The organism is Bacteroidota bacterium (genome assembly GCA_025059945.1).
Taxonomy (GTDB): domain Bacteria; phylum Bacteroidota; class Rhodothermia; order JANXDC01; family JANXDC01; genus JANXDC01.
This window is the reverse complement of the sequence record JANXDC010000015.1, coordinates 1-57,671: the sequence shown is the minus strand read 5'-3', so window position 1 is coordinate 57,671 and position 57,671 is coordinate 1. Positions and strand designations below refer to the sequence as shown.

Annotated in this window: 46 protein-coding genes and 4 tRNA genes (1 of these 50 running past the window's edge); 28 read left to right on the top strand and 22 right to left on the bottom strand. The window is 64.6% G+C overall.

Going from position 1 to position 57,671, the window contains the following annotated elements; all coding sequences use genetic code 11:
• The 6 genes from ribE to NZ993_08185 all read left to right on the top strand — a co-directional run.
• Positions 1-204, top strand: partial view of a 6,7-dimethyl-8-ribityllumazine synthase gene (ribE, locus tag NZ993_08210; GenBank protein ID MCS7155771.1) — the 3' portion only. Its footprint begins 261 nt before the window's first position; the window shows 204 of its 465 coding nt (coding positions 262-465); the start codon falls outside the window, past its left edge; the stop codon is at positions 202-204.
• A 2-nt stretch (positions 205-206) separates the two neighbouring features.
• A complete protein-coding gene (locus tag NZ993_08205; GenBank protein MCS7155770.1) occupies positions 207-2,492 on the top strand; it encodes a hypothetical protein in 2,286 nt (761 codons plus the stop codon).
• A 107-nt stretch (positions 2,493-2,599) separates the two neighbouring features.
• Positions 2,600-5,347: a TonB-dependent receptor gene (locus tag NZ993_08200; GenBank protein ID MCS7155769.1), complete on the top strand. Its 2,748-nt coding sequence runs from the start codon at positions 2,600-2,602 to the stop codon at positions 5,345-5,347.
• Between the two features lie 80 nt (positions 5,348-5,427).
• Positions 5,428-7,068, top strand: coding sequence for a T9SS type A sorting domain-containing protein (locus tag NZ993_08195; protein MCS7155768.1), 1,641 nt, complete (start codon positions 5,428-5,430; stop codon positions 7,066-7,068).
• A 146-nt stretch (positions 7,069-7,214) separates the two neighbouring features.
• Entirely contained in the window at positions 7,215-8,306 is a 1,092-nt protein-coding gene (gene ychF / locus NZ993_08190) for a redox-regulated ATPase YchF (protein MCS7155767.1), read from the top strand.
• Positions 8,307-8,321: 15 nt separating this feature from the next.
• Positions 8,322-8,972, top strand: a complete 651-nt coding sequence (locus NZ993_08185) for a hypothetical protein (protein MCS7155766.1) — start codon at positions 8,322-8,324, stop codon at positions 8,970-8,972.
• Here the strand turns inward: NZ993_08185 and lipA are convergent.
• Positions 8,969-9,856 carry a lipoyl synthase gene (gene lipA, locus NZ993_08180; protein MCS7155765.1) on the bottom strand — a complete coding sequence of 296 codons (888 nt, stop codon included), beginning with the start codon at positions 9,854-9,856 and terminating at the stop codon, positions 8,969-8,971. The genes NZ993_08185 and lipA overlap by 4 nt on opposite strands.
• A 51-nt stretch (positions 9,857-9,907) precedes the next feature.
• On the bottom strand, positions 9,908-10,405 hold the full coding sequence (locus NZ993_08175; protein ID MCS7155764.1) for a GAF domain-containing protein: 498 nt from the start codon (positions 10,403-10,405) through the stop codon (positions 9,908-9,910).
• A 67-nt stretch (positions 10,406-10,472) separates the two neighbouring features.
• Between NZ993_08175 and mutS the strand changes: the two genes are divergently transcribed.
• Positions 10,473-13,160: a DNA mismatch repair protein MutS gene (gene mutS / locus NZ993_08170; protein ID MCS7155763.1), complete on the top strand. Its 2,688-nt coding sequence runs from the start codon at positions 10,473-10,475 to the stop codon at positions 13,158-13,160.
• Positions 13,161-13,182: 22 nt separating this feature from the next.
• Here the strand turns inward: mutS and NZ993_08165 are convergent.
• Positions 13,183-13,257, bottom strand: a tRNA-Pro gene (locus NZ993_08165).
• A gap of 56 nt (positions 13,258-13,313) precedes the next feature.
• Here NZ993_08165 and NZ993_08160 point away from each other — a divergent pair.
• The gene (locus tag NZ993_08160; GenBank protein MCS7155762.1) at positions 13,314-14,336 is read left to right on the top strand and encodes a medium chain dehydrogenase/reductase family protein; all 1,023 of its coding nucleotides are present in this window, start codon (positions 13,314-13,316) and stop codon (positions 14,334-14,336) included.
• Complete coding sequence (locus NZ993_08155; protein MCS7155761.1) at positions 14,333-15,334, top strand: RsmB/NOP family class I SAM-dependent RNA methyltransferase; 1,002 nt, start codon at positions 14,333-14,335, stop codon at positions 15,332-15,334. The genes NZ993_08160 and NZ993_08155 overlap by 4 nt, the downstream gene beginning before the upstream one ends.
• On the opposite strand, the gene NZ993_08150 is transcribed toward NZ993_08155, so the two are convergent.
• From NZ993_08150 to NZ993_08135, 4 genes are read right to left on the bottom strand one after another with little or no spacing between them, the layout of a single operon-like run.
• Complete coding sequence (locus tag NZ993_08150; protein ID MCS7155760.1) at positions 15,331-16,746, bottom strand: polysaccharide biosynthesis C-terminal domain-containing protein; 1,416 nt, start codon at positions 16,744-16,746, stop codon at positions 15,331-15,333. The genes NZ993_08155 and NZ993_08150 overlap by 4 nt on opposite strands.
• Positions 16,727-17,785 carry a glycosyltransferase family 4 protein gene (locus tag NZ993_08145; GenBank protein MCS7155759.1) on the bottom strand — a complete coding sequence of 353 codons (1,059 nt, stop codon included), beginning with the start codon at positions 17,783-17,785 and terminating at the stop codon, positions 16,727-16,729. The genes NZ993_08150 and NZ993_08145 overlap by 20 nt, the downstream gene beginning before the upstream one ends.
• A gap of 31 nt (positions 17,786-17,816) precedes the next feature.
• Positions 17,817-18,797 carry a threonine/serine dehydratase gene (locus tag NZ993_08140; protein ID MCS7155758.1) on the bottom strand — a complete coding sequence of 327 codons (981 nt, stop codon included), beginning with the start codon at positions 18,795-18,797 and terminating at the stop codon, positions 17,817-17,819.
• Between the two features lie 6 nt (positions 18,798-18,803).
• A complete protein-coding gene (locus tag NZ993_08135) occupies positions 18,804-20,159 on the bottom strand; it encodes a dipeptidase (protein MCS7155757.1) in 1,356 nt (451 codons plus the stop codon).
• Positions 20,160-20,360: 201 nt separating this feature from the next.
• Between NZ993_08135 and NZ993_08130 the strand changes: the two genes are divergently transcribed.
• The 3 genes from NZ993_08130 to hslU are packed head-to-tail and all read left to right on the top strand — an operon-like array spanning position 20,361 to position 25,495.
• A complete protein-coding gene (locus tag NZ993_08130) occupies positions 20,361-23,486 on the top strand; it encodes a PAS domain S-box protein (protein MCS7155756.1) in 3,126 nt (1,041 codons plus the stop codon).
• Positions 23,487-23,503: 17 nt separating this feature from the next.
• Positions 23,504-24,058 (top strand): ATP-dependent protease subunit HslV, encoded by a 555-nt coding sequence (gene hslV / locus NZ993_08125; GenBank protein ID MCS7155755.1) that lies wholly within the window; start codon positions 23,504-23,506, stop codon positions 24,056-24,058.
• A 57-nt stretch (positions 24,059-24,115) separates the two neighbouring features.
• On the top strand, positions 24,116-25,495 hold the full coding sequence (hslU, locus tag NZ993_08120) for an ATP-dependent protease ATPase subunit HslU (protein MCS7155754.1): 1,380 nt from the start codon (positions 24,116-24,118) through the stop codon (positions 25,493-25,495).
• Here hslU and NZ993_08115 read toward each other — a convergent pair.
• From NZ993_08115 to NZ993_08075, 9 genes are all read right to left on the bottom strand, one after another.
• Positions 25,492-25,806 (bottom strand): DUF3467 domain-containing protein, encoded by a 315-nt coding sequence (locus NZ993_08115; protein MCS7155753.1) that lies wholly within the window; start codon positions 25,804-25,806, stop codon positions 25,492-25,494. The genes hslU and NZ993_08115 overlap by 4 nt on opposite strands.
• Positions 25,807-25,817: 11 nt before the next feature.
• A complete protein-coding gene (locus NZ993_08110) occupies positions 25,818-27,218 on the bottom strand; it encodes a cystathionine beta-synthase (GenBank protein ID MCS7155752.1) in 1,401 nt (466 codons plus the stop codon).
• Between the two features lie 15 nt (positions 27,219-27,233).
• A complete protein-coding gene (locus NZ993_08105; protein MCS7155751.1) occupies positions 27,234-28,640 on the bottom strand; it encodes a phosphoglucomutase/phosphomannomutase family protein in 1,407 nt (468 codons plus the stop codon).
• Between the two features lie 13 nt (positions 28,641-28,653).
• A complete protein-coding gene (locus tag NZ993_08100) occupies positions 28,654-29,955 on the bottom strand; it encodes an RsmB/NOP family class I SAM-dependent RNA methyltransferase (GenBank protein MCS7155750.1) in 1,302 nt (433 codons plus the stop codon).
• A gap of 126 nt (positions 29,956-30,081) precedes the next feature.
• A tRNA-Met gene (locus tag NZ993_08095) sits at positions 30,082-30,155 on the bottom strand.
• 47 nt (positions 30,156-30,202) lie between these two features.
• Entirely contained in the window at positions 30,203-31,054 is an 852-nt protein-coding gene (htpX, locus tag NZ993_08090; GenBank protein ID MCS7155749.1) for a zinc metalloprotease HtpX, read from the bottom strand.
• Positions 31,055-31,115: 61 nt separating this feature from the next.
• Positions 31,116-32,300 (bottom strand): LysM peptidoglycan-binding domain-containing protein, encoded by a 1,185-nt coding sequence (locus tag NZ993_08085; protein ID MCS7155748.1) that lies wholly within the window; start codon positions 32,298-32,300, stop codon positions 31,116-31,118.
• Positions 32,297-32,626: a tetratricopeptide repeat protein gene (locus NZ993_08080; GenBank protein MCS7155747.1), complete on the bottom strand. Its 330-nt coding sequence runs from the start codon at positions 32,624-32,626 to the stop codon at positions 32,297-32,299. The genes NZ993_08085 and NZ993_08080 overlap by 4 nt, the downstream gene beginning before the upstream one ends.
• A complete protein-coding gene (locus tag NZ993_08075; GenBank protein ID MCS7155746.1) occupies positions 32,623-33,678 on the bottom strand; it encodes a hypothetical protein in 1,056 nt (351 codons plus the stop codon). Before NZ993_08075 ends, NZ993_08080 begins: the two co-directional genes overlap by 4 nt.
• 123 nt (positions 33,679-33,801) lie before the next feature.
• Here NZ993_08075 and NZ993_08070 point away from each other — a divergent pair, with 123 nt between their 5' ends.
• Positions 33,802-34,650 (top strand): hypothetical protein, encoded by an 849-nt coding sequence (locus NZ993_08070; GenBank protein MCS7155745.1) that lies wholly within the window; start codon positions 33,802-33,804, stop codon positions 34,648-34,650.
• Here NZ993_08070 and NZ993_08065 read toward each other — a convergent pair.
• Positions 34,637-35,329 (bottom strand): SOS response-associated peptidase, encoded by a 693-nt coding sequence (locus tag NZ993_08065; GenBank protein MCS7155744.1) that lies wholly within the window; start codon positions 35,327-35,329, stop codon positions 34,637-34,639. The two genes, NZ993_08070 and NZ993_08065, sit on opposite strands and share 14 nt — an antisense overlap.
• 129 nt (positions 35,330-35,458) lie before the next feature.
• On the opposite strand from NZ993_08065, the gene NZ993_08060 reads away from it, so the two are divergent.
• The 10 genes from NZ993_08060 to NZ993_08015 all read left to right on the top strand — a co-directional run bounded on the left by NZ993_08060 (position 35,459) and on the right by NZ993_08015 (position 44,162).
• Positions 35,459-36,088, top strand: a complete 630-nt coding sequence (locus NZ993_08060) for a DUF2461 domain-containing protein (GenBank protein MCS7155743.1) — start codon at positions 35,459-35,461, stop codon at positions 36,086-36,088.
• A 44-nt stretch (positions 36,089-36,132) separates the two neighbouring features.
• On the top strand, positions 36,133-36,420 hold the full coding sequence (locus NZ993_08055; GenBank protein MCS7155742.1) for a hypothetical protein: 288 nt from the start codon (positions 36,133-36,135) through the stop codon (positions 36,418-36,420).
• Positions 36,421-36,469: 49 nt separating this feature from the next.
• On the top strand, positions 36,470-37,714 hold the full coding sequence (locus tag NZ993_08050) for a cation:proton antiporter (protein ID MCS7155741.1): 1,245 nt from the start codon (positions 36,470-36,472) through the stop codon (positions 37,712-37,714).
• 419 nt (positions 37,715-38,133) lie between these two features.
• Positions 38,134-39,258 (top strand): 4-phosphoerythronate dehydrogenase, encoded by a 1,125-nt coding sequence (locus NZ993_08045; GenBank protein ID MCS7155740.1) that lies wholly within the window; start codon positions 38,134-38,136, stop codon positions 39,256-39,258.
• Between the two features lie 11 nt (positions 39,259-39,269).
• On the top strand, positions 39,270-40,028 hold the full coding sequence (locus NZ993_08040) for a hypothetical protein (protein ID MCS7155739.1): 759 nt from the start codon (positions 39,270-39,272) through the stop codon (positions 40,026-40,028).
• Positions 40,025-41,065, top strand: a complete 1,041-nt coding sequence (locus NZ993_08035; protein ID MCS7155738.1) for an extracellular solute-binding protein — start codon at positions 40,025-40,027, stop codon at positions 41,063-41,065. The genes NZ993_08040 and NZ993_08035 overlap by 4 nt, the downstream gene beginning before the upstream one ends.
• Before the next feature lie 69 nt (positions 41,066-41,134).
• A complete protein-coding gene (locus tag NZ993_08030; GenBank protein MCS7155737.1) occupies positions 41,135-42,064 on the top strand; it encodes a J domain-containing protein in 930 nt (309 codons plus the stop codon).
• 68 nt (positions 42,065-42,132) lie between these two features.
• A complete protein-coding gene (gene aspS / locus NZ993_08025) occupies positions 42,133-43,935 on the top strand; it encodes an aspartate--tRNA ligase (protein MCS7155736.1) in 1,803 nt (600 codons plus the stop codon).
• A gap of 63 nt (positions 43,936-43,998) precedes the next feature.
• A tRNA-Lys gene (locus NZ993_08020) sits at positions 43,999-44,071 on the top strand.
• Positions 44,072-44,078: 7 nt separating this feature from the next.
• Positions 44,079-44,162 (top strand) — tRNA-Leu (locus NZ993_08015).
• Positions 44,163-44,235: 73 nt separating this feature from the next.
• On the opposite strand, the gene NZ993_08010 is transcribed toward NZ993_08015, so the two are convergent.
• Entirely contained in the window at positions 44,236-44,640 is a 405-nt protein-coding gene (locus NZ993_08010) for a DoxX family protein (protein MCS7155735.1), read from the bottom strand.
• A gap of 117 nt (positions 44,641-44,757) precedes the next feature.
• Between NZ993_08010 and NZ993_08005 the strand changes: the two genes are divergently transcribed.
• The 3 genes from NZ993_08005 to NZ993_07995 all read left to right on the top strand — a co-directional run bounded on the left by NZ993_08005 (position 44,758) and on the right by NZ993_07995 (position 48,524).
• Complete coding sequence (locus tag NZ993_08005; protein ID MCS7155734.1) at positions 44,758-45,870, top strand: metallophosphoesterase; 1,113 nt, start codon at positions 44,758-44,760, stop codon at positions 45,868-45,870.
• Entirely contained in the window at positions 45,867-48,266 is a 2,400-nt protein-coding gene (locus NZ993_08000) for a hypothetical protein (protein ID MCS7155733.1), read from the top strand. Before NZ993_08005 ends, NZ993_08000 begins: the two co-directional genes overlap by 4 nt.
• A 63-nt stretch (positions 48,267-48,329) precedes the next feature.
• Positions 48,330-48,524, top strand: a complete 195-nt coding sequence (locus NZ993_07995; GenBank protein MCS7155732.1) for a DUF2892 domain-containing protein — start codon at positions 48,330-48,332, stop codon at positions 48,522-48,524.
• Here the strand turns inward: NZ993_07995 and NZ993_07990 are convergent.
• Both NZ993_07990 and NZ993_07985 read right to left on the bottom strand, forming a co-directional pair.
• The gene (locus tag NZ993_07990) at positions 48,521-50,203 is read right to left on the bottom strand and encodes a tetratricopeptide repeat-containing serine protease family protein (GenBank protein ID MCS7155731.1); all 1,683 of its coding nucleotides are present in this window, start codon (positions 50,201-50,203) and stop codon (positions 48,521-48,523) included. The two genes, NZ993_07995 and NZ993_07990, sit on opposite strands and share 4 nt — an antisense overlap.
• An 11-nt stretch (positions 50,204-50,214) precedes the next feature.
• The gene (locus NZ993_07985; protein ID MCS7155730.1) at positions 50,215-51,084 is read right to left on the bottom strand and encodes a purine-nucleoside phosphorylase; all 870 of its coding nucleotides are present in this window, start codon (positions 51,082-51,084) and stop codon (positions 50,215-50,217) included.
• 24 nt (positions 51,085-51,108) lie between these two features.
• Between NZ993_07985 and NZ993_07980 the strand changes: the two genes are divergently transcribed.
• Both NZ993_07980 and ptsP read left to right on the top strand, forming a co-directional pair.
• Complete coding sequence (locus NZ993_07980) at positions 51,109-51,375, top strand: HPr family phosphocarrier protein (GenBank protein ID MCS7155729.1); 267 nt, start codon at positions 51,109-51,111, stop codon at positions 51,373-51,375.
• A 4-nt stretch (positions 51,376-51,379) separates the two neighbouring features.
• Entirely contained in the window at positions 51,380-53,152 is a 1,773-nt protein-coding gene (gene ptsP / locus NZ993_07975; GenBank protein ID MCS7155728.1) for a phosphoenolpyruvate--protein phosphotransferase, read from the top strand.
• Here the strand turns inward: ptsP and purL are convergent.
• Both purL and NZ993_07965 read right to left on the bottom strand, forming a co-directional pair.
• Positions 53,146-55,380 (bottom strand): phosphoribosylformylglycinamidine synthase subunit PurL, encoded by a 2,235-nt coding sequence (gene purL / locus NZ993_07970; GenBank protein MCS7155727.1) that lies wholly within the window; start codon positions 55,378-55,380, stop codon positions 53,146-53,148. The genes ptsP and purL overlap by 7 nt on opposite strands.
• 59 nt (positions 55,381-55,439) lie before the next feature.
• Positions 55,440-57,560 carry a prolyl oligopeptidase family serine peptidase gene (locus NZ993_07965; protein ID MCS7155726.1) on the bottom strand — a complete coding sequence of 707 codons (2,121 nt, stop codon included), beginning with the start codon at positions 57,558-57,560 and terminating at the stop codon, positions 55,440-55,442.
• Between the last annotated feature and the right edge of the window lie 111 nt (positions 57,561-57,671).

Sequence of the window (57,671 nt, the reverse complement as noted above, 5' to 3'; positions counted from 1 at the left end):
CCGCATTTTGAGTACGTCGCCTCGGCTGCCGCCCAGGGGCTAAGCCGCGTCATGCTAGAGACGAACATTCCCGTGGCCTTTGGCGTGCTCACGACCGATACCCTGGAGCAAGCCCTCGAGCGCGCCGGGGGCAAGGCCGGCAACAAAGGCGCCGAAGCCGCCCTGGCCGCCGTGGAGATGGCGCACCTATTGCGTCGGCTCTAAGCATGCGCGCCCCTTGCCTGCTTGTTCTGCTTTGCTGCTCTCCTCTGTGGGCCCAAGTGGGCCGATGGCAGGCCTACACGGCCATGCGACAGGTGCGCGCCCTGGCCGGCTCGGATGAGGTCGTCTGGGCCGGCACCACGGGGGGGCTTTTCGCCTATGCGCCCGCAACCGGACAGCTACGCCGTTGGACGAGCGTCGAGGGCATGAGCGGGATAGACGTCTCGGCGGTCGCCTGGGACGGACGCCGCGGCGGGCTATGGGTGGGCTACGACAACGGGATAATCGACTTTTGGAGCGAGGCCCAAGGGCGCTGGCGGGCGGTTTTCGATATCGCACGCAGCGCGCAGTTTACGCAACGCGGGGTGCGCGCTTTCACCCTAGGGGGGGATACGGTGTACGTGGCCACGGATTTCGGGATCGTACTCCTGGATCCGATTCGGCGGCAGGTGCGGGACTCCTACACCCGCCTGGGCCCTCTGCCCGCGGCCACCCCGGTGCGATCCGTGGCCCTGGGGGCTGGCCGTCTGTGGGCCGCTACGGACTTCGGGGTCGTCTCCGCTCCGCTTTCCGCCCCCAACCTCAAGGTTCCCGAACTATGGGAGCTGCATGATGCGCGCTGCGGCCTGCCCGATGGGCGCACATGGGCCCTGATCGCCCACCGAGGTGCCGTGTACGCGGCCACCTCTGGGGGGCTAGCCCGATACGAGGGCCCCTCCTGCTGGCGCGCCCTTGAAGCGGTTCGTGAGCCCGTGCGCGCGCTCTCCGCTTGGGGGGAGTATCTTTTTGCGCTCACTCCCTCGGCCGTGGTGCGGCTTGACCCCGCGGGCGCGGTTGTGCGCTTTCCCGTGGAGGCCGGCGATCCGCGCGCGCTCTGGGCGCAGTCCGCCACGAGCTGGTGGGTGGGGGACTTCCGACGCGGTCTTTGCCGTTACGAAAACGGACGCCTTGGCCTGATCCTCGTGCCCGAGGGCCCGTATAGCAACCTGGTCAGCCAGCTCTCCATGGGCCCCCGCGGCCTTCTGTGGGCCGCCTCCAGCCAGCTGGACCGCCCGGGAAGCGGCTTCTATCGATTCGATGGGGTTCGATGGCGCAGTTTTCATCCCGACGTCCTGCCTGAGCTGGAGGGCGTCTTCGATGTGCCGGCCATTTTGGCCGACCCCGACGGCGGGGTCTGGGCGGGCACCTGGGGGCGCGGGGTGGTGCGCGTAGAATCTGATGGCGCAATACGCCGTTTCGACCGCCGATCCGGATTGCTCGGCATCCCCGGAGCGGAGGATTACGTCGTCGTCCCGGCCCTGACGCGCGACCCCAACGGACGGATCTGGGCGACGAGTTTCCTGGCCAGCACGCCGCTTTTTGTTTACGAAAACGGCTCCTGGACCGGCCTGCCTCCGCATCCGGCGATTCCGAGCAACGCCACGTACTTTCTCGTATACGCCGACTCCTCCGGGCTGCTTTGGATAGGCCTTCGCGCCTCCGATGACAAAAACGTTGGCATGGGCCTGCTGGTGTTAGATCCGCGGGGTAGTCCGCGTCTTCCGGGCGACGACCAGGCCGTTTACCTGCGGGCCGAGCGCGGCCTGGGCAACCTGCCCGATCGCAAGGTGAACGCGGTCGTGCAGGATCGTCGGGGCGTCGTCTGGGTGGGCACCCAGCGGGGGCTGGCCTATTGGCCCTTTCCGGGTTTGCTCATGCGGGGCGGAACGGCCGAGCGGGAGGCCCAGTGGCCCATATCCGCCGACACAACCGGCGGGCGCCGAAGTTACCTGCTGCGCGAGCTCACCGTAAACGCCCTGCTCGTAGACGGGGCCAACCGAAAGTGGATCGGTTCTCCAGATGGGCTTTGGGTGACGGATGAGTCCGTCTCCCGGGTGCTGGCGCATTACACCACGGAAAACAGCCCCCTGCTCTCGAACAACGTGCTCGGACTCGCCTATCGAGCCGATACTGGCGAGTTGTTTGTGGCTACTTCCGCTGGTCTAGTGAGCCTCATGACGGATGTCTTGGGCCCGGAGCCGGAGTTGCGGGAGCTGCGCATCTTTCCGAATCCCGTTCGCCTGGAGGCTCCCCGGCCTATCTACATCCGAGGGCTTGCGGAGGAAACCCTGCTGAAAATCCTCTCTGTAGACGGTGGCTTGGTGCGGGAGCTGCGCGCCCGCGGCGGGCAGGCGATCTGGGACGGCTGCGATGCCGAAGGCCGGCTTGTGCCCTCTGGCCTGTATGTGGTGACGGCCGTCGACCTGGCCACGCGCCGTTCCGCCGTGGGCAAGGTGGTCGTGATCCGATAACTTTATGTTAACCCTTCTCTTACGATTCCTTAACGCGCCCGTCATACTCCCCTAACATCGCCGAGCGAGCTTGTCGGCGCCTGAATAAAAGGGGGAGTTCGAGGATCATGAAGGGGACTCTGTGGCTTGCGGCCGTCTTGCTCGTGGCCACGGCTAGCGGCCTTCTGGCCCAGTCGCGAGGGCTCGTCACAGGACGCGTGGTGGACGCGCAAACCGGAGAAGCGCTTATCGGGGTCAACGTGGTGGTGGTGGGCACCACGCAGGGCACGACAACGGACGTAGAAGGGCGCTTTCACCTTTCTCTTCCTCCCGGGCGGCACACGCTCCTCTTCCGCTACATCGGCTACCGGCCCTTCCGGGCTGAAAACGCCGAGGTGCGCCCTGGCGGGGTACTGGAGCTCGCCGTGGCCCTGCAACCGGAGGCGTTTGAGGTTGGGGAGGTGGTTGTAGAGGCGCAGGCGCTGCGCAATACGGAGGCGGCCCTGCTGGCTTTGCAGCGTCGCGCGCCCATGGTCAGCGACGGGCTGGCCTCCGAGCAGATCCGTAGGGCGCCAGACCCCACCTCGGCCGACGCGCTCCGGCGTGTTACGGGCGTTTCCGTGCTCGGCGGCCGGTATCTGTATGTGCGCGGGATCCCGGAGCGCTACTCCGTGGCCCTGCTCAACGGCGCCCCGCTAGCCGGAACAGAACCGGATCGCCGCAGCTTCGCCTTCGATCTTGTGCCCGCGGAGCTATTGGATCACGCCCAAATTCTGAAATCCTTTACTCCGGATCAGCCGGGGGACTTCTCCGGTGGCGTGGTGCGGCTGCAGACGGTCGATTTCCCCGCTCAACTCATTGTGCGTCTGAGCGGATCCGGAGCCTGGAACGCGGCCGCAACCGGGCGGGCCTTCTGGACGTACCCCGGAAGCCGCTTCTGGGGCTTGGAAGATGGGCGCCGTCGCCTGCCCTCGGGCTTTCCGCAAGACATCTCGGCCTTGCCCGTGGCCGAGCGGCACCAGGCCGCCCGTCAGCTTTCGGCCGTCTGGGCTCCCAGCGTCAGCCGCAGTCCGGCCAACATGAGCTGGGGGCTCTCCATAGGCGATGGATCCCGCCTGCTCGGGCGCTCCTTTGGGTTTGTGGCTTCGGCCTCCTATCGAAACGGTTACGTGATCGAATCTTTGGTGCGCCGTGAATACGAGGCCTCCGGCGATGCGCGCTTCGCCTACACGGGCCAGCGGCATGCCTTTTCGGTGCTCTGGGGGGGACTGCTCAACTTGAACCTCCGTCTGGGAGGGGCGCACCGTCTAAGCTGGCGCAACCTCTACACGCGCGCGGCCGAAGACGAAGTGATCCGGCTTGAGGGGATTCAGTACACCGACGCCGGAGCCGAGCAGCGTCAGACAGCGCTCCGCTTCACCAGCCGCGGCCTCTATGCGGGCCAGCTCGAAGGGCTTCACGCGTTTTCCCTCCTGGGCAACGCGGAGCTCCGCTGGAGCCTCCGCTACAGCCAATCTAGGCGCGAGGAGCCGGACTATCGTCGGTACTTGTATGCGCGCCCGGCGGACTCTCAGGGCCCCTTTGCGGCCGTGCTGGGCTTTCAGGCCAACCTCAAAAACGGCGGGCGCTTCTACTCCGACATGTCCGAGCGCACCTATGGGCTGGAGTGGGATCTGCGCAAGCCCGTTGGGGAGGCCCGCATAAGCCTGGGCGGTGGCTGGGAGGATCGAAGCCGGCGCTTCTGGGCCCGCCTGATCGGCGTTGTAATCAACGCGCCCGGCAACGGATTTACGGACTTTCGGCTTCTCTATTTGCCGCCGGATTCCCTGTTTCGGCCCGAACACTTCCGGCGCAATGGGCTGGCTCTGGATGAGTACCGCAACGGCACCAATCGGTACCGGGCCGGACTGGAACTGGGGAACGGCTACCTGATGCTGGACTGGCCCCTCCGGATAGGACCCGGACAGACGCTGCGCCTGGTGGGCGGGGTGCGCGGCGAGCTGGCCCGGGTCTGGCTGCGCACGCGCGATTTCTCGGACCAGCGGGACCTGGTCGTCGAGCGACGCAAAATCGACCTCTTGCCGGGCCTTAATCTGACCTACAACCCTATAGAACGCATGAACCTGCGCCTGGCCTGGAGCCGAACGGTCAACCGACCGGAGCTTCGGGAGCTGGCCCCCTTTACGTACTTCGACTTTCAGACGCAGACCTCAATTCGGGGGGATACGAGCCTGCACCGGGCCTCGGTGCATAACTGGGATCTGCGATGGGAGCTCTATCCCGGCATCGGGGAGATCCTGGCCTTCGGCGTCTTCTACAAACGCTTCCGCCATCCCATAGAGCAGGTCATCGTCTCGGGCAGCGCTTTGGGCTCGGAACGCACCTTCGCCAACGCCGATCGAGCGGAAAACGGCGGTTTCGAGCTGGATTTGCGCTTGGCCTTAAGCCGCTTTCTGGGGGAATGGGCTCGCCCGTGGCGGGCGCAGTTTAACTACGCCTGGATCCGATCCCGCGTTTTCGTGCCGGGCACCGAGACCACCATCGCGCGCGAAGGCCGTCCTCTACAGGGGCAGTCGCCCTACGTACTGAACGCCGCCCTGTTTTACGAGACCGAACGGACCAGCCTGAGCCTGCTATACAACCGCATCGGAAGCCGTATTGTCGAGGTGGCCACGGCCTACGAGGAAGATATCGTGGAGGAGCCTCGAGACGTGCTCGATTTCGTCCTTTCGTATCGGCTGCATCGCGCTTGGACGCTGCGGCTTAGCGCGCGCGACCTGCTGGCCCCACCCCAGCGTTTCATGCAGGGCGGAAAGCTGGTCCGGGAAAACAGCCGCGCCCCCACCTGGTCCTTAGGGCTTAGCTGGAACCCGTAATGGAATGCGAACGCTTGCTTCACGCCGGCTTTATGTGGGGTGATGAACTTAGCTTGACAACCCAATAATGGAGGGCCGTTATGCGACGTCTTCTACTGCTGGGCTTCCTGATCGGCTTCTTTCTGTCGGAGGCCTGGGCACAGCTGGCGCCCGTAGATAGCGTCTTAGAGGGGCGTATTACGCGCAGCATCACGCTGCGAGCTTCGAAGCGGTATCTGTTGCGGGGCTTCGTTAACGTCGATCCCCCGGCTACGCTGCGCATTGAGCCCGGCACGATCATCTTCGGAGAAAAGGCCACTAAGGGGACGCTCATCATCAACCGAGGGGCCCGAATTATCGCCGAGGGCACGCCTACGCGCCCCATCGTGTTCACCAGCCAACAGCCTCGGGGCCAGCGCGCTCCAGGAGATTGGGGGGGGATCATCATCGCCGGCCGCGCTCCCATCAATGTGCCGGGCGGCACGGCCGAGATCGAGGGCGGCACGGGTACCGTTTACGGGGGAGGCGCCAATCCCGATCCCAACGATAACTCGGGCGTGCTCCGTTATGTGCGCATCGAATTTCCGGGGATCGCCTTTTTGCCCGACAACGAGATCAACGGCCTGACCCTGGGCGGCGTGGGCCGCGGTACGATCATCGAGTACGTCCAGGTAAGCTACTGCGGCGACGACGCCTTCGAGTGGTTCGGCGGCACGGTCAACGCGCGCTATCTGATCAGCTACGCTAACGTAGACGACGACTTTGATACGGATTTCGGCTATCAGGGCCGCGTGCAGTTTGCCTTGGCCGTTCGCGATCCCAACATCGCCGACATCGGCGGCTCCAACGGCTTTGAGTCCGATAACGACGGCACGGGGACCACGAACGCGCCGCGCACGTCCCCCGTATTCTCCAACGTCACCCTAATCGGACCGGCGGCCACGGCGCAGACAAGCATCAGCCCGAACTTCCGGCGTGGCATGCATATTCGGCGCTCCTCGCTGCTTTCAGCTTACAACTCGATCGTCATGGGCTGGCCCGAAGGGCTTCTGCTGGATGGCTCCGTCACCACCACGGCCGCTCGCGACGGGGAGCTGGAGATGCGCAACTTCATCGTGGCTGGCATTCGCACCTCGCCCCCGGTGCGGGTCTCCGGAGCTCCCTCTGGTTTCGATCAGATGGCATGGTTTCAAACGCCAGCCTGGAACAACCGCCTGCTGAGCACAACGGCCGACGTGGGGCTGGTCAATCCCTACCCGGCCCGTCCGGCCGACTTCGACCCCAGGCCCCGCTTTACGAGCCCCGCCGTAGCAGGCGCTAGCTTCGCCTGGTCCAGGCTGCAGGACCCTTTCTTCCAGCAGGTGGCCTACGTGGGGGCTTTCGATCCCAACACGCGCTGGGATCTGCCTTGGGCCAACTATGATCCGCAAAACACGGATTACAGCCGCGTGGGCACGTCCGTAGAGGCGACCGCCGAGGCGCCAAGCCTGGAGCTAGACGTCTACCCGAACCCGTTTGTCGAGGACGTGCGCATTCGGCTGCGCTTGCCCGAGGCGGCCTCGGTGCGCCTAGCCGTATACGATTTGCTGGGCCGCGAGATAGCGCGCTTTGCTGAAGGTCCGCATCCGGCTGGGTATCGGGAGTGGACTTGGCGTGCCGGCAAGATCCCGGCCGGCCTTTACTACGTGCAGCTTCGCGTAGGGGATCAAGTGCTACACAGGCCCGTAGTGCGCGGACGCTAGTTTCCCCACACTCCCCCCAGGCGCAGAGAGGGCCTGGCCACTCGGTCGGGCCCTTTCTTGCATTTATCGAGCACGCCGGTCCTGTTTTCTGCGCGCGGTGGAATCATGCGTATCTTTGCGGGATCTTTTTCGCAAGCAGAGCGTCCATGGGGTTACGTTGCGGCATCGTGGGGCTGCCCAACGTGGGCAAATCCACCCTTTTCAACGCGCTGACCGCAGCCGGGGCCGAGGTGGCCAACTACCCTTTTTGCACGATCGAGCCCAACGTAGGCGTCGTGCCCGTGCCGGATGAGCGCCTGATGCGCCTAGCCCAGTGGGTGGGACCCGGCAAGGTCACCCCAGCCACCGTGGAGATCGTCGACATCGCCGGGCTCGTTCGCGGCGCCTCCCGGGGGGAGGGCCTTGGCAATCAGTTTCTAGCCCACATTCGGGAGGTGGATGCCATTCTGCACGTCGTACGTTGTTTTCAGGATCCCAACGTCATCCACGTAGAGGGGGAGGTTGATCCCGAGCGGGATATCCAGGTCGTACAGATGGAGCTTGTGCTCAAAGATCTGGAAACCGTTCTGCGTCGGCTGGAGCGCGCAGGCAAAGCGGCCCGAATGGGCGACAAAAAAGCTCGCCTTGAGGCCGCGCTCCTGGAACGGCTGCGGGAACACCTCGACGCGGCCCGTCCGGCGCGCACGTTCGGCGCCACCGAAGAAGAGCAGGCCCTGCTGAGGCCGCTTTGCCTGCTTACGGCGAAGCCCGTGCTGTACGTGGCCAACGTGGCCGAAGCCGACCTGCCCGACGGGGGCCCTCTGGTGGAGCCCGTGCGCCGCATGGCGCGCGACGAAGGCGCCGAGGTCCTCGTGCTGTGCGCGGAACTGGAGGCGCAGATCGCCCGGCTGCCCGCCTCGGAGCGAGCCGCTTTTCTGCAGGCCATGGGGCTACCTCAGTCGGGCCTGGACCGATTGGTGTGCGCCGCTTACGCGCTTTTAGGATTGATCACGTTTTTCACCGTCGGTCCCAAAGAGGTCCGGGCCTGGACCATCCGAAAGGGCACCCGGGCCGCCCAGGCGGCGGGAAAGATTCATTCCGACATGGAGCAGGGCTTTATCCGGGCTGAAGTGACGCGCTTTGCGGACTGGGAGCGCCTGGGCTCCGAACAGGCCCTTCGCGAGGCCGGCTTGGTGCGCATCGAGGGACGGCATTACGAGGTGCAAGACGGGGACATCTTGCACATCCGCTTCAGCTAAGGGCTCTCTTAAAAAATGCCGCGCAAGATATTCAGCTCCGAGGAGGAACGTCGCATCCGGGAGCGCGTCGCGCAAATCGAACGCGAAACGGGCAGCGAAATCGTGCCCTACGTGGTGGGCATAAGCGATCCCTACCCAGAGGCCCCCTGGCGGGGCTTTGCTCTGTTTGCCGCGCTCGGGCTCTTCGTTGCCTCCCTGCTGAGCCTGGGCCAGTCCTGGGCCGTGGGGCCGACTGTCACCGAGGTGATCGCGGTCACGCTGCTGTCCGGTCTTCTGGGGGCGGCCATGGGGCGCTATGTGGCCCCGGTACGCCGGTGGCTTGTGGGGCGCGCGCTCCTGGACCGCCGCGTGCATCAGCGGGCCCTACAGGCCTTTTTGGAGGAGGAGGTCTTCGCCACCCCAAACCGCACTGGGGTGCTGATCTTTATCTCGCTCTTTGAGCGTCGGCTGGAGGTGCTGCCCGATAAAACCTTAGCGGAGCAGCTCCCGACAGAGGTCTGGAAGCCGGTTGTCTTGGACGTAGTAGAGGGGATCCGTCAGGGTCGGCCGGTTGACGGGCTTATGCGGGCTCTTGAGGAATGCCGCCGAATCGTGCTGGAGCACGCCTCGGGGCTTCCTCCGGCTCAGGATTCGCTCTCAGATGAACTGCGCCTGCGGCCCGACTAGCGGGGCGGCACGTGCCGTTCCGCGTGATAACTGGAGCGCACCAGGGGGCCGGACTCTACGTGGCGAAAGCCGCGCTTAAGCCCCTCCTCCCGGTAGCGCGCGAAAACCTCTGGATGGACGTACTCGACCACGGGCAGGTGCAGCTTCGTGGGTTGCAAGTATTGGCCGATCGTGAGCACGTCGCAGCCCACGGCCCGAAGATCGTCCATGAGCGCCAGCACCTCTTCGAAGCTCTCCCCTAGTCCCACCATGATGCCGCTTTTCGTCACCAGATCCGCCTCTTTTGCGCGACGCAACAGCTCAAGGCTACGCTCGTATCGGGCCTGAGGGCGCACCTGGGGATACAGGCGTCGGATGGTCTCCATGTTGTGGTTGAGCACGTCCGGCCGCTCATCGAGCACAAGCTGCAGCGCCTCCCAATTGCCTTTGAAGTCCGGGATGAGCACTTCGACGGTCGTATTCGGGTTCAGGCGGCGGATTTCGCGAATCGTCATGGCGAAGACGGCCGCGCCGCCGTCGCGCAGCTCGTCTCGGTTGACGCTCGTCACCACGGCATGACGAAGCCCCATGAGCCGCACGGCCTCGGCCACGCGGTAGGGCTCTTCCAGGTCCAGCTCCGTGGGCCGGCCCGTGATCACGGCACAAAAGCCGCAGGAGCGCGTGCAGATGTTGCCCAAGATCATGAACGTAGCCGTGCCGGCCCCCCAGCATTCCCCGATGTTCGGGCAGCGGGCCGATTCGCAGACCGTGTGCAACCGATGTTGATCGATGATCTCGCGCACGCGCGCGTATGCACCCCCGTAGGGCAGCTTTACGCGTAGCCAATCCGGCCTCCGCGTCCGGGGGGGCTCAGAGGGATTCAATACAGGAAGCGTCAGATCCATACCGCCCGTCCTCTCTAGAGCGTCTTAACGGCGCACCTCCGCGGTCGTTCCTCACCAGGAATCGGGCCAGTCCGTGGCGCGCACCAGCATCGAGACCACGCGCTCTAGTCCCTCCTCGTCCGTTTCGTCGAAGCGGGCCAACACGGGGGCGTCGACGTCCAGAACGCCCAGCAGCCGCGACCCCAGGCGCATGGGCACGACGATTTCGGAGCGCGAGGCGCTATCGCAGGCGATGTGGCCGGGGAAGGCGTCTACGTCGGGCACCCGGATCGTATGGCCTTTCGCAGCGGCTGTCCCGCAGACGCCGCGGCCGATCGGGATGCGCACGCAGGCCGGCTTGCCCTGAAACGGGCCCAGTACGAGCGCACCGCCCCGATACAGGTAAAAGCCCACCCAGTTGATCTGCGGTAGCGCCATCCACAGCAGGGCCGCCGTGTTGGCCAGGTTCGCCAGCCAATCCCGTTCCTCCTTTAGCAGGGCCTCTAGGGCCTCGTAAAGCTCCACATAGCGAGAGGCCTTGTCCGGGGCTGAGATCGAAAACGCGTACATGATTCGGGCTCCTGGCTAGCAAGCGCCCCCAAAGATAGGCTAACTTTACCCAAAACCGGTACGAGCCATGGAGCCGTCCCAGGTCGATACGCCCCTCATGCGCCAGTACTGGGGCATCAAGCAGCGCTATCCGGGGGCGATTCTGCTTTTCCGGATCGGGGATTTCTACGAAACCTTCGGGGAGGACGCCGAGATCACCTCCCGCGTGCTGGGGATCACCCTCACGAAGCGCTCCAACGGCGCGGCGGCTGATGTGCCCTTGGCGGGCTTTCCGTATCATGCTCTCGAGACCTATTTGCCGAAGCTTGTGCGGGCCGGCTACCGGGTGGCGATCTGCGAACAGCTCGAAGACCCCAAGTTGGCTAAAAAAGTCGTCAAACGCGACGTAGTGGAGGTCGTCACCCCGGGTGTCGTGTTTAGCGAGCGCATCCTGGATCATCGGCGTAGCCATTACCTTGTTGCCGTGCACTTCGGGGCCGACCGGATCGGGCTGGCCTTTTTGGATGTGAGCACAGGTGAGTTCGCACTCGCGGAATGCGCCTCGGACTGGGAGCTTATCGAGCAGCTGCAGACCCTGGCCCCGGCTGAACTGCTGGCGGATCGGCGGCACCGAGAGCGCGTGCAGGTTCTGGGCGTAGCCGCCCCCGTAACATGGCTCGACGACTGGGTCTGGGCCTTTGAGTACGCCTATGCAGTGCTCGTTCGCCACTTTCGCACCCACTCTCTTAAGGGCTTTGGGGTGGAGGCGTATCGGGCGGGTGTTATCGCCGCGGGTGCCGCGCTGCACTACGCCCAAGAAACCCAGCGGGGGCGTCTGGAGCATGTGCGCAAGCTCGCGCTTTATCAGAGCGACGAGCACATGGTGCTCGATCCGGCCACCCAGCGCAACCTCGAGCTTACGCGCCCCCTGCAAGAGGGCACTCAAGACGGCACGCTGATTGGCATCTTAGATCAAACCCAAACGGCTATGGGCGCACGCTTGCTAAGGCAATGGCTGCTGCGCCCCTTGAGGCGACCGGACCGAATCGAGCGCCGCCTGGAGGCCGTTGAAGAGCTCTTCGAGCAGCGCCGCCGGCGCGAGGCCATTCGGGCCGCCTTGCGTGAGGTGGCGGACATCGAGCGTCTGGTGGGGCGCATCTGCACGGGGCGCGCCGGGCCTCGGGACCTGGCGCAGATCCGGCTCTCTTTAAGGCAGCTGCCTCGGATACGAGAGTTGCTTGAGGGCTGCACAAGCAGCTTGCTCAGCACCGTGCGCGAGGAACTCGACCCGTGTTCGGAGCTCTTAGAGCGCCTTGAGCGCGCGCTTGCGCCCAGTCCGCCGGCCGCGCTCGCCGACGGCGGGGTGATCCGGGACGGCTACCATGCCGAGCTGGACGCGTTGCGCGCTCTTGTGCGCGACGTCACGGCCTGGATGGAGCGCTTTCGGGCCGAGGAGGCGGCCCGGACCGGGATTCCGTCGCTTAAGGTGGGCTACAATCGGGTCTTCGGCTACTACATCGAGATCACCCATACGCATCGAAACCGGGTGCCGTCGGATTACATCCGCAAGCAGACGCTGGCGAACGCGGAGCGCTACATCACGGCGGCCCTTAAGGAACAAGAGGAGCGCATTCTGTCGGCCCAAGAGCGGATCCTGACCCTGGAAGAGGAGCTCTTTCAGGAGCTCCGAGCCTCCGTGGTCGAACGCGCCGAGGCGTTGCAGCAAAACGCCCGGCTGCTGGCCTTGCTGGACGTTCTGGCCAACCTGGCGGAGGTGGCCGAGCGCTACGGCTATGTGCGGCCGGTGGTGGACGAATCGAGGGTGCTGGACATCCGTCAGGGCCGCCATCCCGTTTTGGAGCGCCTGCTTCCGCCGGGGGAAGCCTATGTGCCCAATGACGTGTACCTGTGCCCCGAGGAGCAGCAGATTCTGATCATCACCGGGCCGAACATGGCCGGCAAATCCGCCCTGCTTCGGCAGACCGGCCTGATCGTGCTCCTGGCTCAGATCGGCTCTTTTGTTCCGGCCGAGTCGGCTCGGATCGGGGTAGTGGACAAGATTTTTACCCGCGTGGGGGCCTCGGACAATTTGGCCGCAGGCGAAAGCACGTTTCTGGTCGAGATGCAGGAGGCCGCCCATATTTTGCATGCCGCCACCCAGCACTCCCTTGTGCTGCTAGATGAGATCGGCCGCGGCACAAGCACCTTCGATGGGCTATCGATCGCCTGGGCCATTGCCGAGTACCTGCACGAAAACCCCGAGGTGGCGGCCCGGACCCTGTTCGCCACGCATTATCATGAGCTAGCCGAGCTGGCCGCGTTCTACCCCCGGATCCGCAACTATCACCTGCTGGTGCGGGAACAGGACGGCCGAGTGGTGTTCCTGCGCCGACTCGTTCCGGGCAGCACGGACCACAGCTACGGGATCCACGTGGCGGAGATGGCCGGCGTGCCGGCCCCGGTCGTGGCGCGGGCTCGGGAGATCCTGCGCTATCTGGAAAGCAAAGAACTTGAGCTAGAGGGCCTGCTCAGGACCGAAAGCTCCCCGAATGCCGCACCCAGCCTGCCGCAGAGCCGAGCCCAGACGCGTCGGCGGCTGCGTGCCTTGGGGCCGCCCCCCGCGGCCGTGCAGCTTTCCTTGCTCGAGTTGGATCCGGTCTGGGATACCATACGCCAGGAGCTGGAGGCGCTCGATCCGGTGCGGCTTACGCCGATAGAGGCCCTTTTGCGCATAGCCGCCTGGAAGGAACGCCTGCTGGGAAAAGAAAGGCCCTGAGATGGCGTCAGGGCCTGATCCGTCGGGGCGAGAGGATTTGAACCTCCGACCTCTTGGTCCCGAACCAAGCGCTCTAACCGGGCTGAGCTACGCCCCGCTGCGGAGGGCAAAAATAGGAGCCTTTCGGCTCCGCTGTCAACCGAAGCGATCGCGATGCGCGCCGTCCTCATACGCCAAGGCCCCTTCGGAAGGCGGCGAATCGCCGTAGAGCCATGGCCTGAGCCCCGGCAGGTGAGCTCCGGGGAGGTGCGGATTCGGGTGCGGGCCGCTGGGCTCAACTTCGCCGACGCGCTCATGCGTAGGGGGCTATATCCCGGGGCTCCGAGGCCGCCTTTTGTGCCCGGCTTTGAGGTGGCAGGTGAGATCGAGACGGTTGGACCAGAGGCGCCCTTCGCGGTGGGCCAGCGAGTGCTGGCGCTCATGCCCTCTGGAGGACAGGCCGAACAGGTGGTGGTGCCCGCTGCGCAGGTGTTTCCCATCCCGGAGGCGATGCCGTTCGAAGAGGCCGCCGCTCTGCCCGTGGCTTATCTTACGGCCTACATGGCCCTGATCGAGATGGCCGCGCTCAAGCCCGGAGAGTGGGTGCTCGTGCACGCGGCCGCCGGGGGCGTGGGGCTGGCCGCTCTGCAGATAGCGCGCACCGTGCCGGATGTGCGGATCTTGGGGACGGCCTCTGCAGGCAAGCACGCGCTTTTGCGCGCGCAGGGCTGCGATCACCCCATCGACTACCGCAGGCGGGATTACGAGCCTGAGGTGCGGCGTCTGACCGGCGGAGCCGGCGTGCACGTGGTGCTCGACCCCTTGGGAGGGCGCGATACGCGGAAAAACTACCGACTTTTGCGGCCCACAGGCCGGCTTGTGCTGTATGGCCTTATGCGCCCCTTCGGGGGGCCCAGAAGGCGGCCCTTGCGGGCGCTTTGGGAGCATCTGCAAGCCCCCTGCTTTCATCCCCTTCGGCTTATGTGGGAGAATCGAGCCGTAATCGGGCTGCATCTGGGGCGCCTGTGGGCGGAGGCGGCCAGGCTGCGCAACGCGATGCAGACCCTGCTTACGTGGTACGCTCAGGGTCGTATTCGACCCGTAATCGATCGCATTTACCGGCTCGAGGAGGTCGCTTTGGCCCACAAGCGCCTGGAGGAGCGGCAAAACGCGGGCAAAATCGTGCTCGTGCCGTGAGCAAGGCGCAGTTTTGGACTCAGGCGCTAGCCCCGCTTCCCCGGGCCTTTGTGGAGCGGCTTCTTCGGATTGGGACCGAAGAGGAGGTCGCCTGCTGGGCGCGCACTTTTTGGGAGGAGCGCTGGGCCGCGTTTCGCGTAAACCCCCTTCGGGCTCCCTCAGAGGAAGCGGCCCTGGAGGCGCTTCAGAAGGCCCAGGTGCCGGCCCGACCTGTAGAATGGATGCCTGGAGCGTATGTGGTGGGCGCCTCCCACCGGGCCGCGCTGCTGGCTTCGGAGCCCTGCCGGCGGGCCTGGCTTTACGTGCAGAACCTCTCCAGCATGCTGCCCGTCTGGATTCTAGGTCCTGATCCCGAGGACAGGGTGCTGGACTTGTGCGCGGCGCCCGGGGGCAAAACCCTCCAGTTGGCCGCGGGCCTGCGGGATCCAGCGCAGATTGTAGCCGTGGAGAAAGCTCGGGGGCGCTACTACAAGCTTCGGGCCCTTCTGACCCATTACGGGGCCGGCCGGGTGCGCGCGGTCCTGGCCGATGGTCGCCTCGCGGGAAGCCGCTGGCCGGAGGCCTTCGATTGCGTGCTCCTGGATGCACCCTGTTCGGCTGAGGCCCGTTTTCGCATCGGACAGCCCGAGACGTATCGCTACTGGAGCCTCCGCAAGGTGCACGAGCTAGCTTATAGAAGCCAACAGCTGCTGGAGTCTGCTTTGCATGCCCTTCGAGCAGGAGGCCGGCTGCTCTTTGCCACTTGTACGTTCGCGCCCGAGGAAAACGAAGGCGTGCTTGCGGCCGTCCTGGAGCGTTGGGGTTCGGCGCTGGAGCTTGAGCCGATTGCGTGTCCCTTTGCAAACCATAGACCTGGGCTGCGCAGCTGGAACGGCCGCCGCTTTCCGGAGGCCGTAGGGCTGGCGGTGCGCGTGTTGCCCACAGCCGAGATGGAGGGGTTTTTTCTGGCCCTTTTGCGCAAGCGCGCCCCCCTGGGAAGGCAAAAGGGGCGCCGCTAAAGACCCCGAATTAGGGCGCGCGCGTCGCCTATGCGCACCCAGCCGAGCAGCCAGGCGCCCAAAAGCCAGACCCCCAGCAGTCCGAACCGAAGCGCGAGGTCCCCGATCCCCTCGGGCGCACGCATCGTTCCCAGCGCGGCCAGTAGACCAGTCCAAAGCCCCAGTCCCAGCAGGCGCATTCCGCTCAAGGGAAGTCCGATCGAGTTTCGCACCGCTCGGTGGGTCCAAAGGAGCAGGCCCGTGTAGGCCAGCAGGGTCGCTACGGCAGCTCCGAGGGCGCCCCATGTGGGTACTAGGAGCGCGTTGAGCGCCAAGTTGAGCGCGGCTGTTCCGGCCACGATGAGGGAGAAGGAGCCGGAACGCAGCGCCTCTAAAAGCAAGGCCGACCAGATGAGGCTAAGCCCGAAGGCGGCAAAGCCCAGGCTGATCCAGGGAACCAGCGGCAGGGCGGCGCGGTAGGCGGGATCTGCGTCCATCAGGACGAGCACCCAGGGCGCGAACAGGGATGTGCACAGGGCGAGCGCCCCCAGCCCCACCGCCGCCCCTCGATGCGCCAGGGCCACGACGGCGGGCCGCTCCTCCGGCCGAAGCCGCAACACAAAGGGCAGCCAGGCCAGCTGAATCGGCTGCGCGCCGAGCATGTTTACCACACCCCCGAATTTGGCCGCCAGCACGTACAGGCCCACTTCGAACTCGGTACGCCAGGCGGCTAGCACGTATCGATCGGCCGCGTTCAGGGCCAAGCTGCCCAGCGCGCCTCCGATGAGAGGCGCGCAGACCCGCACAAGAACGCCCGTCCAGCCCGGATCAGGCCGAGGCCATCCCCACGGCCAGCGCCCCCAGGTTGCGGCCAAAGCGGCAAGGCAAGCTCCCGCGCTTGAGGCCGCATAGGCCGCAAGCACCCCCATAAGCCCCATCCGCCAAAGGGCCAGGGCGACGTAGCTGAGCGCAATCAGCCCAAAGAGCTTAAAAAGCAGAATCCCCGCATACCATTTCGCCCTGCCCTCTGCGCGCAGCGCGGCCAGGGCCACCCCGAGCGGCAGCTCAAAGGCCACATACAGGCTCATGAGCCCCCAGATCGCCCCGCCGGGCGCGCGCAGCACCAGAAAGCCGATCGCCACAAGCGCCCCCGCGATTCCGATCGTAAGCCCCCAAACCGAGCGAGCCGCGGCCAGGCGGGTCTCCGGTTGGGCCCCGAATCGCACAAGGCCCATCGGGAGTTGCAGGCTGAGCACGATGATCCCGATTTGGACCGTCACCTCCAGCACGCCCCAGCGGCCGTAGTCGGACACGTCCAGGTAGCGCGTGTTCGTGTACAGGGGCAGAAGCAGCAGCCCCGCGGCCTTGGCCAACGAGTTGGCCCCGGCATACCAAAGGCTCTGTCCGGCCAGGTTACGCATCAGATCCCGCACGGAGGGCCTCCAGCGCCTCTAGAAGGGCTTTGCGGCGGTTTTCAAGTCCATATCGCTCCAGAATGCGCGCGCGCGCCTGCAGCCGGTTTTCGGGATCGGCGCGGAGGGCCTGGCTGAGCGCCTCGGCGATTTCCTGGGGATCGGGGCGCGATACGAGCCATCCCACCCCCTCCAGCAGCTCCGGAATCCCCCCCACGGGGCTGCCCACGGGGACGCATCCGGAGAGCATGGCCTCGCACAGCACGTTGGGTAGGCCCTCGGTGCGGGAAAGTTGCGCGTAGACGGCGCATTGTCGATATCGGAGGCCTAGCTCCGAACGGGGTCTGGGCGGCTCTAAGAGGACGTTCTCCGGGGGGCGCCAGCGGGACACGAACGCGTCCCGGTACCGGGGTTCTAGCCCTACAAGGTAAAACGGCACACGAGGCAGGCGGCGCGCGGCCTCCAGGAACAGGTCCACCCCCTTGACCAGCACGGAGCGTTCCCGGCCGATGTAGGCCACCGTGAGCAGCGAAGCGGCGCGCTCAAGGGGGCCGAGGGGCCACCGCACCGGATCGTAACCGGTCGGGATCACGCGAAACGGGGTGCGAAGACCGGGCACGTGCGCGCGCACCCCCGTGCGCAGCCTTTGGGGCCAGAGGGCAAAGGGGTTTTCGCCCTCTATCAGGGCCCCGCTTACGGGCAGAAGCAGGGACGCGTTCCGAAGCACGAAGCGCGCCATGGGGGCCCGCCACGGGCTCGCGTAGACGCCATAGCGCAACGTGGGCAGCGTATGCGCATCGAAGCCGCCCAACACGACCGCGGTGGGCACGCCAAACCGTCGGGCCAGGGCCACAGGAAGGACCAGATGATAATCCGCAAACCAGCCCAGTAGGAGTTCCGCTCGAGGGAGCTCCCGCAAAAGCCACGCAAGTTGCCGGGTCCAACTCCACAGAAGCCGATCCGGCCTTCGGGCCGTTCCGAACACGAAGGGCCGCACCGCATAAGCCGACCGCAGCAGGTCCTCATCGTCTTGCACGAAGGCCGTGCGCGCCAAAGACACGAACAACAACCGGGGCGTTCCAGACACGGCCTCAGGCTAGGGCGCGCGCAGAGGCGATCAGAAAGCGCTGCGCGTAGCGGCACAGGTCATCTAGGGCCACGTTGCCCCCGCAGAGCACGAGCACCACGTGCCGATCCGGCCCGAAGCGATCGGCTAGTCTTTCCAGCGCCGCCAGGGTGCAGGAGGCGGCCGGTTCGGTCAGCACTTTGGCGCGCTCCAGAAGCCAGCGCATCGCTTCGACGGCCTCGGCGTCGGATACGACTGTAACGGACTCCAGATACCGGCGCGCGGCCTTCAGGGTCCGTTCGCTCACCGAGGGGGCGCCTAGCGTTTTGGCGATGGACGTGATGGCCGGCAGCTCTACCACCCGCCCCGCGCGCAGGGCCTGGGCCATGCTGTCGGCCCCCTCGGTCTCCACGCCCCAGAGGCGCACATCGGGGCGCAGGGCCTTTAAGGCCGCGCCCACGCCGGCCATAAGCCCTCCGCCGCCTATGCTGAGCACGACGTCGGTGAGCTGGGGCAGATCCTCCCACAGCTCCAGCCCCAGCGTGCCTTGTCCGGCTATAACCCAAGGGTCGTCAAAGGGATGCACGTACGTCCATCCGGCCTCCTGATAGGCTTGGGCGCGCGCAAAGGCCTCCGCGATCGTGTTCGTCAGCTCTACTTCGGCGCCGTAAGCACGCGTGGCCTCGACGTAATTATGGGGGGTGTTTTCCGGCATCAAGATCCGAGCCCGGATGCCGAGCACGCGCGCCGCATAGGCCACGGCCTGCGCGTGGTTGCCCCCGCTTGTGGCCACCACGCCCCGGGCGCGTTCGGCCTCCGAAAGCAGCAGCATGCGGTTGAAAGCCCCGCGCACCTTAAAGGCGCCGGTTTTCTGAAACAACTCCAGCTTCAAGTATACGTTCGCGCCAAATCGATCCGAAAGGCTCTGGCTTCGTATGAGGGGCGTACGGTGCACAAAGGGGGCGATCCGCGCGCGCGCCGCCTGCACGTCCGCTAAGGTCGGCAGCTCCATTTACCGTCCCTCCGCCTGCAGCCGTCGGGCCACGGCTTCCGCCTGGCGCATGACCCGCAGCACGTTTGCTCCCCAGAACTTGTAAATCTCCTCCTCGCTCCAACCCCGCTTCAGCAGGCCATAGGTGATCCAAGGCAGTTTGGTCACGTCTTCAAGCCCCTTGGGCAGGCTGGGCACGCCGTCGAAGTCCGTGCCCCAGCCTACGTGGTCGACTCCGGCCACGCGGCGGACGTGTTCGATGTGGTCGAGCACATCCTCCAAGGTCGGTTCCCCTATGCCCTGCTCTTGTTTAACCTCCCGCAGCGCCACCCACATGCGGGTGCGGAAGTCCCCGCGATACCGGGTGCGGACCCGCTCTGCTACAGCCCGCCAGAAGGCCTCCGTGTAGGCGGGGTTGACGAAGTCGGAGCCGATGTTGATCATCACCACCCCCCCGTTGCGCGCGATGGCCCGAAGCTGATCGTCGGAGAGATTGCGCGGGATGTGCGTAAGCGCGCGACAGGAGGAGTGCGAAGCGATCACGGGCGCTTCCGTGACCTCGAGCACGTCTTCCAAGGCGGCATCCGAGATGTGGGAGATGTCGATGAGCATGCCAAGCCGGTTCATCTCGCGCACCATTTGCCGGCCCAGTTCGTTAAGCCCTCCCCAGCGGGCCGTGTCCTGGGAGGAATCGCACCAGCCGTTGGTGTTCGTGTGCGTGAGCGTGACGTAGCGTACCCCCCGGCGATAAAAAGAGCGCAGGGTATCCAGGCTGTTCTCCAGCGCATGCCCCCCCTCAAGCCCCATGAGGGCGGCGATTTTGCCGGAGCGCACAATCCGGATCACGTCCTCATAGGAGGTAGCCAGCTCGACCCGGTCCGGATGGCGCCGAATTTGGGCCAGAACGGTGTCGATGAGCCGATGCGCCCTTCGGGCCGAGGCGCCCGGGGTTCGGGCGTAATCCGCGGCGACCCAGATGGACAGAAACGGCGCATCCTGGCCGCCCTCGATCATGCGCGGCAGATCGGTATGCACCCGCGGCGGAGCGTAGCGATAGCCCCAGTCATAGCCGCGCCGCGTCGGGGGCAAGTCGGTGCGCCCTTGAAAGTACCCCCCGAAGGCCCCTACGAGATCCTGGCCGCCGTCGACCATGAGCGTGGGGCTGTCGTGATGCCCGTCGAAGACGATGGCCCGGTAGTGGATCTCAAGCGCCCGCCGCCACAACGGATCGGCCGCTATGAGGCTATCGGCTTTAGGGTGTCGGATCGGAGCCGGAATCGCCAGCACAATACCCGTGTCGGCCTTAACGGAAGAAGCCGGATGGGGATCGCCTCCGCAGGCCAGGCTTAGACCGGCAAGTCCTAACCAGCGCATCATGGGAAACCTCTTCCGCCTCGTGGGGTTGAACCGTTTTGAGTTGTCGCCGCACTGCAGCACATTTCAAAGGAACGGCTTTTGATAGTTTCGGCGCCACCGAAAGTTTACGCATCCTCTTTGCCTTGAGCAAGCTTCTGGGTGTTGGGACAAACACGGCCGGGGTGTTCCTCATCAATGGCTAGCTGTGCAGACTCTTCTCAGGTGCCATTTTCCTCGATAGCAGAACCCGCGCTGCTTTGTTCGCTTGAGGGCCGCATCCTCTGGGCAAACCGCTCTCTTTGTCAGGCCCTGGGATGTGCGCCGGAGGAATTGATCGGTCTTCCCATACAGGAGCTCGACCCGTTAGTTCGGCCGGAGGATTTGCGGCTGGCCTACCGGGCTTTAGCGCGCTTCCCCATCGAACGGCTTGCCCGTCAGCTGCAACGCCGAGATGGGTCCACATGGGCGGTTTGGATGTATCCCAGCCGGGTTCGCCTGGGCCGAAGGGCCGCGCTGCTACTACAGCTGCGCGAGCGCAAGGAAGATCAGGACTGGACAGGCCGCCTGCAGGAGCGCGTCCTGGAGTTTCTCTTCCGGCAAAGCATCGCAGGCCTGTACCTGATGCGCATGGATCCGGGCTGGGAGTTCATCTGGGACGGATCCGAAGAGCAGCTCGAACGCGCCCTGTATCGGCAGCGCGTTGTGCGCGTCAATCGCAATTTCGCTGAACAATACGGCACCACAGAAGAGGCCCTGATTGGTCGCACATCGGCGGATTTTTACGCCCATGATCCGGGTTTTATCCGGGACTATACGCGCCGAATGCTGGACGCGGGCTACCTGCGCGGCCTAAGCTACGAGCGCCGGCTTGACGGAAGACCGATCTGGATTGAGGGGGAGTACATTCCCCTATACGATGAAGGGGGCCGTTATCTGGGCCATCTGGGTATACAGCGGGATGTCACCGAGGAACGGCTGCGATCGGAACGCCTGGAGCGTCAGCGTCAGGCCCTGCTCGCGATGACCCGGCTTTCGGCTCAGGATTGGCCCGAGAGCCTGTATGCGCTTTTGGAGCGTACCGCGCAGGCCTTGACGGTAGACCGATGCGGGTTTTGGCTTTGGGATCCTCAGCAGGATGCCCTGCGTTGCATGGCCCTCTTCGATCAAGCCCAGGGCGGACGCGTAGCCTGTGAGCAGGTGCTTTCCGCTTCCGCCTATCCGGAGTACTTCTGGGCTTTGCAAACCGGTCTGGCCGTGGATGCGGCCGATGCATGGACCGACCCCCGCACGCGGGCTTTCCTGGAAGGCTACCTAAAGCCCCTCGGCATCCGGGCCATGCTGGATGCCCCGGTATGGCGGGAGGGCCGTCTCATGGGGGTCCTGTGCTCGGAGCTGCGCGCCGCCTCACCCCGCACGTGGCACGCCGATGAGGTTCGGTTCGCCGTCGCCTCGGCCGAACGCCTAGTGCGCCTGCTTGAGGAGCATGAGCGCCGAACCCTTGAAGGGCGGCTTACGCGGTTTGTGGAAAACGCCTCCGATCTCATCTATCAGGTCGATCTAGAGGGCCGCCTCTTGTACGCCAACGAGGCGGCGCTGCGGCTTTTCGGCTACACCCGCGAAGAGGCCATAGGCCGCCGAATCTTCGACTTCATCGAGCCCAGCCACTACTGGCGCGCCCGCGCCGAGGCGATTCGGCACGTCCGGGCCCGCACGCCCCACTGGTACAGCGAATATCCGGTGCGAGATCGCACGGGTCAGGTGCGATGGGTGGGCCAAAACGCTACGTTGCGTACCGAAGGCGGGCAGCTTGTGGGCTTCGACGTGATCAGCCGGGACATCACGGACCGCAAGCACATGGAGGCGGCCCTAGAAGCCAGCGAGCGGCGTTACAGGATGCTCTTTGAATCCGCCGGAGATGCCATCTTGATCTCCGATGCAGGAGGGCGTTACGTGGAGGTCAATCGCCAGGCCGAGTTGCTTACGGGCTACAGCCGCCAGGAACTGCTCGCGATGACCGTTGGGGATCTCGTTGTGGGGGATCGCGAGGCGTTGAACCGGGGTTATCGAGAGCACTTCTATCCGTTTTTGCGTCAGGTCCGCATCTTCCGGGGCGCCGATCGGCGAATGCGCCGCAAAGACGGAACGCTCTTCGACTACGAAGTCACGGCCGTCATGCTTGACGACGGGCGCGTTATGGCCCTCGTGCGCGATGTGACGGAGCGCAAGCGAGCCGAAGCGGCCCTGCGTGAGGCCAAGGAACGGGCGGAGATGGCCAACCGCATCAAGTCAAACTTTCTGGCCATGATCTCACATGAGCTCCGCACCCCGCTACATACGATCTTGGGCTATTTGGATCTGATCCGCGAGGAGCTGGCCTCCGAAGGCAAGCCGGAGGTGGAGGAGTTTTTCGCCGTCGTGCACCGAAGCGCCCAGCGCCTGGTGCATCTGGTCCATGAGCTGCTGGATATGGCCCGAATCGAGGCCGGCGATCTGGAGCTTGTCTGCGAAGTGCAACCCGCAGAACCCCTTGTGCAAGAGGCCTTTGCCACCTTGGCTTCCAGGGCGCGCGAAAAAGGACTCCTCTATGAACTGAGGCTGCACACCGAGCGCACGCTTGTGTATGTAGACGGCGGCCGCCTCATCCAAGTGTTGCTCAATCTGATAGAGAACGCGATCAAGTTTACCTCCTCGGGCTCTGTTCAGGTTTCCACCCGACGCGAAGGCGACAGGCTGGTGATCGCGGTTTCGGATACCGGGGTGGGCATAGAGCCGGAGCATCTGGAGCGTCTGTTTAGGCCCTTCGAGCAGGCTCACGAGGGTTTGAATCGGCCCTTTGAGGGAGCCGGGCTGGGATTGGCCATCAGCTATCGCCTGGTGCGCAGCATGGGCGGCGAGCTGCGCTGTCAAAGTCAGCCTGGCCGGGGCGCGACCTTTTCCGTGCACCTGCCCGTCGCCTCCGAACCCGTCCCCCCTGTTTTCTGGCAGCCCAAGGCGCGTCGGGCGCTGCTTATGGAATCCGATCCGGAGGGCCGGCGTTATCTAGAGGTGTTGCTTAGGCGGGCGGGCTTTTCCGTGCAGGTGTGCGATAAGCCGGCTGATCTTCTGGAGGCGCTTACGAGCGGGCAGTACGATGCCGTGTTCGTGGAGTTAACGCCCGAGGCGTTCGAGGTCGGGATCACCCTGGGAAAGCAGGTGCGTCAGCTAAGGTTTCGGGGGCGTATGCTGGCGCTAGCGGCTTACGCGGAGTCCGGACTGGAAGACCGCTTACGCGCGGCCGGCTTCGACGGGTTGTTGGTTAAGCCCTTTCAGCCCCGCCAGGTCCTGAGCTGGCTTGAAGAAGCTAGCTAGAGGGGGTTGGGGACCGCATGAGGCAAAGCAACATACTGCACGCCACCACCGTGCTGGCCGTACGGCATGGAGGCAGAGTGGCCATGGGGGGCGATGGGCAGGCCACCTTAGGACAGACCGTGCTCAAGCACACCGCGCAGAAGGTGCGGCCATTATACAGCGGCAAAATTTTGGCTGGCTTTGCCGGCTCAACGGCCGACGCGCTCACGCTTCTGGATCGGCTCGAGGACAAGCTCCAGATGTATGGAGGCAACCTGCCGCGGGCGGCCGTGGAATTGGCCCGAGATTGGCGTCTGGACCGGGCCCTGCGGCGTCTGGAGGCTATGTTGATCGTAGCCACCGCGGAGCAAATGTTGCTGCTTTCGGGTGCAGGGGACCTGGTTGAGCCCGACGATGGGATCCTGGCCATCGGCAGCGGAGCCGGCTATGCCTTGGCCGCCGCCCGGGCGTTAAAACAGGAGGCCTCGCATTTGCCGGCGCGCCTCATCGTGGAGCGCGCCTTGCACATCGCAGCGGACATCTGCATTTACACCAACCACGAGATACGCGTCTTGGAACTTGCCTCTTCGTAGGCCGTATCCGCAGAGGGTTTTTCCCCAACGAGCAAAGCATCAAAGCGTAAAAGACATATGGATCTACAGGCGCTCACGCCGAGCCAAATCGTAGCCGAGCTGGACAAATACATCGTGGGCCAGCAGGAAGCCAAGCGCGCCGTAGCCATAGCCCTGCGCAACCGGTGGCGCCGTTTGAACGCTCCCCCGGAGTTGCGGGAGGAGATCGTGCCCAACAACATCATCATGATCGGCCCGACGGGGGTGGGCAAGACCGAAATCGCGCGTCGGTTGGCCAAACTGGCCGGGGCTCCGTTTGTGAAGGTGGAGGCCACCAAGTTCACCGAGGTGGGCTATGTGGGTCGAGACGTCGAAAGCATGGTACGCGACCTGGTGGAGGTGGCCGTAAACATGGTCAAAGCCGAGCGTCAGCGCGAGGTTCAGGCGCAGGCCTTGGAGCTGGCCGACGAGCGGCTGCTGGATGTGCTCGTGCCCCGGCCGGGCACTGGGTTCGCCTTTTCCGGTCCGTCCCCCGAGGGCCTACCGGCCTCCGGCTGGGGGGAGCTGGAGGATCACGCCCGGGTCCGCTTTCGGGAGCGCCTTAAGGCCGGGGAGCTAGAGGATCGTCTGGTGGAGATCGAGGTCACAAGCGAACACGGCCCCGTCATGCAGATTTTCGGTCCCATGGGCCTTGAGGAGATGGGTCTTAACCTGCAGGAGATCTTGGGCAACCTGGGTAGGCGCCGCAAAAAGCGCCGGCTGCCCGTCTCCGAGGCCCGGCAGCTATTGGCCCAAGAGGAGGCGCAAAAGCTCATCGACATGGATGCCGTCATCCAGGAAGCCCTGGAGCGGGTTCAAAACGCGGGGATCATCTTCATCGACGAGATCGACAAGATCGCCTCTCCGGCCGGCGCACCCCGCGGGGCGGGCCCAGACGTGAGCCGGGAGGGCGTGCAGCGCGATCTGCTCCCGATCGTCGAGGGCTCGAACGTGATGACCAAATACGGCATGGTTAAGACGGATCACATCTTGTTTATCGCCTCGGGCGCCTTTCATGCGGTCAGGCCCAGCGACCTGATTCCGGAGCTTCAGGGGCGCTTCCCGATTCGGGTGGAGCTTAAGCCCCTCGGCGAGGAGGACTTCTACCAGATTCTCACCTTGCCCCAAAACGCGCTCACCAAGCAGTACGCGGCCCTGCTGGCGGCCGAGGGTGTGGAGCTCGAGTTCACCGATGAGGCTCTGCGGGAGATCGCCCGCATCGCCGCGTGCGTCAACGAGCAGGTCGAAAACATCGGCGCTCGGCGGCTGCACACGATCCTGACTACGGTCCTGGAGGAGGTGCTTTTTGACGTGCCGGACCGCATCCGAGATGCGCGCGTGCGCATCGACGTAGCGCATGTGCAGCGCACCGTGGGGCGCGTCTTGGAGAATCGGGATCTGAGCCGCTATATCCTCTAGGCCTCGGGCAGGGGGCCCCGTAGGACAGTCGGCCATTCCGGCCCAGCCCCCGGATCTCGGATCGGCCCGTATTGGCGCTCGTAAAGCTCGATGTTCTCCCGTAGCGCGGCCAGCAGCCGTTTGGCGTGATCCGGCGTTAGGATGATCCGCGCCTTAACGCGCCCCTGGGGCATGCCGGGCATGAGCCGGATGAAGTCCAGGATGAACTCCGAGGGTGAGTGCGCGATCATAGCCAAGTTCGCATAGGTGCCCTCGGCTACTTCGGGGCTGATCTCCAAGCTGAGCTCTTGTGGCGGCGGTGTCTCGGCCATGAGGGGGTCCTTTATGGGTCGGGTATGGCGAGCTCGCGATCATGCAGGCGCGTGATCGCTTCGAGCAGATCCGTCTTGGTCAGGATCGCGTATGCGCCCCCTTGCAGGGCGATAAGCACGGCGGCCGTCCCCTGGTTGAGGAGCGCGGCTAGCTCCGTTAAGGGCGCCTCGGGAGAGAGCACCGGAAAGGGCGGATCCATGTACTCTAGCACGGGCTGCGTTCGGGCCTCGGGGCGTTCCAAGAGCACATTCAGAAGCCCGATTTCCGTAACGCTGCCCAACGGCTCACCTGTCTCCTCCAGGACCGGAAGCTGGGAGATCCCGTGCGCGCTCATTTCCCGTACGGCCTCGGCCACCGTTTGGCCGGGCCGAACGAAACGGAGCTGTTGAGGAGGGCGTTCGCGCAAGAGGTCGGCCGCCGTAAGCCGCACGGCGGGCTCCAAAAACCCATGGCTGCGCATCCAGGCGTCGTTGTAGAGCTTGCTCAGATAACGGTTTCCGCCGTCGGGCAGCAGCACGACCAGAAGCGCCCGCTCATCCAGCTGACGGGCCACCCGGAGCGCGCCGGCCATGGCCGAACCGCTGGAACCCCCGACGAAGAGCCCCTCTTGCCGGGCTAGCCGGCGCGCCATAAGAAACGCCTCTCGGTCGTCGACCTGCACCACCTCGTCCACCAAAGAAAAGTCCATGTTGGCCGGCAGGATGTCCTCCCCGATCCCCTCCGTCAGATACGGCCGCACCTGGGAGGGATCTAGTTGACCGGTTCGGAAATAGTGGTAGTAAAGCGACCCTACGGGGTCGACGCCGATGATGCGGATCTTCGGGTTGCGTTCTTTTAAGAAGCGCGCCACGCCGCTGATGGTGCCCCCCGTGCCCATGCCGGCCACGAAGTGCGTAATGCGGCCCTCGGTCTGCTCCCAAATCTCCGGCCCCGTGGTCTCGTAGTGCGCTTGCGCGTTGGCCGGATTGTCGTATTGGTTCGGATAGTACGCGTTGGGGATCTCGCGGCTCAACCGAAGGGCCACAGAGTAGTAAGAGCGGGGGTCTTCGGGCGGCACGTTCGTGGGGCAGATGACCACCTCGGCCCCTAAGGCCCGCAGGGAGTCGATTTTCTCCTGGCTCTGTTTGTCTGTGATCGTGAACACGCATCGATATCCTTTGACGGCGGCCACCAAGGCCAGCCCCATGCCCGTGTTGCCCGAGGTGCCCTCGACGATCGTACCGCCAGGCCGAAGCAGACCCCGACGCTCCGCCTCCTCGATCATGCGCAGCGCGATACGGTCCTTAATGCTTCCCCCGGGGTTGAGGTACTCCACTTTGGCCAAGATCGTGGGCTTAAGCCCGGCCGTGATGCGGCGCAGTTCCACCATCGGGGTGCGGCCGATGGCCTCCAGAATGGAGCGGTACCACATCGGGTGTGCTCTCCTTTAGCAAGGTGCGCGCTCCAGCAGCTGCGCGCCGGCTTGCACAAGCTCCTGCGCTCGTTCGGGTGAGGAGGCCTCGCTATAGAAGCGCAGCACGGGCTCCGTCCCAGAGGGTCGAATGAGCAGCCAACCGCCGTCTTCTAATAGGTGTTTGTAGCCATCTAGGTCCTGAACCTCCCGCACCCGGACCCCCGCGATTGCGGGTAGGCCCTCGGTGCGGATGCGCTCCAGCAGGGCGCGTTTCTGGGCTTCCGTGGTGTGCACATCTAGGCGGCGGTTGTAAAGGGGGCCGAAATCGCGCTGCAGGGCCTCTACGAGGGCGCTCAGCCGCAGCCGAAGCTTGGCCAACATCTCCAGCACGATCAGTCCGATGAAAATGCCGTCCCGCTCCGGAATATGGCCCTTGATCGCCAGGCCTCCGGATTCTTCTCCGCCCACGAGCACGTCGCCCTCAAGAAAGTGGCGCACCACGTATTTGAAGCCGATCGGCGTGGTGTGCACCCGAAGGCCGTAGTGCGCGCCCATGCGCTCGAGCATGTGCGTGGTGGAGAAGGTCTTGACGATGTCGCCCCGCAGCCCCCGATGTTCGTATAGGTAGCGCACCAGCAGCGCCAAGATCTTGTGGGAATCCACCAGGTGCCCCCGTTCGTCCACAAGGGCTATCCGGTCGGCGTCTCCGTCGGTGGCCAGGCCCACGTCGTAGCCCTCCTCGCGCATCAGCTTGAGGAGCGGGCCCAGATGGGGTTCGATCGGCTCCGGGGCTTCGCGATCGAAGCCGGGGTTGTAGGCGGCCCGCAGCTCCTGGACCATGGGTCCCAGAAGAGCTCGCAGGGCGCCCTGGCCTGCGCCGTACATGGCGTCGTGCACCACGCGCAGACCGCTGCTCCGGATGGCCTCTAGGTCCACGCGCTCCCGCAGCAGTTCCAGAAAGCGCGCGCGCAGGGGTTCGACGCGGATGCGATCTTGGGGAGGGTTTTCGGGCCAATCCGGCGGCTCATCCGGAATGCACGCCTCTACGGCGGCCACGGTCTCCGGAAGAGCCGGCCCCCCAAAGGAGGCCTTAAGCTTGTAGCCGTTGTATTCAGGGGGGTTATGGCTGGCGGTGATCATAACGCCCAACCCGGCCTCGTAGTGGTGCGTGGCCCAGGAAAGAGCGGGGGTGGGCAGAAACCCATCGGATAGGATCACGGGGATGCCCCGGGTGGCCAGCACGGCGGCCACATGCTGGGCGAAGCGCTCGCTCAGAAACCGGGTGTCGTAGCCGATCACCACCCCCCGAGAGGCCAGGCCTTGCGACTCCAACCAGCGGGCCGTTCCCCAGGCGAGGCGACCCACGTTATCGAAGGTGAAATCGGCGGCGATCACGGCGCGCCAGCCGTCGGTGCCAAAGCGGATCGGAACGCTGCGCATCGTCTGCCCTCGTTTACGGTTCGTAGCGAAGCACGGCGCCAAAAAAACCGTCGGTGCCGTGACGGTGCGGGTAGAGGCGCAGAAACGCATCCTCCAACGGCACAAAGATACGCTGCCGCTCCAGAATCGGACCGACAGGTTCCAGGTGGAAATCCGGATGCTCTTCCAGAAAGGCCCCCACCACCTCCTCGTTCTCCTGAGGTAGCAGCGAGCAAGTAGCGTAGACCATGCGCCCTCCGGGTTTGAGCAGCGGAGCGTAGGCGTGCAGGATGGCTCGTTGCTGCTCGACTAGGGTCTCGACTTTTTCGGGCGTCACTTTCCAGGCCGTGTCCGGGTTGCGGCGCATCACGCCGGTTCCGGAGCAGGGGGCGTCGACCAGAACGACGTCGATCTTGCCGTACAGGCGCCGGACCACTTTGGCCCGGTTGTGGGGGATGCGTTGGGCGCGGATGTTGTGCGCTCCTGCGCGTCGGGCTCGGGGTCGGAGTTGTTCCAGTCGGATCGTGTAGATATCGAAAGCGTACAGCATGCCCTTGTTTTCCATCAGGCAGGCCAGATGCAGCGTTTTGCCGCCCCCTCCAGCGCAGCCATCTACGACCCGCATACCCGGACGGGCCTCCGTGAGGTAGGAGATAAGCTGGCTGCCTTCGTCCTGCACCTCATAGAGCCCCTCCCGGAAGGAGGCCGTCTGGAAGACGCTGATGCGCTTCTCGAAGATGAGCCCCACAGGGCTATACGGGGTTGGGCGCGTGGTCCAGCCCTCCTGCCGAATGCGCTCTTGCACCGCTTCGCGTGTGGCCTTGAGGGTGTTGACCCGTACGCATAGCGGAGCAGCCCGGTTTAGGCCTTGACATAAGGCCTCGGCCTCTTCAAGGCCGTAGCGGTCGATCCAGATCCGCAGCATCCAGTCGGGAAAGGAGTACCGAAGCCCCAAGGCTTGAGCCGGATCCGCAGGGGGTGCGACCTGTCGGGCCCAGGACAGGGCGGACTGGATGCGCTGGGCCTCATCAGGGGTCCAGGGCAACTCCAGGCGCTCCGCATCCTCGAAGGCGGCCAAATACAACAGCACCCACTCTCGGGGCTCGGGTTCCCGCCACCAGCGCGAGACCGCAAACTCCAGCCATCTGCGGTTGCGCAGCATGCCGTATACGGTCTCGGCGATGAACTTGCGGTCCCGTTTGCCGAACTCCGGATGGGCCTTAAAGAAGGCCTCCATCTCCCGGTCGGCCGGGTACTTAGAGTGCACGATCTGCTGGTATAGCTGCGCGGATGCGCTCACCCAGTAGGGTCGAATGAGGCGCTTCTGCTCCAGCATGGTCTGCCTTGAAGGGGGTCCGCAGTATGGCCCGTTGCCGATACGCCGGCTTGGCAAGACAGGTTCCGTCATGGGGGAGGCAAAAAAGACGCCCTTTTCGGGCTTTTCCCGAAAAGGGCGTTTGGGTAGCGGGGGAGGGAATCGAACCCTCGACCTTCGGGTTATGAATCCGACGCTCTGACCGACTGAGCTACCCCGCCAACCGAGGGCAAATATAGAAAACCGTCTAAGCCTGGGCAATCGGGCCCTAGCCTCTGCGAAGGGCCATCGCCTCCAGGCGGCGGATGCGCTCCTCCGTGGGGGGATGCGTGGAGAACAAGCTCAGGATGCCCCGGGCCATGCCGCCAAAGGGGCTCACCTGAAACAGGTGCGCCGTGGCGGGGCTGGCCTCCATGGGGATGGCCTGGGCGCCGGCTTCGAGTTTGCGCAGAGCGCTAGCCAACGCCAAGGGATCGCCGCAGATCTCGGCCCCGCCGGCGTCGGCCGCGAACTCCCGGGCGCGCGAGATGGCCATCTGGATCAGCATTGCAGCAAGGGGCGCCAAGATCAGCATGAGCAGGCCCGCCAGCGGGTTTGCGCCTTCCCGCTCCTCGCTGCGCCCCAGCGGCAGCCAGTAGGCCATTTGGGCTAGGTAGGTGATGGCGCCGGCGATCGTGGCCGCGATCGTGCCCGTTAAGATGTCGTAATGCCGGATGTGGGCCAGTTCGTGTGCGATCACTCCCTCCAGTTCGCGTCGGTTGAGCAGGCGCACGATCCCGTTGGTGACGGCCACGGCCGCATGTTTCGGATTGCGCCCCGTGGCAAAGGCATTGGGCTGCTCAGAGGGAATCACGTAGAGCTTCGGCATGGGCAGGCCGGCCCGGCGGGCCAGACGCTCGACCATGTCCCAGAGCTCCGGAGCGTCCTCGCGTCGAATGGGTTGGGCGCCGTACGTATACAGGATGATCTTATCGGAAAACCAGTAGCCGAAGAAGTTCAGCCCCAGGGCCATAAGAAAGGCAATCGTCATGCCCGTCTGCCCGCCCACGGCCTGGCCGACGAGCACAAACAACACGATTAGCAAGGCCATGAGGAAAGTGGTGCGCAACACGTTGCCCATAATCCGGTTATCCCCTCTCTCTGTTCTCGCAGTCACTAAACGCTCTGCACGCGTGCAGGTTTCAGCGTACAATCCGGATCTCCACCGCGGCCCGCTGGCCCTCGGCTAGCTGGATCTCCCGAGCAGCGGCGGGCGACAACACCAGAAGCACATCCGGCGGGGTGCCCTTAGGGGGACGGTCGTTGACTTTTACGAAAACGGAGCGCTGGTTCCAGCGGTTGGTCACCATGATTACGGTGCCGAAGGGCAGGCTCGGGTGCGCGCAGGTGAACTTGAGCGGATCATACAGCTCGCCGCTCGCCGTGGGCCCGCTTATCTCCACTCCATACACGGTGGCCGTTCCGCTTTGGTAGACGTGCCCCCAATCGGCGTTCGGGAGTGGGGTTGTGGGCTGCACGGCAAGCGTCTCAGCAGAAGCGCGCAGGGAGGGCGAAACAGGGCGCGTCTCGGTCATCTGGGTAGCCTCTGGGCGATACACGACCAGGATGTCTCCGGCTCGCAGCGAATCCGAGCGCAGCCCGTTGGCCTCGCGCAGAGCCTCCAGGCTCATCCCGAACCGTTGGGCGATTTCAGCGGCCTTGTCGCCGGGCTGGACGACGTAAGTTTGCCATGACCGGACAGGAGCTGAAGGCGCATCCAGGGAGGGGGGAATGCGCAGTCGCTGCCCGGGGTATACGGTGGGGCTCGCAAGGCTATTGGCCTCCTGGAGCCGCTGGGGTGCTAGCCCATAACGCCGGGCGATCTCGAAGAGCGTCTCGCCGCGTTGTACGACGTGAAAACGCCCCTCCGCTTCGGAGGCTATACCGGTCGACGCATGCTGCGCAAGCCGCACGCGCAGCCGCTGCCCGGCCCGTATGGAGTTGTCGCCTAACCCGTTCCAGCGGCGTAGCTCGGCTACGCTGACCCCGTAGCGCTGCGCGATGCGGTAAAGCGTCTCGCCTCGTTGCACCACGTGCACGACGAAATCCCGATCCTCAAGGGGCGTTTCCGTGACCCCGGCGGATATGGCCTCCGGGGCCCGCACGCGCAGCCGTTGTCCGACCCGGATCCGATTGGAAGGGAGGTTGTTCCAGCGCCGCAGATCCTGGACCGAAACCCCGTAGCGCTGCGAAATCCGATACAACGTCTCTCCGGGCTGCACAACGTGATAGGGGTCCTCCGTCCGGGCCTGAGCCCACAGGCGGACCGATCCCTCGGTTCCCGCCGCCAATATGGCCAGCGCTAGCAGTGCTTGAGCCACCTTCATGGGCTTTGTTCCTCCTGAAACCGTTCCCAGGCCTCCATGAGCTCCCGCAGGGCGTGTTCGGCCCCTTGGGCGCGGGCCGTCGTGATGCCCCGTTGATACGTTCTGGCCGCCTCTTCCGGAAGCCCCAGCTCCTGATACAAGCGGGCCAAATGGTAATAGGCCCCCACATAGTCGGGGTTGCGCGCCAGAAGCGCTTCAAAGGTCTTGCGAGCTTCGTCCCTACGGCCCGCCTTCCAGAGTTCTAGCGCTAGGGCGTAATGGGTGAAAGCGTCCTCAGGATCTTGCTCTAGGAAGGCCTTAAGCTGTGCGATGCGATCCGTGCTCATCGGTAGCGCTGGTAGACCTCCTCTATGTAGAAGGGACGACGCACAAGCTCGCGTCGGCCCGGATTGCTCAGCATAGCCTGGTTGTCGAAAAAATAGATGTAATGGCGTACGCGAAAGGAGTCTTCGCGCGCGTATGCGTGGCGCTCTTCCATCAAGGGCAGCTCCCCGACGGGCACAAGCTGAGGGCGTAGAATGCGGGACTGTTGGCGCTGCCGAATCAGGTTGCCGTGTCGATCGTAGACGGCCTGGATGCGTACTTCCACAGCCGCCTCCGCGGGCCGATAGACCTGCACAAAGCCCACACCTGTGCGGGAGGGACGACTATACTGTCGCTCCCAGAGCCGCAGGCCACGGTTGTCGTAAGCGGCCTCGAAGAAGGGCTCAGCTTCCCCTTCCAAGCGGATGCGCTCCAAATAGCCCCCCTTGGCCTCGTAAAGGCGCTCCCGCACGACGCGTCCGATGCCTTCCTCCACGGTCCAGGTGCGGACCCAACGGCCTAGGCTATCTAGCTCCACGGGAACGGGGCCGAGGGAGTCCGAGGGGCCGTCGCGCCGCTGCACAAGGTTGCCGAATCGATCGTAAGCAAAAGCGCTATAGCGCACCTGAGGAGGATCTTGCGGGCCCCGGCGCAAACTGGCCAACACGTCTTCGAAAAGCGCCGTAAGGGCGCTATCCGGAAGCCGCGCGCGCAGGCTATCGTGCACTTGCGGGGGCAGGGCTCGGTACCAGGTCTCGGATCGACGTCGGATGGGACGGCCCTCGGGGCCGTACTCGTATCGGTATCGCGTCCACTTTAGGTCGTACCCCGCCCCTAGGGGTTGTGCGTAGCCCAGGTCTACCTCCTCGATGGGATCACCTTGTTCGTTATTGCGCACAAGCTGCCGGCGCACAATTCGGTAGCGGCCTGGCTCAAGTTCAGCCCAGTAGATGCGCTCCACCAGGCGGTAGTCATCCGTGATCCATCGCTCCCGATACCGGAGCTCCGCTGAGCCGCATCCAAACCAGCTGAGCGCAGCACCTGCCCCTAGTAGGGCCCACCACGTTGATCGCATGGAGAACGCATGCCCGGTTGGGACGTATAAAATGCGACCGGCCCTCTCAAAAGGGCAAAAGAGGGTCTCCCGTTGCGCGGAGTCTGATGGGGGACCCGATAAGCGCCACAAGCAACCGGATCTATGCGGGCTTTTCCGGCACATGGTCGGTGGGGACTGGTTTTAGTGGCTCTCTTTTGGGCTCTAAACTGGGGCTTAGAGGGGCCGCGCACGCATTGGGGGTTCTTTCCGCTCTGGCTGGGCTTTGCCCTAACCCTTGACGCTTGGACGTATGCCCGTTCGGGGGATTCGCTGCTTAAGCGCAACCCGCGGCGTTACCTTGAGTTGTTCGTAGTCTCGGTTCCGCTCTGGTGGCTGTTTGAAGCCTTCAACCTCCACACGCGCAATTGGTCTTATGCGGGGCGCGAGTTGTTCAGCGATCTAGAATACGCCTTTTGGGCTAGCTTGAGTTTTTCCACCGTCCTGCCCGCCGTCTTCGGTGCTGCCGAATGGATGGCCACATGGTCCTGGATGCGGCGTTTTCGCTCCGGACCCCGGCTGCGGCCAAGCCGCGCGTTGCTTGCCGGCATGTTCGCCTGCGGCCTGCTGATGCTCCTCGCCATCGGGCTCTGGCCTCAGTATGCGTTTCCCTTCGTCTGGGGGGTTGTATATCTGCTGGTGGAACCCCTCAACGTGCTTACGGGTCGGCCCAGTCTCCTAGCCCACACGGCGCAGGGAGATTGGCGTCCGGTGGTCGCCCTCGGACTTGGGGCCCTGCTGTGTGGGCTATGCTGGGAGCTCTGGAATTACGGTTCCTACCCCAAATGGGTCTATGCAGTACCTTGGGTCGACAGGCCTAAGCTGTTTGAGATGCCCCTGCTGGGCTACCTGGGATATCCTCCGTTTGCCTGGGAGCTGTTCGCCGCATACTGTGCGATCGCAGGTCTCTGGAATCGCCAGCCCATGGCGTATATACGCCTTACGCGCGACTAAGGGCGGGCCAGATCAGCGCAGGTTCGTCTACGCGGGGGTCGTTTACGCGCCTGGAGACCGGATAGGCCTCCAGCGTATCGTCCGGATGCGGTCGCAGCCGATGCCAGAGTCGCTTAAGCTCCGCAGCGGGCGCGCGCAACCAGGCCTCATAGGCCTCTGGGGGTAGAATAAGAGGCATGCGCTCATGGATGGGCCGCAGAAGCGCGTTGGACTCTGTGGTCAGTACGACGGCCGCCCGCAGCCGCCCTCCCCGCGGATCTGGGACCTCCTCCCAGAGACCGGCCATGCCGAATACGTGATGGTCGCGGAAGCGAACGTAATACGGGGTTCGCCATCGGGGCTGCACACGGCGCCATTCATAAAAGCCGTCGGCCCACACGATACAGCGTCGCCATCGGAAAGCGCGCCGGAACATGGGTTTTTCTGGGACCGTTTCTGCGCGCGCATTGATGAGCCGGCCGCCCTCTTTGAGCTTGAACCCCCAGTGCAGAAGCGCAAGCTCCAGCCGGCCCTGAGGGGCAATGAGGGCCCAAACGAGCTGAGCAGGGGCGATATTGTAGCGGGGCCGAAAAGGCTCCGGGGGCTCCAGACCCCTTAGCAGGGAAACCGCCTCTAGGGGGTTGCGCGTCAAGCTAAAGCGGCCGCACATACGGCTTCGGTTTCGGTGTCCATGCCGCATAAAAGATAGCCAACAAAGGGGCCTACTAAAAGCATTGCGAACTGGGTGCAGCTCCCTATGCAGTTTAACCCGTTTCTCGATGCTCGTCCCTCTATCCCCGAGGACGATTTCAAGGGGTTCCCTGCGGGTTTGTTCGCTTTTTTGCGCGAGCTCAAAATCCATAACGATCGGGCTTGGTTTGCCGCCCACCGCGCCGATTACGAGCATTGCTACCGGGAGCCAGCCGTGCGCTTCTGTCAGCTGCTGGCCGCGCGGTTTGAGCAGGCGGGGCTTGCGCTTGTGGCCGATCCTAAGCGGTCTCCGTTTCGGATTTACCGGGATGTTCGATTTTCCGCCAACAAGGACCCCTACAAGACCCACCTGGGGCTGTACTTTCCGGTTCGCTGGGACGAGGAAATCGGGGTCTACTTGCACTTGGAGCCTGGAAATTGCTTCCTGGCCGGCGGAAGCTGGAACACGGACGCCTTCTATGTGCGCCGGTTGCGCCGTATCGTAGCGGAGCGCTACCGAGAGCTAGAAGGCATCGTACGGAGTCCGGAGTTTCGGGCCTGGTTTCAGATCCGGGGTGAGCGCATAAGTAGGCTCCCCACAGGATATCCGAGCGATCATCCCGCGCGGGAATGGTTGTTGCACAAGCAATTGTACGCCTGGACGGCGCTGGAGGAGTCTACCGCCACCCGACCGGAGGTAATGGACTGGACGTTGGCCCGTAGCCAGACGCTTTGGCCCTTACTGGAGCTCTTGGCCCCTCGTCCCTAGAGGGGTCGTTGCGTGAAGTCCGCGCTTTCCCGTAGCTTACGGCTGTGCCCGCTCGCTCGAGCATATCGCGTCCCTCACCTCCTCGGTACCGGCTGGATCTGCTGCCGGTGGTCAAGCCCTATCATTGGCGGGCCCGAAACCGGCTCGAAAAAGGCCAGCTCGTCTACTACGGTCCGGCACCCCAGTATTATGGCATTGGCGAAGTCATCAGTTTTCTGGGGCCGTACGTGGTGGTGGACTTTCGGGGCACTGGGCTCATGGGCGTGCACAAGGAGGCGTTTGAGCCCCAATACCTCATCCCGATCGCGCCCCACTTGCTTAAGCAACTGTAGCGCGTTGCCCTAGTCGGAGCGTGACATCGAGCGCCTGGACGCCGGCCTTATGCTGTTGCTTTTTCTTGTGCAGATCGGCGTGATCCTTTCGGTATCCCGGCTCCTCGGATGGGCCTTTCGGCGCCTGCACCAGCCCCAAGTCGTAGGGGAGATGCTGGCCGGGTTGCTCTTAGGGCCCTCCTTGCTGGGCAACCTGGCTCCGGGGTTTTGGGGGTGGCTCTTCCCGCCCTCCCATATGGGCCTTTTGCATGGGGCCAGCCAGCTGGGGCTTGTGTTGTTTATGTTCTTGATCGGGCTTGAGGTGGATCCTCGGCTGTTGCGGCAGACGCAGCGCGCAGCGGTCCGGGTGGCCCAGGCAGGCATCGTGGTTCCGTTCGCGCTGGGAGGGCTGCTGGGATGGGGGCTTCATGGGGTTTTCGCCCCCGAAGGCGTGCCGCGTTGGGTTTTCGCCCTCTTTATGGCCGTGGCCATGAGCATCACGGCTTTTCCTGTGCTGGCCCGCATCCTAAGTGAGCGCAACCTGCTGCACAGCCCCGTAGGAGTGATCAGCATAGTGGCGGCCGGCATCAAGGACGTAGTCGGCTGGCTCATGCTGGCGCTCATGTTGGCCTTGGTGCGTCCCGGGCAGTGGGGTCTGGCTGCGCTTGCTCTTTTGGGCGTACTCGCCTACGCGGTCGCGCTGCTCGGACCGGGCCGCAGGCTTCTGGAGCGTCTTATCTGCTGGTACCGCCTGCGGGGACAGGTGAGCCAGGACATATTGGCTGTGGTCTTAGGCTTGGTGTTGTTCTCAAGCATCCTCACAGAGGGCATCGGGGTGCATGCCCTTTTCGGGGCCTTCCTGCTGGGTCTGGCCATGCCGAAGGATCCGAGCTTTGTGCGGGAGATAGGCCAGCGGATAGAAGACTTAGTGACTGTACTTCTGCTGCCGCTGTTTTTTGCCTACACCGGCCTGCGGACCGACCTGTCCCTGCTGCTTGATGGATCCGTTTGGGTCTATGGGCTGCTCGTGTTTGCCGTGGCCATCGCGGGCAAGTTCGGGGCCTGCGCCGGGATCGCACGTTTAATGGGCCTAGACGGGCGCGCGGCCTGGGCTATAGGCGCGCTCATGAACACGCGCGGGCTTATGGAGCTCGTTATCCTCAACATCGGGCTCGATTTGGGGGTGATCTCGCGCGAGCTCTTCACCTTGATGGCGCTCATGGCCATCGCGACCACGCTCATGGCCACTCCGCTGTTGCAGTTGCTCTACCCCGCTCGGGCCCGCCACCTAGAACCGCAGCCGGAGATTCGGTGATCTCGACGGGCCGATCTCACATATGTAGGGCGTCTTTTCCATCCTCGATCGGAAGGTTCGCCTCCATAAGGCAACCCTTCGTGTTATGGCCACTAGAAGCAGCCGTTCTCACTCGTTTCTTGAAAAAACCGGCAAGCGAACGTTGTTTTGGGTGGTGCAGGCTGAGTTTTTCCCAATCGGTTGGCATGAGAAGGGCCCCGCACGCCTTTGTCTTTGCGCCCGTTGGGGCGGTCCCGAGCGGGGGCGTTCCATGGGGCCGAATCCAGATGCGCAGCAAGCCGGGGCCGTAGCGGGACGCTGCGGCGCCTGGATGCGCGCTCAAACGGGCCCCACAGGGGCTTAAAGCCGCGCGGGCAGGCCCCTGGGCACTTTGATGAAACGGTTTGTACGGAATCGCATGGTCTTGGTGCGCTTGATGGATGCGCATCGTAGCCGATGAAAACCTGCCAGGGGTGCTTGAGGCCTTCGCCCACTTGGGCCAGGTGTGCACCTATCCCGGACGCGCCATAGGGCCCGATGAGGTTCGAGAGGCGCAGGTGCTGCTCGTGCGCTCAATTACGCGCGTTGACCGACGGCTGCTACAGGGAAGCCGGGTGCGCTTTGTGGGCAGCGCCACCGTGGGCACCGATCACGTGGACCTGGCCTACCTGCGTCGGGCCGGAATCGCGTTTGCGCACGCTCCGGGCTCCAGCACCCAGGCTGTGGCCGAGTACGTGCTGGCGGCCGTGCTTAAGCTGGCTCGGCTTTCTGGGCAATGGCCACAAGGATGGACGGCGGCGGTCATAGGATGCGGTCGCATTGGGGAGCGCGTAGCGCGATGGTTTGAGCAGTTAGGCCTGTCTGTGCTGCGCTGCGACCCTCCGCGCAAGGAGGCCGGAGAGCAGGGTTTTGTGCCCCTGCGGGAGGCCCTGGGGGCGCAGCTGGTCACTTTCCACGTTCCCCTGTATCGGGCTCGGCGACACGCCACCTGGCATCTGCTCAACGAGCGCCGGCTCCGCTGGCTGCGGCCGGACGTTTGGCTGCTCAACACAAGCCGGGGCGCGGTCTTCGATGGGCGCGCGCTCTGCAGATGGTTGCGCGGCCATCCGGAGGCCCACGTGGTGCTGGACGTTTGGGAGGGGGAGCCGTGTGTGGATCCGGATCTGTTGCGCCGCGTGCGCCTGGGTACCCCTCACATAGCGGGCCATAGCTTGGAGGCGCGCCTGCGGGCCGTAGAGGCGTTGTATCGGGCCGCGTGCGCGCATTTCGGCTACGAGCCCACCTGGTCTCCCGAGGCCCATTTGCCGGAGGCCGGGCAGATCAGCCTGTCCTCTGGGCGGCCCCTGTGGGAGGCGCTAGCGGATCTGGTGCACGCCGTCTACGATCCCGGGCCGGACGATCAAGCCCTGCGGGCCGTGTTCGCCTTGCCCCCAGGGGAGCGATGCGCATACTTCGATCGGCTGCGCCGCACCTACAAGCCTCGGCGGGAGTTCTCCGCCTATCGGGTGCGCGCCCCGGAGGTCCTGACAAAACTGCTCAGCTTCCTGGGTTTTCGTCCGCCATAGGAGAGACCAGCATGATGGGGTTATGGATGGGGTGCCTTGTATGGGTCGGGGCCGATTCCCTTGACCCGCAGGCCCTGTTCCGGAGCGCTCGCTGGGACATCTGGCGAGGCCTGAGCGAACGCCGCCTGCCCTACGCCTATGTTGTGCAGACCCGCACCGAACAGCTAGACGCCCAAGGCCGCGTGATCGCCTGGGAGGAACGGCAGGTGCGGCGCTTCTATGTGCGCGGGCAGGCGCAACGCGAGGTGCTGGCCGAACGCCGTCAGGGCACCTTCGATTGGGGAATCCCCGCTAGATCCCGCCCCTCGGCTTCCGGTGAGCCCGGACAGGGCCCCCTCTCCCTGGGTTGGACGGACTCATCCGAAGGAGGGCTAATCCGACCCCGCGATGAGCCCGATTACGCGTTTCGTCTGATCGGCTCAGGAAGCGTCGGGGATGTGCCGGTACACGTGCTCGAGGCCTCGGTAAAACCTCATCGCGCCAGTCGGCATGAGCTCAAGCGGGCCCGTTTGTACTTGGAGCCGAACACGCGTCGGGTCGTGGCTGTGGAGCTGCAGCTAGAGCGGCGCTCTCTGCTGTTAGACCTGGACGTAGAGCTGCGCACGGAGCTCACCCGGCTTGGAGAAGAGGCCTGGGTGCCGGCTAAGATGGTCTCCGCCATCCGCTACAAACTTCCCCTGCGCGCTTGGCGCTTTGTGCGCGTCACAAGCTCGTATCGGGACTACACCCCGGTTCGGGCCGAGGACTTACCGGCGGAGGAACGACCGTGAGCCGATATAACTGGATGTTCGGGCTGCTGCTTTTAGTCGCCTGTCAGCGCGGCCCGGAGCGCGTCGTGCTGCTCATCTACTCCCCGCACGGCAAGGAGCAACTAGCCCACTACGAGGCGGCCTTTGAGCGCCTCTATCCGCAGGTCGACGTGCAGTGGCTGGACATGAGCTCGCAGGCGATCTACGACCGGATCGCCACCGAGCGCGCCAACCCCCAGGCCAGCCTATGGTGGGGAGGGCCCAGCTGGCTTTTTGAGCAGGCAGCCGAGGAGGGCCTGCTTGAGCCCTACCGGCCCACGTGGGCCGACATGCTGGATCCGGCGCACCGGGATACGCATTTCCGCTGGGTGGGCCTGTATTGGACTCCGGAGGTGATCGTCTACAACCACCGACGACTCTCCTCCGAGGAGGCCCCCCAGGACTGGGATGAGCTTCTGGAGCCGCGTTGGCGGGATCGCATTCTGCTGCGATATCCGCCGGTATCCGGTACGATGCAGGCCATATTCGGAGCGCTCATCTTGCGGCAGCCCACCGTAGAGGAGGGTTTCCGTTGGCTAGCCCGTTTAGATGAGCAGACGCGCACCTACGCGGCAGATCCCACGCAGCTGTACGTGCTTCTGGCCCGCGGGGAGGCCCCCATTACACTGTGGAACCTCACGGACGCCGTGTTGCAGGCCGAACGATACGGGTTCCCCTTTGCAGTAGTCGTGCCCAAAAGCGGTGCCCCTATGCTGCTAGATGGGATCGCTCTGGTGCGGGGCGGGCCCAACTTGTCGTGGGCCCGGCGCTTTTATGAATTCGTGACCTCCCGGGAGGCCCTCTTGGAGCAGAGTCGACTCTTTTACCGGCTTCCGACGCGGCGGGATATCGCTCCGGAGGAGCTGCCGCGATGGGTGCCCGCGGATCTGCGCCCGATGCCCGTAGATTGGAGCCGTCTTCGGCGCATGCGCCAGCGGTGGATGCAGTACTGGGATGAGCATATCCGGGGGCGGGGTGCGCAGTATCTGCACAACCTCATCCCCCCTCCTCCGCCGTAAACGGCACGGTATGTGCGCACATCCCTGGGGATTCGGGGCATCGAGCCTACACTGCAAAACTGACAGCGTATGCCGGCGAACGTACTAGAGGACTACTACGCGATCCTGGGTGTGCCGGAGACGGCCACCGAAGAGGACATCAAGCGCGCTTACCGGAAGCTGGCTTTGCGTTACCATCCGGATCGCAATCCAGGCAACAAGGAGGCCGAGGAGCGCTTCAAGAAGATCACCGAGGCCTACTCGGTCCTGTCTGATCCGGAAAAGCGTCGCGAATACGACGCCTTGCGCAAAAACCCCTTTGGTTTCGCCGCTGGGGCCTCCGGTGGGCCCCGGTGGTTTTACCAGGATCCGCAGGGCACCTTTCATTTCCGCTTTGAGGGCGGACCGCACATCTCCTTCGATGATCTACTGCGTGACCTGTTTGGGGCTGGCTTCGGCGGTTTTGAAGAGGTGTTGGGGGGAGCTGGGCGACGCCCGCGAGGCCGGGCGGCTCGGGATGTGCACGTGGAGGTCAGCATCCCGTTTCGCACCGCCTTAGAGGGCGGTCCAACTGTGGTGCGCCTGCCCTCTGGGGATTCCGTGCGCATCATGATCCCCAGGGGCGCTCGAGACGGCATGCGGGTCCGCTACCGGGGCCGCGGCCTTGTGGGCCCCGATGGGGTGCCCGGGGATCTGTACGTGACGTTTCGCATCGAACCGGAGGCGCGGTTCCGGCGCGAGGGGGATGACCTGTATACGGAGGTCCGCATCAACGCCGTGCAGGCCATGCTGGGAACGACGGTGACAGTCGAAGACCCCTATGGACGCGCGGTGCGCCTGAAGCTTGCCCCCGGTACGCAACCGGGAACCTTGTTGCGCGTGCGCGGCCACGGGGTCCAGACCGATCGGGCTCAAGGCGACCTGTACGTAACGGTTCGCGTGGAGGTGCCCCGTGCGCTCTCCGAGGCCCAACGCGAAGAGCTGCGCCGTTGGGCCCAAAGAGCCGGCCTGCCCTTGTAGCGGTGCTTTTTTCGGCCCGCCGGCTTGCCGTATATTCAGGCGCTTTCCCCAACACGCCCGCTATCGTGATGCGACACGGATACCGCACCCACACCTGTGGAGAGCTGCGCCCGGAGCATGTGGGGCAACACGTAGTGCTGCAGGGATGGGTCCAGACCCGCCGCGACCTGGGCGGGGTCATTTTCGTGGATTTGCGCGACCGCTATGGCATTACGCAGGTCGTCTTCTCCCCTCAGGACAGCCCCGAGGCGCATGCGCTGGCTGAACGGCTGCGCGTCGAATACGTGATTTCGGTGCGCGGCTTAGTGGCGGCCCGATCTCCGGATACGGTTAATCCCAAACTCCCCACCGGCCAGGTGGAGGTTCGGGTGCTGGATTTGGAGATCTTGAACCGGGCCGATACTCCGCCGTTTGAGATCGAAGACGAAACCAAAACTTCCGAAGAACTGCGCTTGCGCTATCGGTATTTGGACCTGCGTCGGCCGCGGATGCAGCGCATTCTGGGCGTGCGCCATGAGGCGGCCCAGATCGTGCGCGCCTACTTTAGCCGTCACGGGTTCTGGGAAATCGAAACCCCCATGCTCACGAAAAGCACCCCAGAGGGCGCGCGCGACTATTTGGTTCCCAGCCGGGTACATCCGGGCAAGTTCTACGCCCTTCCTCAGTCGCCCCAGCTCTACAAGCAGATCCTGATGCTCGCCGGTCTGGACCGGTATTTTCAAATCGTGCGCTGTTTCCGGGACGAGGATCTGCGGGCGGATCGGCAGCCGGAGTTTACGCAAATCGACGTGGAGATGGCCTTCGCCACGCGGGAGCTCGTCCTGGAGCTCATCGAAGGGCTGTTGGTTGAGGTCTGGGAGCGCATCCAGGGCCGCTCGATACTCCGTCCGTTTCCGCGTCTGAGCTACGAGGAGGCCATCCGGCGTTACGGCTCGGACAGGCCCGATCTGCGGCCCGGTATGCCGATCTGCGAGCTGTCCGATATCGCCGCCGAAACCCCATTTCGGGTGTTTCGTCAGGCGGTGGACGCTGGCGGCGCCGTAGTGGGCATATGCGCACCGGGACAGGCCGAGCTGGGGCGGGCGTACTTGGATCGGCTGACCGAATACGCGCGCAAGCAGCTCGGGGCCAGCGGGCTGCTCTACATCAAATACCAGTCCAGCGGTGAGCGGCTGTGCTCGGTCAAGTCCGAAGTGCTGCCCGAGGTCTTTGTGGAACGCCTCTCCGAGGCTCTCGGGTTGCGGCCAGGAGATCTGGGGTTGCTGTTGGCGGGCCCTAAACCGAGTGTCTACACCCAAATGGGCGCCTTGCGCCTGCATCTAGCCGAGGCGCGCAACCTGTATCCGCAGTCGGATCCGTACGCCTTCGTGTGGGTGCTGGACTTTCCTTTGGTGGAATGGGACGCCGAAGCGCGCCGATGGGTGGCCGTGCACCATCCCTTCACCGCCCCGCATCCAGAGGACGTCTCGCTCATGCAGACCGACCCGGCCCGCGTGCGCGCTCAGGCTTACGATATCGTGGTCAACGGCTATGAGCTGGGAGGGGGCTCGATTCGGATCCATGATCCGGAGCTGCAGCGTCGGATGTTTCGGCTCTTGGGCATCCCCGAAGCGGAGGCGGAGAGGAAGTTCGGCTTTCTGCTTCAGGCTTTTCGCTACGGCGCCCCGCCGCACGGGGGGATCGCGCTGGGTTTCGATCGGCTTGTGATGCTGCTTACAGGCGCCCAGAGCCTGCGCGAGGTGATCGCCTTCCCCAAAACCCAGCGGGCTCAGGAGCTCATGATCGGCTCGCCCGACGTCGTAGAGCCCCAGCAGCTAGAGGAGCTACACATCCGCGTTACCCTCCCCAGGGCCCAAACCGTGGGCTCTTAGTGCTTGTGCCCAAGCGGGCAAAGGCGTATATTTACGTTCCCGGCTTCAAGGGCCTTGATTTGAGAACCCGTAGCTCAGCTGGTAGAGCAACGGCCTTTTAAGCCGTGGGTCGCAGGTTCGAATCCTGCCGGGTTCACGAAAACGCCCAGGTGGTGGAATTGGTAGACACGCCATCTTGAGGGGGTGGTGGCCGCAAGGCCGTGCGAGTTCGAGTCTCGCCCTGGGCACAAGGAGGAGGGCGCTCACGCGAGCGCCCTCCTTTTTCTTTTTTCACCGCGTTGGGGCAACGCTGCGCGAAATTTAAAAGCGCAGAAAGTTTATGCTGAAGGCCCAATCGTTGTGCGTAATGAGCATGAGCGCCGCGCCCAATAGGGCCAGGTTTTTGTAGAAGTTGCTCTGTTCGACCAGCCGCAGGCCGGGGTCGTCGATGTGCCAAAAGGCGTGCATCTTCAGGGTAACCGGCACAAGGAAGATCATAATGAGAATCAGCCCAAACTGAGGCACGATGCCGAACATCACCGAAAAGCCACCGAGCAAAATCATTCCGCCTGTGGCGCTTACGGCGAACGTGGCCGCAGGCACCCCGCGCGAGGCCGCGTATTCAACGAGCGTAGCCTGACGCGTAAAATGATTGATTCCGTTGAGCACGAAAAACCCCCCGAACAGCACTCGCCCGAGCACGAACAAAAGCTCCATGAGGGTCATGACGGTAACCTCCTCTTGCTGTGAAGGGACCGAACGTCAGACGAAATAACACGCCGGGTGCAGAAAAGCAACCTGCGGTTGCCGACCCCCAAATAGGCCGGTTAACTTGTGCGCGTCATGCGGATCCTGCACTCGGCCGACTGGCATCTGCACCCCGAACGGCCCGAGCGCTTTCGGGTGCTCGAGGCCATAGAGGCGATTTTGGAGCGCGATCCAGCCGAGGTCGTGGTCCTGGCCGGAGATCTTTTTGACGACCCCCGGGCGGCCTATGAGCTGCGCCCGGAGCTTCGGCGCTGGTTTGAGGCCCTGGAGCGCCCCGTGCTCCTGATCCCCGGCAATCATGATGAGGAGGCCTTCTGCGAAGGAGCGGACTTTGGCCAAAACGTGCGCGTACTCGGGCCGGAGCCGGTTGAACAAAACGGAGTGCTCTTCGATGGGCTCTGGTTTCGCTCCGGCCGACGAGCCGTGCGGGAGTTGGATCGGCTGCAGGCGCGATGGGCCGGAGCGCAGACCGTGGTGCTTGTGGCGCATGTGAGTTTTTACCATCGCGCCCCGCAATGGCGCAACCGGGAGCTAGCGCAGCACGAAGGCCTTGATTGGGGGCGCGATTGCCCCTTGTTAGCCGAGGACGTCTTGGGGCGTCCCATCGCGTATCTGGCCCTGGGGCACTGGCATCAGCACCTGAGCGCTCAAGTGGGCACCACGACCGTGGCCTATCCCGGCACGCCCGTGCCGCTAAACGAGACCGAGCTCGGCCCTCGATACGTCGCGCTGGTGGAGCTGGGTCCGGGCTCTGCGCGGCTGTATGCGCGGGCGCTTGAAGGCGTGCCGGAGATCCGGTTCCTTCGGGAATACGTCTACGGCAACGATTCGGAGGCGCTCGAAAAGCTCGATCGGCTGCTGAGGCAAGGGGGAGAGCAGGTTCGGCTGCGGCTCCGCGTAGAGGGCTTCCTTTCCGGTTTGGAGCGCGATTTTCGCTCTCGGCTGCAGGAGCTCAGAAGCGCCCATCGGGGCCGCTGGGCCGAGATAACGATCGAATTCGCCCCCGTGCAGATTCCGGAGCCCCTAAAGCCCTTGCTTGAGTCGATCCTCGGTGCCGAACCGCCCGATCCGGATCCAGTGGTTCGCCTGGAAGAGGGGTTGGCCCGATGGGCGCGGGAGCTTTCCCGCGAAGCAGTGCGCCGTCGCGCCCTGGAGCTCGTCGTGGGGGCCTTGCTTGAGGGTTCATGATCCGGCTTTGCCGCATCTGGGTGGAGGCCTGTGGTCCGCTTCAGGGGCTCTCCTGGAGCCCCGGTCCCGTAGCCCTCATCTATGACCGCAACGAGGAGGGCAAAACCGCGCTCGTGGAGGCCATAACGTGGGCGCTTTTCCCTAGGCCGGAACAGGTTTTCGGAGCTGACGCGGGGCGTTTTGCCGACATACGGGCCGAGGCCGAGGTAGAGGTGCGCGGCAAGCGGTATCGGTTTCGAGCCGATCGCGGAGAGCACTTGCTGCGCCTTCTGGGCTGGACGCAGCCGCAGCTGGCCCGTCTGTTTGTGGTGCGCTCCGGGCAGCTGGAGCTGACCCGAGAGGACCGGGACCGCACCCCGCTTATGCGGGAGCTGTTGCGCCACGCTCTGGGTCCGATGGCGCGCATAGGCCAGCTGCGGGACCGCCTGATCAAACGCGCCGGCCTGACCCCGGGGCTTGAGTGGAGCGATCAGCGGGCGACCCCGTACCGAAGTCGGGTTCAGGAGCTAGAGGCCCGTCTGCGCACCTGGGAAGGTTTGATCGGAAAACTCGCCGAACTAGAGGCCGCTGAGCGCGCCGCGGAGCAGCTGCGCGATCGCCTACGGCAGCTCCGCCAAGAGCGCGAGGAGCTGCTGGGGCGTCTTCGGGAGCTGGAGGGGCTTCGTCGGCGCCGGATCGCGCAGCAGGCGTGGGCCCTGTACCGAAGCTATCGCCTGCTTTGTCAGGAGCTGGAGGCCTTCGCCCGGTATCGCTTTGAGGACTCCGCCCGCTGGGCGCAGCTAGAGGCGCAGGGGGAGACGTGGCGCAAGCTTGAGGAGCTGGCCGAAAGCTACCGGGATCAGCGCATCCGCATTTCCGCCCAGGAGCCTCTGTGGCGCGCCCGCGAGGCCGAGCTTGAGGCGCGCGCCCGCAGCATAGAGGAGCTGGAACGCGGTCGCCAGGAGAGCCTGATTCGCCTTCAGGCTGAGATCGGACCCTGGCAAAGGGCCTGGGAGGCCGCAAAACGGCGGCAAGCCCGCACCGCCTGGTTGGCTGCGGTGGCGGCAGCTGCGGCCCTGGCGGGCGTGCTGCTTCTGGTTTCGCCGCCGCTATCTGGGACGCCTTGGCCTGGCTTGCTGCTTTTGCTCTGCGGGTTGGGGGCGGGCCTTTACCGAGTGCGCCTTGAAGTGGAGCTGCGTAAGCTTGAGGCGCAACGCCGGCTTTACAGGGCCGAACTGGAACGCCTGTTCGCTTTCGAAAGCCCCCTTGAGGATCTGCCAAAGGCCCTGGAAGTTGTGCAGGCGCGGCTTCGCGAGGACCTCGCGGCCCGGCGGGCTGATCTGGAGGCCGAGCGCGCCCAGCTGCGCGCGGAGCGGGAGCAACAGCAGGCCGCGATGCGAGAGCTCGAACGCAGCCTGCGCACGTGGCTTTCCGACTGGGATCCGGCCACACAGGACCCCGTTGAGCGCGTCCGCGCCCTGCGACGGACCGTGGAGGCGGAGCTCGGGCGACTGCGAGAGCGAACGGGGGTTGCGGAGCGTCAGGCGCTGGAGGAGAAGCTGCGGGAGCGCCAATCCCTGGAAAGGCGCCTACAGCAGCTCGTGGGCAGCTGGCAGACCCTCACGCAGACGCCGATAGAGAAGGCCGAATCCTGGCTCGTAGAGCACCCAGAACCGCAACAGGCCGACGAGCTGCCTTCCGGCCCGGAACTGGAGGCGGCTCAGGCCCGCCTGCAGAGGGCTCTTCAAGAGGCCGAGGTGCGCCTGCAAGAGCTTGAGGCGGCGCTTCAGGAGGCCGAGCGTCGGCTGGAGCAGCTTAAATTGCCCTTCTACGAGAAAGGCCTGCGCAGCCCCGCCGAACTATACGTCCGCTGGCAAGAGGACCGAGAGGCGCTTTTGGAGCTAGTAGAGCTTCGGCTGGCCGCCACCTGGGCCGCTTGCGTGCTGGAGGGCCTAGAGCGCGATCAGCGGGGCCTGATCGATCAGCTTCTGCGCGCCGGTGGAGAGCATGCGGCCGTGCGGATCTTTTGTGCCCTCAACGAGCGATATGTGGACGTGCGCTACGAGCCGGACGCAGAGCGCTTCGTAGCCCTGCGCGCCGACGGACTGGCTGTGCCCGAAGCCCAGCTTTCCGACGGAGCCCGCAAGCAGCTGCTTTTCGCCCTGCGCGTGGCCTTTCTGCGGCAGCTGCTCAAACAAGAGCCCGCCTTTCTGATCCTAGATGACCCCTTTATCACCTACGACGACGAGGGCCGCAAGGAGCGCGCGGTGCGCTGGCTTGGTCGTATGGTTCAAGAGGGATGGCAGCTGCTGTATTTTACAACGGACCGCACCACGCGGGAGCTTTTCGCCTCTCATCTGGGGGTGGAGCCGCTGCGGATCGAACAGTTGCAGCGTTTTAGCTCCGTAGGCCCATGACCTGTGCGGCCCCCAGCTGGCATCTAATGAGGAGGTGGAACCATGGCAGGAGGAGCGCCATCTATGCGCTGCAATGTAGGCAAAGTGGACCGTATAATCCGTCTGGTTTTGGGTCTAGCGCTGGTGAGCTTGGTCTTCGTGGGGCCTCAGACCCCCTGGGGATGGCTGGGGCTCGTGCTGTTGGGCACGGCGTTTTTGCGCTTTTGTCCTCTGTATAGGCTCTTGGGGCTATCTACCTGCGAGCCGAAAAGAGCCTAATACAGGGCCACAAGCGGCAGCTCCAGCGGACGCATAGGGTGCAACAAGGGTGTGGTGCGAATAAGAGCCAGCTGGCGCGCCCAGAGCGGCTCCAGGTACGCCAGCCAGGCCTCCCATAAGAGGGCCATATCCGGACGCTCTTGCATAAGCTCGCAATAGGCCAACCAAAAGACCCCGGCGGCAAACTCCGGTTGGCCGCGCACCAGCTCCTGCAGCAGCAGAAGCGCTCTTTCGTAGCGGCCCTCCCCTAAGTAGCTGCGCGCTAGCCCATATGCGGCGAGCGTCCTTAGGGATCGATATCGCAGTAGCTCCTGCCACAGCATACGGGCCTCCTGGGGCCGGCGTTGCGTCAGATACAGGACAGCCAGCCCGTAGCGAGCCGCGAAATGCTCTGGAAACAGCTGCAGCGCCCGCCTTAAGGCGGCCTCGGCTTCGGCGCGACGCCCCAGCCGCAGCAGGGCCGATCCGACCAGATACCACAGGCCGGCATCGGCGGTGTCTCGGGCCAGTAGGCGGCCCAAGCGGGCCATTTGGGCTTCCTGTTCGCGCGGCGCAAGCTGCGCGAAGGCCTCCGCCCACCGCTCCAAGGTCATGGCCAGCGCGTATGGGTTTTCGCGTATAATGCGCTCTCCGACAAGCGTCCGCAGCGGCCGCGGAGGTGTGCTGAGTCGCTCCAGGACCTGCTCAATCCACCGCAGGTCGACGGCCACGCACACGTTAGCCTGTGGCCCCGATCGTGGGGATGCCGCACGTCGGTCCCCTTGACCGGATATGATCATGCCGATCCCGCGTCCAAGGGAGTCCACGAGCACCCCTCCGCTTAAACCCGGAAAGACGGCGTTTGTGCTCACATGCTGCGGGGCGCGTCCAGGCATGTGAAGCGCGCTCTCCCATAGCCCCGTCGTGGTCGTGAAGACCCCGCCGGGCCAGCCCAAAGCGAAAACGGGCATATCGGGCTCCGGAGGCGCGGGCCGGACCGAGAGCACCGGGGGATTCAGCCCCAGCCTGTGCCATTGCTGCGGGGGCACATATAGGAGCACCACGTCGTTTTGCGGATCAGCCCACCAAGCTCGATCCAGCACGAGCTCCCTGGTCTCATCCAGGCGCACGCGCGCCTGTTCGGCGCCCACCAGGACGTGAAAACTGGTAACAAGTACATCGGGTCGCAGCAGAAAAGCTGAGCCGTACTGCAGGACCCTGAGCTGAGGGCGAAAGCCCGTCCGACGCTCCGCCACAAGTGCAAACGTGGCGCTTAGGGACTGGGCTAGCTCCGGCCGGTATGTATAGACGAGCACAGCCGGCAGGGCGATCGGTTCGGCCTGCAAGGCGGGGCTCAGCCGTAAGGGGGGCAGCCGAAGCCACCCCGGTTTTCCGGTGCGCACGCGGTATAGCGCACGAAGCCGCCGCACGCCGTGCGGCAGCAGGAGCGCCTGCTCTGGGGTGGGTACCTGTTCGGACAGCCATTCCACGTGATCTTGAAGCTGCTCGCGGATGCGGCTTTCGCGTAGGCGCTCCAGCGCCCAGGCCGGAGACCGCGCAGGATCTAGCAGGAGCTCCACGGCGATCGTAATCGGCTGCCAGCGGCCCGCGATCGTGGGCGAAACCTCGACTAAAACCACGGTGGCTGCGGCCGAGGTGGCCTGTAGAGCGAGGAGTCCAACGGCAAGAAGCGCGCGCATTATCCAAGCGGCTATCTAGCTACCTCTTGCAAAAACCGGAGCAATAGCCGTGCCACTGTATCGCGCACGGCCCGGCCTTGCGCCATGACCTCTTCGTGTGCAAGGGGGCGGGCGCTGAGCCCCGCGGCCAGGTTTGTGATGGCCGATAGGCCCACTACGCGCATACCATAAAAGCGCGCCTGCAGCGCTTCGGGCACCGTGGACATGCCCACGGCGTCGGCCCCAAAACGACGGAACATGCGGACTTCGGCAGGCGTCTCGTAAGAGGGCCCGCGCGTCCACAGGTACGTACCCTCCCGCAGGGGAATGCCCTCCAGAAGGGCTGCGCGCAGCAGCGCTTCGCTCCAGTCCGGATCATAGGGGATACGCGCCCCATAAAGTCCGGCTTCTGCGCCCTTTAATCCTCGCAAGGGGTTGGTGAACCCGAAGGCGATGTGATCTCGGATGAGCATGAGATCCCCCGGCCGGAAGAGCGGGTTAAGGCCCCCTGCGGCGTTGGTTAGGATAAGATTGCGAACGCCCAGGGCGTGCAACAAGTGAACGGGGTAGACGCTTTTTTGGATCGAGTAGCCCTCGTAAAAATGAACCCGGCCCTGCACGAAGAGCACCGGGATTTCGCCCCAGTACGCCCAAATCAAGGATCCGCTATGGCCCTCTACCGTGGAGGCCGGATAGCCCGGAAGGTCGCGCGTGGCGATGCGCGCCATCGGTTGCGCGGACTCCGCGATCTCCCCCAGCCCGGAGCCCAGTATAAGGGCCGTATCGGGGCGCAGCGAAACGCGAGCGTGCACCAGCGCCGCGGCCTGTTGGGCCAGTTCTCGCAAGTGGTGCGCGTGCTCAAAGGTTCCGGATTGCGTCCCTTCGGGAGCGGATGCTATCATGTAGCCCACGATCGCAGTTAGAGCATGAAAATCCTGGAGGTGGAGATCAAAAACAAGGCCGGTCTGCACACGCGTCCGGCGGCTTTGCTTGTGAAGACGGCCTCGAGGTTTCGATCCCACATCACCATCCTCAAGGATGGCTTTGCCGTAAACGGCAAAAGCATTATCGGGGTCATGACCCTCGCCGCGGAGCCCGGCTGCCGCCTGACCCTGCGCGTAGAGGGGCCCGATGAGGAGGAGGCCGCGCGCGCTTTGGCGGAGTTGTTCGCTACTGGCTTTGGAGAGGAGTAACCGCATGGGGGGAACGAAGCCGGAGGTCCGCTTGCGGGGCATTCCCGGATCGCCCGGCATCGCCATCGGCCCGGCGTTTTTGTTCGAACGCACGCGCCCCCATATCCCGCATCGGCATCTAGCCCTTGAGGAGCTCGACTCAGAGGTCGCTCGGTTCCGAGAGGCGCTGGAGCGTTCCGAACGGGAGCTGCGCAAGATCATCGACATCGCCCGTCAAAAGGTCGATCCGGAGGCGGCGGCCATCTTCGAAGCTCAGCTGCTTATGCTGCGCGACGCGCACGTCTACGAGCACATCGAGCAGCGCATCCGAGCCGAGCGGCTTAACGCCGAGGCCATCGTGCACGAGGAATTCGAGGCCTTCCTGGAGCGCATGCGGGCTCCTGAGGATCCTTATTGGGATGAGCGGGCCGCGGACGTGCGCGACGTGCAGGAGCGCTTGTTGCGCAACCTGCAGAAGGGGCGCCTGCTTTCGGACGTGGAGGATTCCAGCATCGTCGTAGCCGATGAGCTGACCCCGGCGGATCTGGTGCTCTTCAGTCGCCGCAACATCCGAGGGGTGGCGTTGGACTTCGGCGGTCCTACCTCGCATACGGTTATCATCGCGCGCAGCCTGCGTGTGCCGGCCGTCTTAGGGCTGCACAGCATCACCGACCAGGCTTCTCCGGGAGATCTGCTGATCGTAGACGGCTACACGGGCCGGGTGATCCTGCGCCCCACCCAGCCCACGTTGCGTCTGTATCGGCGACGCCAGCGCCTCATAGAGCAGCGCCTGCGAGCCCAACGAGAGGAGCTCGCCCAGCTTCCGGCCCAGACCCGCTGCGGACGGCGCATCTGGCTCCGGGCCAATCTGGAGTTCCGCGAAGAGCTGCCCTTCGTCGCCGAGCAGGGCGCCGACGGCATCGGCCTGTATCGTTCGGAGCCTCTGTTCTTGGCCCGGGGTAAGTTCATCTCGGAAGAGGAGCAGTACGCCTACTACCGGGAGATCGTGCAGGCCGTTCGGCCCCATGTAGCCACCCTGCGGCTCTTTGACGTAGGCGGCGACAAGGTGCTCCTGAGCACATACCGGGAGCCCAACCCTTTCTTGGGCTGGCGCGGGGTGCGGATTTTGTTGGATCGGCCCGAGGAGCTGCTGCGCCCTCAGCTGCGGGCCATCTTGCGCAGCAGCGCCCACGGTTCGGTTCGGTTGCTTATCCCGATGGTGGCGAGTCTGGAGGAACTTGAGCGCTTCTATGCACACTACGAGCGCGCGCTTGCGGAGCTGCGGGCCGAGGGTCATGCCATAGCCGAACGCGTGCCCGTGGGCGTGATGATCGAGGTGCCCTCGGCGGCCGTGTTGATCGATCAGATCGCCGAACGCGTCAATTTCGTCTCCATCGGCACCAACGACCTGATCCAGTACCTGTTGGCCGTCGACCGAGGCAACGATCTAGTGGCCAACCTGTATCAGGAATTTCACCCCGCTGTGTTGCGCACGCTCAAGCACATCATCGACGGCGCCCATCAGAAGGGGGTTCCTGTGGCCCTCTGCGGGGAGATGGCCTCCAATCCGCTGGCCACCGTGCTGCTGGTGGGCTTGGGGTTAGATGAGCTCAGCGTCAATCCCGTGATGCTGCCGGAAATCAAGCGCACGATCCGGGCCATCGATTACGAGGAAGCGCGATCGCTGGCGGCGGAGCTGCTGCAACTGCCCCACACGGCCCAGATCGAGGCCCGCTTGCGCGCCTGGCGCGAGGCCAGCTGCCCCGAACCGGATCCCTTCGTGTTCGAGGACTACTGAGCCATCCGGCGCGGAATGGCCGATTCGTAGACCTCTCGAATCTGTTCTAGGGGCAGATCGATCCAGTCGTTGATCTGGAGCCGATCCCCGCCTACGCGGCCCAGCAGGGAGGCGGCAAGACCGAAGCGCCGGGCCTCGGCTTCGATGGCGGCCTTGGTCTGTGGGGGCGCGCTGACGATTACGCGCGACTGGGATTCGCCGAAGAGCAGCGCATCAGGCCGGATGGGATCCCGCACCCATATGCGGGCCCCCAAGCCTCCGAACAAGCAGGACTCGGCCAGCGCCACGGCCAGCCCGCCATCGGAGACGTCGTGGGCGGAGCGGATCTGCCCTGCGGCGATAAGGACAAGCAGCAGCTCATGCAGCCGCTTTTCCTCGTCCAAGTCCAGGTAGGGCGCATCGCCCGCCACGCGCCCATGAATCCAGGCCAGGTACTCCGAACCCCCTATGTCCTCCCGGTTTTGGCCGAGCAGCCACACCAGGTCCCCTGCGGATTTGAAGCCGGCCGTCATGAGCCGATCCGGAAAAGGCTCAATGAGCCCCACCATCCCGATGGTCGGGGTGGGGTAGATGGCGCCCGTGGGGCTTTCGTTGTAGAAACTCACGTTGCCGCCCGTAACGGGGGTCCCCAGGATCCGACAGGCCTCGCCTATGCCGGCTACGGCCTCCTGAAAGGTCCAGTAGACCTCGGGATTGTAGGGGTCGCCGAAGTTCAGGCAGTTCGTGATGGCCAAAGCCCGGGCTCCGGAGCAGACCACGTTGCGCGCGGCTTCGGCCACGGCGATCTGCGCTCCCCGACGGGGGTTGAGGTACACGTAACGCCCGTTGCCGTCGACCTTCAGGGCCAAGGCCTTGCGGGTGCCCTTGATGCGCACCACGGCCGCATCCGAGGGGCCAGGGCCCACGACGGTGTTCGTGCGCACCATGGTGTCGTACTGCTCGTAGACCCAGCGCTTAGAGGCGATGTTCGGGCTATCGAGCAGCCGCAGAAAGACCGCTTCAAGGTTCTTCGGCAAGGGCACGTCCGCAAGCCGCAGGGCGCGCGTTCGTTCCAGATAGGCCGGTTCGCGGGCCTGCCGGATGTATACCGGCGCGCCTCCGCCGAGGACCAGCGAGGAGGCCGGCACTGCGGCCTTGAGCTCCCCGTGGTGGTAGACCTCCACAAGGCCCGTGTCTGTGACCTCTCCGATGAGGGCCGCCGGAAGGTCCCACTTGCGGAAGACCTCCAGCACCTCTTCTTCGCGTCCCCGTTGGACGATCAGCAGCATGCGCTCCTGAGATTCCGACAGCAGGATCTCGTAGGCGGACATGTCCGGCTCGCGCAGGGGCACGCGTTCCAGATACAGGCGCATCCCCGTTCCGGCGCGCGCGCTCGTTTCGCAACTGGAGCACGTAAGCCCGGCTGCGCCCATGTCCTGTAGGCCCACAACGGCGCCCGTGCGCAGGGCTTCTAAAGTGGCCTCAAGCAGCAGCTTTTCCGTAAACGGATCCCCCACTTGCACGTTGGGGCGCTTGGCCTCGGAGTCCTCTTGCAGGACCTCGGAGGCGAACGTGGCCCCGTGGATGCCGTCGCGTCCCGTCGCGGAGCCCACGATCATGACTAGGTTGCCCGGGCCGCGGGCCGCGGCTCGGGCCGTCTGGCCTACGCGCACCAGACCCACGCTCATGACGTTCACCAGCGGGTTGCCCTCGTAGGCGGGGTCGAAGTAGATCTCCCCGCCCACGGTCGGTACCCCGAAGGCGTTTCCGTAGTCGGCGATCCCGCGCACCACGCCGTCGAAGAGGTAGCGCACCCGGGCGTTGTCCAGGGATCCGAAGCGCAGGGAGTCGAGCGCCGCAATGGGCCGGGCCCCCATGGCGAAGACGTCCCGGTGGATCCCCCCCACGCCCGTGGCCGCCCCCTGATAGGGTTCGACGGCCGAGGGGTGGTTATGGGATTCGATTTTGAAGGCCACGGCCAGCCCGTCGCCGATGTCCACAAGCCCGGCGTTTTCTTCTCCGGCCGCCACAAGCAGCCGCCCTCCTGAGCGGGGCAGCGTCTTGAGCACGGCGATGGAGTTCTTGTAGGAGCAGTGCTCGCTCCACATGACCGCGTACATGCCGAGCTCCGTGTACGTGGGCTGTCGGCCCAAGATCTGCAGGATCCGGTCGTATTCTTCATCCGTAAGTCCGTGGGCACGCGCCAGCTCGCGCGTCACCTCGGGCTCGCGAGAAAGCGTCTGGGGCATATCGGCTGCGGAAGCGTAGGCTTGGGTTTCGGCGCCAAGATACGGCCCTCGAGGGCCGGCTATGAGGGCCATCTAAGCTCCAGAACGCGCACCAGGAAGGCGAAGCGATCGGCCAGCTCCTCGATCTGCTTGCTTGCGGGCTTGCCGGCCCCGTGTCCGGCGCGCGTCTCAACGCGGATCAAAATCGGCTTGTCGCACGCCTGGGCCGCCTGCAGGGCGGCGGCGAATTTATACGAATGCGCCGGCACCACCCGATCGTCGTGATCGGCTGTGGTGATGAGCGTAGGGGGATAGCAGGTGCCCGGCCGCACGTTGTGGTACGGCGAATACCGGATCAGGTAGCGGAACTGCTCCGGATCGTCGGCCGAGCCGTATTCGGGAATCCAGGCCCAGCCGATGGTGAACTTGTGATAGCGCAGCATGTCCAGCACGCCCACGGCCGGCAGCGCGGCCCCGAAAAGCTCGGGCCGCTGCGTCATAACGGCCCCCACCAGCAGCCCGCCGTTGGAGGCCCCCGCGATGGCGATCCGCTTGGGTTGCGTGTACCCTTCCCGGATGAGGTATTCTGCCGCCGCGATGAAGTCGTCGAAGACGTTTTGCTTGCGCTCCCGCATGCCGGCCCGGTGCCAGGCCTCCCCGTACTCGCCTCCACCGCGCAGGTTGGGGACGGCGTATACGCCTCCGAGCTCAAGCCAGATCAGGTTCGCGACCGAAAAGCTCGGCGTAAGGCTGATGTTGAAGCCTCCGTAGCCGTACAGGTAAACGGGGTTGGAGCCATCCCGCTTCAGATCTCGCCGGTGCACCAAAAACATGGGTACGCGCGTGCCATCTTTGCTTGGGTAGAAAACTTGGCGCGTTTCGTAGGCCCCCAGATCGATCGGCAGCCGGGGCGCGCGGAAGACTTCTAGCCCCTTGGTGGTGTAATCAAACCGATAGATCGTCGTCGGATACAGGAAGCTCGTAAAGCCGAAGAAAAGCTCTGTGTCGTCCATGCGGGCGCTCAGCCCCGTTACGCTTCCCAGCGTGGGAAGGGGGATTTCCCGCTCCCGCCGGCCCTCGATGTTGTACAGGGCTAGCCGGCTGCTTACGTGCACCAGCTCGTGCACCACAAAGTGGTAGTTGAGCAGCACGGCATCCTGCAGCACGGCCTCCGATTCGGGGATGATCGTCTCCCAGTGCTCCGGCTGGGGACGGGCCAAGTGCACGGCGATCAGGCGCCCCTTGGGCGCGTCCCGGTCCGTGAGGAAGTAGAACACGCTTCCCGTGTTGCCGACGAACTCATAGGAAGCGTCTGCGGCGTCTAGCAGGGGAACGACGCGCCAAGAGGTGTCTTGCAGGTCAATGTAGGCGATCCGGTTGCGTCGATCGGTCCCCTTCCAGATCGTGATGATCGCGTACCGACCGTCCTCCGTAAGCCGGCAGCTGAAGCCGAGTCCCGGGTCATCGGGCCGCTCGTAGATAAGCTGGTCGGCCTCCTGGGGGGTGCCCAGGCGGTGGTAATAGAGCTTCATGTGCCGATTCGGCTCGCGCAGGGCAGCTCCGGTCGGCTCCGGGTAGCGGGCGTAAAAGAAGCCCCTTCCGTCGGGCGTCCAGGCCGGCGCGTTGAACTTGACCCAGCGGATGACGTCGGGCAGGTCTTGATCGCGCTCTAGATCCCGCACGCGGATGACCTGCCAGTCCGAGCCTCCGGTGCTGGTGCCGTAGGCCAGCAGCCGGCCGTCGGGACTCGGAACCCAGCTTGTGAGCGCCACCGTGCCGTCAGCCGAAAGCGCGTTGGGGTCCAAGGCGACCCGTCCCCGGCCGCTATCCCGGGCGCTGCCAAGCCAATACAAGACGGGCTGGTTTTGCAGTCCTTCCTGTAGGGTGTAAAAGTATCGGCCTCCATATTGTCGGGGTAGGCCGTATTTCGGGTAATTCCAGAGCGCTAGGAGCCGCTTGCGGATGCGCTCTCGCTCCGGAATCTGGGCCAGCCAGGAAAAAGTCAGCCTGTTTTGGGCCTCGATCCAGGCCTGCGTCTCGGGGCTTTCGGGGTTCTCTAGCCACCGATACGGGTCCGACACCTGCATGCCATGGTAGACGTCCACGACGGCGTCCCGCCGCGCAGGCGGATACACCAACGGTTGCGCATGCAGCGTCAAGGCCTCCAGAAGCCAGAAGAGCGCGATCCAGAGCCTGCGCATGGCGTTTTCCTCCTTGCCTGCGGGGTCAAAAATCCGAAATCCCGGCTCGAAAACGCCAGCTAGCCGGCCCAAGGCTAGCGCAAGAGCAGGCGGGGGTGTATCTTGTTTTGC

Excerpts from the sequence above, each read along its gene's own strand:
- ychF (MCS7155767.1), top strand. The coding sequence starts at position 7,215 with ATGGGGTTACGTTGCGGCATCGTGGGGCTGCCCAACGTGGGCAAATCC.
- NZ993_08185 (MCS7155766.1), top strand. The coding sequence starts at position 8,322 with ATGCCGCGCAAGATATTCAGCTCCGAGGAGGAACGTCGCATCCGGGAG.
- NZ993_08005 (MCS7155734.1), top strand. The coding sequence starts at position 44,758 with ATGCGGATCCTGCACTCGGCCGACTGGCATCTGCACCCCGAACGGCCC.
- NZ993_08010 (MCS7155735.1), bottom strand. The coding sequence starts at position 44,640 with ATGACCCTCATGGAGCTTTTGTTCGTGCTCGGGCGAGTGCTGTTCGGG.
- NZ993_07965 (MCS7155726.1), bottom strand. The coding sequence starts at position 57,560 with ATGCGCAGGCTCTGGATCGCGCTCTTCTGGCTTCTGGAGGCCTTGACG.
- NZ993_08135 (MCS7155757.1), bottom strand. The coding sequence starts at position 20,159 with ATGATGCGCTGGTTAGGACTTGCCGGTCTAAGCCTGGCCTGCGGAGGC.
- NZ993_08075 (MCS7155746.1), bottom strand. The coding sequence starts at position 33,678 with ATGCGATCAACGTGGTGGGCCCTACTAGGGGCAGGTGCTGCGCTCAGC.
- lipA (MCS7155765.1), bottom strand. The coding sequence starts at position 9,856 with ATGGATCTGACGCTTCCTGTATTGAATCCCTCTGAGCCCCCCCGGACG.
- NZ993_08000 (MCS7155733.1), top strand. The coding sequence starts at position 45,867 with ATGATCCGGCTTTGCCGCATCTGGGTGGAGGCCTGTGGTCCGCTTCAG.
- NZ993_08205 (MCS7155770.1), top strand. The coding sequence starts at position 207 with ATGCGCGCCCCTTGCCTGCTTGTTCTGCTTTGCTGCTCTCCTCTGTGG.
- NZ993_07995 (MCS7155732.1), top strand. The coding sequence starts at position 48,330 with ATGCGCTGCAATGTAGGCAAAGTGGACCGTATAATCCGTCTGGTTTTG.
- NZ993_08065 (MCS7155744.1), bottom strand. The coding sequence starts at position 35,329 with ATGCGGCATGGACACCGAAACCGAAGCCGTATGTGCGGCCGCTTTAGC.
- NZ993_08085 (MCS7155748.1), bottom strand. The coding sequence starts at position 32,300 with ATGAAGGTGGCTCAAGCACTGCTAGCGCTGGCCATATTGGCGGCGGGA.
- NZ993_08195 (MCS7155768.1), top strand. The coding sequence starts at position 5,428 with ATGCGACGTCTTCTACTGCTGGGCTTCCTGATCGGCTTCTTTCTGTCG.
- NZ993_08045 (MCS7155740.1), top strand. The coding sequence starts at position 38,134 with ATGCGCATCGTAGCCGATGAAAACCTGCCAGGGGTGCTTGAGGCCTTC.
- aspS (MCS7155736.1), top strand. The coding sequence starts at position 42,133 with ATGCGACACGGATACCGCACCCACACCTGTGGAGAGCTGCGCCCGGAG.
- NZ993_07985 (MCS7155730.1), bottom strand. The coding sequence starts at position 51,084 with ATGATAGCATCCGCTCCCGAAGGGACGCAATCCGGAACCTTTGAGCAC.
- htpX (MCS7155749.1), bottom strand. The coding sequence starts at position 31,054 with ATGGGCAACGTGTTGCGCACCACTTTCCTCATGGCCTTGCTAATCGTG.
- hslV (MCS7155755.1), top strand. The coding sequence starts at position 23,504 with ATGAGGCAAAGCAACATACTGCACGCCACCACCGTGCTGGCCGTACGG.
- NZ993_08100 (MCS7155750.1), bottom strand. The coding sequence starts at position 29,955 with ATGCTGGAGCAGAAGCGCCTCATTCGACCCTACTGGGTGAGCGCATCC.
- NZ993_07980 (MCS7155729.1), top strand. The coding sequence starts at position 51,109 with ATGAAAATCCTGGAGGTGGAGATCAAAAACAAGGCCGGTCTGCACACG.
- NZ993_08040 (MCS7155739.1), top strand. The coding sequence starts at position 39,270 with ATGATGGGGTTATGGATGGGGTGCCTTGTATGGGTCGGGGCCGATTCC.
- purL (MCS7155727.1), bottom strand. The coding sequence starts at position 55,380 with ATGCCCCAGACGCTTTCTCGCGAGCCCGAGGTGACGCGCGAGCTGGCG.
- NZ993_08200 (MCS7155769.1), top strand. The coding sequence starts at position 2,600 with ATGAAGGGGACTCTGTGGCTTGCGGCCGTCTTGCTCGTGGCCACGGCT.
- NZ993_08115 (MCS7155753.1), bottom strand. The coding sequence starts at position 25,806 with ATGGCCGAGACACCGCCGCCACAAGAGCTCAGCTTGGAGATCAGCCCC.
- NZ993_08105 (MCS7155751.1), bottom strand. The coding sequence starts at position 28,640 with ATGCGCAGCGTTCCGATCCGCTTTGGCACCGACGGCTGGCGCGCCGTG.
- NZ993_08160 (MCS7155762.1), top strand. The coding sequence starts at position 13,314 with ATGCGCGCCGTCCTCATACGCCAAGGCCCCTTCGGAAGGCGGCGAATC.
- NZ993_08070 (MCS7155745.1), top strand. The coding sequence starts at position 33,802 with ATGCGGGCTTTTCCGGCACATGGTCGGTGGGGACTGGTTTTAGTGGCT.
- mutS (MCS7155763.1), top strand. The coding sequence starts at position 10,473 with ATGGAGCCGTCCCAGGTCGATACGCCCCTCATGCGCCAGTACTGGGGC.
- NZ993_08110 (MCS7155752.1), bottom strand. The coding sequence starts at position 27,218 with ATGTGGTACCGCTCCATTCTGGAGGCCATCGGCCGCACCCCGATGGTG.
- NZ993_08050 (MCS7155741.1), top strand. The coding sequence starts at position 36,470 with ATGCTGTTGCTTTTTCTTGTGCAGATCGGCGTGATCCTTTCGGTATCC.
- NZ993_07990 (MCS7155731.1), bottom strand. The coding sequence starts at position 50,203 with ATGCGCGCGCTTCTTGCCGTTGGACTCCTCGCTCTACAGGCCACCTCG.
- hslU (MCS7155754.1), top strand. The coding sequence starts at position 24,116 with ATGGATCTACAGGCGCTCACGCCGAGCCAAATCGTAGCCGAGCTGGAC.
- NZ993_08080 (MCS7155747.1), bottom strand. The coding sequence starts at position 32,626 with ATGAGCACGGATCGCATCGCACAGCTTAAGGCCTTCCTAGAGCAAGAT.
- NZ993_08175 (MCS7155764.1), bottom strand. The coding sequence starts at position 10,405 with ATGTACGCGTTTTCGATCTCAGCCCCGGACAAGGCCTCTCGCTATGTG.
- ptsP (MCS7155728.1), top strand. The coding sequence starts at position 51,380 with ATGGGGGGAACGAAGCCGGAGGTCCGCTTGCGGGGCATTCCCGGATCG.
- NZ993_08030 (MCS7155737.1), top strand. The coding sequence starts at position 41,135 with ATGCCGGCGAACGTACTAGAGGACTACTACGCGATCCTGGGTGTGCCG.